Origin of the sequence: Halalkalibacter akibai JCM 9157 (assembly GCF_000513135.1) — a bacterium.
Lineage (GTDB): Bacteria > Bacillota > Bacilli > Bacillales > Bacillaceae_D > Halalkalibacter > Halalkalibacter akibai.
Map to the genome: position 1 here is coordinate 1 of NZ_BAUV01000018.1, position 57,671 is coordinate 57,671.

52 protein-coding genes and 5 pseudogenes (1 of these 57 running past the window's edge) are annotated in these 57,671 nt (G+C 37.1%); 33 read left to right on the forward strand and 24 right to left on the reverse strand.

What is annotated here, in order from left to right; genetic code table 11:
• The first annotated feature begins 62 nt into the window (after window positions 1-62).
• The 4 genes from JCM9157_RS11305 to JCM9157_RS11320 all read left to right on the forward strand — a co-directional run bounded on the left by JCM9157_RS11305 (window position 63) and on the right by JCM9157_RS11320 (window position 6,746).
• Window positions 63-2,105 (forward strand): methylmalonyl-CoA mutase family protein, encoded by a 2,043-nt coding sequence (locus tag JCM9157_RS11305; RefSeq protein ID WP_035664823.1) that lies wholly within the window; start codon window positions 63-65, stop codon window positions 2,103-2,105.
• A gap of 19 nt (window positions 2,106-2,124) precedes the next feature.
• Window positions 2,125-4,245: a methylmalonyl-CoA mutase gene (gene scpA / locus JCM9157_RS11310; protein ID WP_052013101.1), complete on the forward strand. Its 2,121-nt coding sequence runs from the start codon at window positions 2,125-2,127 to the stop codon at window positions 4,243-4,245.
• Window positions 4,246-4,583: 338 nt separating this feature from the next.
• Window positions 4,584-5,582, forward strand: a complete 999-nt coding sequence (meaB, locus tag JCM9157_RS11315) for a methylmalonyl Co-A mutase-associated GTPase MeaB (protein WP_035664829.1) — start codon at window positions 4,584-4,586, stop codon at window positions 5,580-5,582.
• A gap of 90 nt (window positions 5,583-5,672) precedes the next feature.
• Window positions 5,673-6,746: an EAL domain-containing protein gene (locus tag JCM9157_RS11320; RefSeq protein ID WP_052013097.1), complete on the forward strand. Its 1,074-nt coding sequence runs from the start codon at window positions 5,673-5,675 to the stop codon at window positions 6,744-6,746.
• Window positions 6,747-7,017: 271 nt separating this feature from the next.
• Here JCM9157_RS11320 and JCM9157_RS11325 read toward each other — a convergent pair whose 3' ends face one another.
• From JCM9157_RS11325 to JCM9157_RS11335, 3 genes are all read right to left on the reverse strand, one after another.
• On the reverse strand, window positions 7,018-8,769 hold the full coding sequence (locus tag JCM9157_RS11325) for a B12-binding domain-containing radical SAM protein (RefSeq protein WP_035664831.1): 1,752 nt from the start codon (window positions 8,767-8,769) through the stop codon (window positions 7,018-7,020).
• A gap of 152 nt (window positions 8,770-8,921) precedes the next feature.
• Entirely contained in the window at window positions 8,922-9,653 is a 732-nt protein-coding gene (locus JCM9157_RS11330) for a hypothetical protein (protein ID WP_035664833.1), read from the reverse strand.
• A 149-nt stretch (window positions 9,654-9,802) separates the two neighbouring features.
• Window positions 9,803-10,456: a GerMN domain-containing protein gene (locus JCM9157_RS11335; RefSeq protein ID WP_035664834.1), complete on the reverse strand. Its 654-nt coding sequence runs from the start codon at window positions 10,454-10,456 to the stop codon at window positions 9,803-9,805.
• Between the two features lie 232 nt (window positions 10,457-10,688).
• On the opposite strand from JCM9157_RS11335, the gene JCM9157_RS11340 reads away from it, so the two are divergent.
• Window positions 10,689-11,774, forward strand: coding sequence for an AI-2E family transporter (locus JCM9157_RS11340; RefSeq protein WP_035664836.1), 1,086 nt, complete (start codon window positions 10,689-10,691; stop codon window positions 11,772-11,774).
• A gap of 299 nt (window positions 11,775-12,073) precedes the next feature.
• Window positions 12,074-12,448 carry a rhodanese-like domain-containing protein gene (locus JCM9157_RS11345; protein WP_035664837.1) on the forward strand — a complete coding sequence of 125 codons (375 nt, stop codon included), beginning with the start codon at window positions 12,074-12,076 and terminating at the stop codon, window positions 12,446-12,448.
• A gap of 30 nt (window positions 12,449-12,478) precedes the next feature.
• Here JCM9157_RS11345 and JCM9157_RS23980 read toward each other — a convergent pair whose 3' ends face one another.
• Window positions 12,479-12,610 (reverse strand): DUF3941 domain-containing protein, encoded by a 132-nt coding sequence (locus tag JCM9157_RS23980; protein WP_081734144.1) that lies wholly within the window; start codon window positions 12,608-12,610, stop codon window positions 12,479-12,481.
• 120 nt (window positions 12,611-12,730) lie between these two features.
• On the opposite strand from JCM9157_RS23980, the gene JCM9157_RS11350 reads away from it, so the two are divergent.
• From JCM9157_RS11350 to JCM9157_RS11365, 4 genes are all read left to right on the forward strand, one after another.
• Window positions 12,731-13,000 carry a YbyB family protein gene (locus tag JCM9157_RS11350; RefSeq protein WP_035664839.1) on the forward strand — a complete coding sequence of 90 codons (270 nt, stop codon included), beginning with the start codon at window positions 12,731-12,733 and terminating at the stop codon, window positions 12,998-13,000.
• A 104-nt stretch (window positions 13,001-13,104) separates the two neighbouring features.
• Complete coding sequence (gene yjfP, locus JCM9157_RS11355) at window positions 13,105-13,881, forward strand: esterase (protein WP_035664841.1); 777 nt, start codon at window positions 13,105-13,107, stop codon at window positions 13,879-13,881.
• Complete coding sequence (locus JCM9157_RS11360; RefSeq protein WP_035664842.1) at window positions 13,881-14,714, forward strand: YitT family protein; 834 nt, start codon at window positions 13,881-13,883, stop codon at window positions 14,712-14,714. Before yjfP ends, JCM9157_RS11360 begins: the two co-directional genes overlap by 1 nt.
• Window positions 14,715-14,726: 12 nt before the next feature.
• A complete protein-coding gene (locus tag JCM9157_RS11365) occupies window positions 14,727-15,191 on the forward strand; it encodes a BsuPI-related putative proteinase inhibitor (RefSeq protein WP_035664843.1) in 465 nt (154 codons plus the stop codon).
• A gap of 48 nt (window positions 15,192-15,239) precedes the next feature.
• Here JCM9157_RS11365 and JCM9157_RS11370 read toward each other — a convergent pair whose 3' ends face one another.
• The 10 genes from JCM9157_RS11370 to JCM9157_RS11410 form a co-directional block, all read right to left on the reverse strand.
• Window positions 15,240-15,422: a hypothetical protein gene (locus tag JCM9157_RS11370; protein ID WP_035664844.1), complete on the reverse strand. Its 183-nt coding sequence runs from the start codon at window positions 15,420-15,422 to the stop codon at window positions 15,240-15,242.
• Between the two features lie 17 nt (window positions 15,423-15,439).
• On the reverse strand, window positions 15,440-18,433 hold the full coding sequence (locus tag JCM9157_RS11375; RefSeq protein WP_035664846.1) for a DEAD/DEAH box helicase: 2,994 nt from the start codon (window positions 18,431-18,433) through the stop codon (window positions 15,440-15,442).
• Entirely contained in the window at window positions 18,423-19,679 is a 1,257-nt protein-coding gene (locus tag JCM9157_RS11380; protein WP_035664849.1) for a hypothetical protein, read from the reverse strand. Before JCM9157_RS11380 ends, JCM9157_RS11375 begins: the two co-directional genes overlap by 11 nt.
• 399 nt (window positions 19,680-20,078) lie before the next feature.
• A complete protein-coding gene (locus JCM9157_RS11385) occupies window positions 20,079-20,384 on the reverse strand; it encodes an AzlD domain-containing protein (RefSeq protein WP_035664851.1) in 306 nt (101 codons plus the stop codon).
• Window positions 20,381-21,088: an AzlC family ABC transporter permease gene (locus tag JCM9157_RS11390; RefSeq protein WP_035664853.1), complete on the reverse strand. Its 708-nt coding sequence runs from the start codon at window positions 21,086-21,088 to the stop codon at window positions 20,381-20,383. The genes JCM9157_RS11385 and JCM9157_RS11390 overlap by 4 nt, the downstream gene beginning before the upstream one ends.
• A gap of 226 nt (window positions 21,089-21,314) precedes the next feature.
• Window positions 21,315-21,917: a YkzI domain-containing protein gene (locus JCM9157_RS11395; RefSeq protein ID WP_235714930.1), complete on the reverse strand. Its 603-nt coding sequence runs from the start codon at window positions 21,915-21,917 to the stop codon at window positions 21,315-21,317.
• Between the two features lie 256 nt (window positions 21,918-22,173).
• Window positions 22,174-22,629 (reverse strand): GNAT family N-acetyltransferase, encoded by a 456-nt coding sequence (locus tag JCM9157_RS11400; protein ID WP_035664854.1) that lies wholly within the window; start codon window positions 22,627-22,629, stop codon window positions 22,174-22,176.
• 154 nt (window positions 22,630-22,783) lie between these two features.
• A complete protein-coding gene (locus JCM9157_RS11405) occupies window positions 22,784-23,005 on the reverse strand; it encodes a DUF3813 family protein (protein ID WP_035664855.1) in 222 nt (73 codons plus the stop codon).
• Window positions 23,005-23,160: a hypothetical protein gene (locus JCM9157_RS24635; protein ID WP_156321488.1), complete on the reverse strand. Its 156-nt coding sequence runs from the start codon at window positions 23,158-23,160 to the stop codon at window positions 23,005-23,007. Before JCM9157_RS24635 ends, JCM9157_RS11405 begins: the two co-directional genes overlap by 1 nt.
• 79 nt (window positions 23,161-23,239) lie before the next feature.
• Complete coding sequence (locus tag JCM9157_RS11410; RefSeq protein ID WP_035664856.1) at window positions 23,240-24,052, reverse strand: Cof-type HAD-IIB family hydrolase; 813 nt, start codon at window positions 24,050-24,052, stop codon at window positions 23,240-23,242.
• Between the two features lie 146 nt (window positions 24,053-24,198).
• Between JCM9157_RS11410 and ctaG the strand changes: the two genes are divergently transcribed.
• The 15 genes and pseudogenes from ctaG (at window position 24,199) to JCM9157_RS24640 (ending at window position 38,588) form a co-directional block, all read left to right on the forward strand.
• Window positions 24,199-25,116: a cytochrome c oxidase assembly factor CtaG gene (gene ctaG, locus JCM9157_RS11415; protein ID WP_060475451.1), complete on the forward strand. Its 918-nt coding sequence runs from the start codon at window positions 24,199-24,201 to the stop codon at window positions 25,114-25,116.
• A 39-nt stretch (window positions 25,117-25,155) separates the two neighbouring features.
• Window positions 25,156-25,752, forward strand: a complete 597-nt coding sequence (locus JCM9157_RS11420) for an SCO family protein (RefSeq protein WP_035664859.1) — start codon at window positions 25,156-25,158, stop codon at window positions 25,750-25,752.
• A gap of 25 nt (window positions 25,753-25,777) precedes the next feature.
• Window positions 25,778-25,972, forward strand: coding sequence for a hypothetical protein (locus JCM9157_RS11425; protein ID WP_035664861.1), 195 nt, complete (start codon window positions 25,778-25,780; stop codon window positions 25,970-25,972).
• An 18-nt stretch (window positions 25,973-25,990) separates the two neighbouring features.
• Window positions 25,991-26,299: pseudogene (locus JCM9157_RS11430) on the forward strand (redoxin domain-containing protein); the annotation flags it as partial.
• Window positions 26,300-26,698: 399 nt separating this feature from the next.
• Window positions 26,699-27,735, forward strand: a pseudogene (gene argC, locus JCM9157_RS11435) (N-acetyl-gamma-glutamyl-phosphate reductase).
• Window positions 27,736-27,746: 11 nt separating this feature from the next.
• On the forward strand, window positions 27,747-28,988 hold the full coding sequence (gene argJ, locus JCM9157_RS11440; RefSeq protein ID WP_148296855.1) for a bifunctional glutamate N-acetyltransferase/amino-acid acetyltransferase ArgJ: 1,242 nt from the start codon (window positions 27,747-27,749) through the stop codon (window positions 28,986-28,988).
• 28 nt (window positions 28,989-29,016) lie between these two features.
• Entirely contained in the window at window positions 29,017-29,802 is a 786-nt protein-coding gene (gene argB / locus JCM9157_RS11445; RefSeq protein ID WP_035664865.1) for an acetylglutamate kinase, read from the forward strand.
• A gap of 11 nt (window positions 29,803-29,813) precedes the next feature.
• A pseudogene (gene argD, locus JCM9157_RS11450) lies at window positions 29,814-30,979 on the forward strand (acetylornithine transaminase).
• Between the two features lie 101 nt (window positions 30,980-31,080).
• Window positions 31,081-32,160: a carbamoyl phosphate synthase small subunit gene (locus tag JCM9157_RS11455; protein WP_035664867.1), complete on the forward strand. Its 1,080-nt coding sequence runs from the start codon at window positions 31,081-31,083 to the stop codon at window positions 32,158-32,160.
• On the forward strand, window positions 32,153-35,305 hold the full coding sequence (gene carB, locus JCM9157_RS11460; RefSeq protein WP_035664869.1) for a carbamoyl-phosphate synthase (glutamine-hydrolyzing) large subunit: 3,153 nt from the start codon (window positions 32,153-32,155) through the stop codon (window positions 35,303-35,305). The genes JCM9157_RS11455 and carB overlap by 8 nt, the downstream gene beginning before the upstream one ends.
• A 13-nt stretch (window positions 35,306-35,318) precedes the next feature.
• Window positions 35,319-36,271: pseudogene (gene argF / locus JCM9157_RS11465) on the forward strand (ornithine carbamoyltransferase).
• A gap of 63 nt (window positions 36,272-36,334) precedes the next feature.
• Complete coding sequence (locus JCM9157_RS11470) at window positions 36,335-36,526, forward strand: YjzC family protein (RefSeq protein WP_035664871.1); 192 nt, start codon at window positions 36,335-36,337, stop codon at window positions 36,524-36,526.
• A 173-nt stretch (window positions 36,527-36,699) separates the two neighbouring features.
• Complete coding sequence (locus JCM9157_RS11475; RefSeq protein ID WP_035664873.1) at window positions 36,700-37,443, forward strand: hypothetical protein; 744 nt, start codon at window positions 36,700-36,702, stop codon at window positions 37,441-37,443.
• A gap of 69 nt (window positions 37,444-37,512) precedes the next feature.
• On the forward strand, window positions 37,513-38,406 hold the full coding sequence (locus tag JCM9157_RS11480; protein WP_035664875.1) for an NAD-dependent epimerase/dehydratase family protein: 894 nt from the start codon (window positions 37,513-37,515) through the stop codon (window positions 38,404-38,406).
• A 14-nt stretch (window positions 38,407-38,420) separates the two neighbouring features.
• The gene (locus JCM9157_RS24640) at window positions 38,421-38,588 is read left to right on the forward strand and encodes a hypothetical protein (RefSeq protein WP_156321489.1); all 168 of its coding nucleotides are present in this window, start codon (window positions 38,421-38,423) and stop codon (window positions 38,586-38,588) included.
• 103 nt (window positions 38,589-38,691) lie between these two features.
• Here the strand turns inward: JCM9157_RS24640 and JCM9157_RS11485 are convergent, their stop codons facing one another.
• The gene (locus tag JCM9157_RS11485; RefSeq protein ID WP_035664876.1) at window positions 38,692-40,287 is read right to left on the reverse strand and encodes a peptide chain release factor 3; all 1,596 of its coding nucleotides are present in this window, start codon (window positions 40,285-40,287) and stop codon (window positions 38,692-38,694) included.
• 250 nt (window positions 40,288-40,537) lie between these two features.
• Between JCM9157_RS11485 and JCM9157_RS11490 the strand changes: the two are divergent.
• The 3 genes and pseudogenes from JCM9157_RS11490 to JCM9157_RS11500 all read left to right on the forward strand — a co-directional run bounded on the left by JCM9157_RS11490 (window position 40,538) and on the right by JCM9157_RS11500 (window position 42,203).
• A pseudogene (locus JCM9157_RS11490) lies at window positions 40,538-41,496 on the forward strand (BMP family ABC transporter substrate-binding protein).
• Between the two features lie 82 nt (window positions 41,497-41,578).
• Window positions 41,579-41,758, forward strand: a complete 180-nt coding sequence (locus tag JCM9157_RS11495; protein WP_035664931.1) for a ComZ family protein — start codon at window positions 41,579-41,581, stop codon at window positions 41,756-41,758.
• A 121-nt stretch (window positions 41,759-41,879) separates the two neighbouring features.
• Entirely contained in the window at window positions 41,880-42,203 is a 324-nt protein-coding gene (locus JCM9157_RS11500) for a hypothetical protein (protein ID WP_035664877.1), read from the forward strand.
• Between the two features lie 21 nt (window positions 42,204-42,224).
• Here JCM9157_RS11500 and JCM9157_RS11505 read toward each other — a convergent pair whose 3' ends face one another.
• On the reverse strand, window positions 42,225-42,539 hold the full coding sequence (locus tag JCM9157_RS11505; protein ID WP_035664879.1) for a hypothetical protein: 315 nt from the start codon (window positions 42,537-42,539) through the stop codon (window positions 42,225-42,227).
• A 178-nt stretch (window positions 42,540-42,717) separates the two neighbouring features.
• On the opposite strand from JCM9157_RS11505, the gene JCM9157_RS11510 reads away from it, so the two are divergent.
• Window positions 42,718-43,656, forward strand: coding sequence for a beta-ketoacyl-ACP synthase III (locus JCM9157_RS11510; protein WP_035664881.1), 939 nt, complete (start codon window positions 42,718-42,720; stop codon window positions 43,654-43,656).
• Window positions 43,657-43,705: 49 nt separating this feature from the next.
• Window positions 43,706-44,947 carry a beta-ketoacyl-ACP synthase II gene (gene fabF / locus JCM9157_RS11515; protein ID WP_081734146.1) on the forward strand — a complete coding sequence of 414 codons (1,242 nt, stop codon included), beginning with the start codon at window positions 43,706-43,708 and terminating at the stop codon, window positions 44,945-44,947.
• 87 nt (window positions 44,948-45,034) lie between these two features.
• On the opposite strand, the gene JCM9157_RS11520 is transcribed toward fabF, so the two are convergent.
• Window positions 45,035-46,039: an LCP family protein gene (locus JCM9157_RS11520; protein WP_035664883.1), complete on the reverse strand. Its 1,005-nt coding sequence runs from the start codon at window positions 46,037-46,039 to the stop codon at window positions 45,035-45,037.
• Window positions 46,040-46,191: 152 nt separating this feature from the next.
• On the opposite strand from JCM9157_RS11520, the gene JCM9157_RS11525 reads away from it, so the two are divergent.
• A complete protein-coding gene (locus JCM9157_RS11525) occupies window positions 46,192-47,490 on the forward strand; it encodes an acetyl-CoA hydrolase/transferase family protein (protein ID WP_500778581.1) in 1,299 nt (432 codons plus the stop codon).
• A gap of 85 nt (window positions 47,491-47,575) precedes the next feature.
• Here the strand turns inward: JCM9157_RS11525 and JCM9157_RS11530 are convergent, their stop codons facing one another.
• The 3 genes from JCM9157_RS11530 to JCM9157_RS11540 all read right to left on the reverse strand — a co-directional run bounded on the left by JCM9157_RS11530 (window position 47,576) and on the right by JCM9157_RS11540 (window position 51,792).
• Window positions 47,576-50,065 carry a CBS domain-containing protein gene (locus tag JCM9157_RS11530; RefSeq protein WP_035664886.1) on the reverse strand — a complete coding sequence of 830 codons (2,490 nt, stop codon included), beginning with the start codon at window positions 50,063-50,065 and terminating at the stop codon, window positions 47,576-47,578.
• Window positions 50,066-50,132: 67 nt separating this feature from the next.
• Complete coding sequence (locus tag JCM9157_RS11535) at window positions 50,133-50,777, reverse strand: hypothetical protein (protein ID WP_035664887.1); 645 nt, start codon at window positions 50,775-50,777, stop codon at window positions 50,133-50,135.
• A gap of 424 nt (window positions 50,778-51,201) precedes the next feature.
• Window positions 51,202-51,792, reverse strand: coding sequence for a cell wall hydrolase (locus JCM9157_RS11540; RefSeq protein ID WP_035664888.1), 591 nt, complete (start codon window positions 51,790-51,792; stop codon window positions 51,202-51,204).
• A 306-nt stretch (window positions 51,793-52,098) separates the two neighbouring features.
• Between JCM9157_RS11540 and JCM9157_RS11545 the strand changes: the two genes are divergently transcribed.
• Window positions 52,099-53,238: a D-alanyl-D-alanine carboxypeptidase family protein gene (locus JCM9157_RS11545; protein WP_052013099.1), complete on the forward strand. Its 1,140-nt coding sequence runs from the start codon at window positions 52,099-52,101 to the stop codon at window positions 53,236-53,238.
• A gap of 240 nt (window positions 53,239-53,478) precedes the next feature.
• Here the strand turns inward: JCM9157_RS11545 and coaA are convergent, their stop codons facing one another.
• The gene (coaA, locus tag JCM9157_RS11550) at window positions 53,479-54,432 is read right to left on the reverse strand and encodes a type I pantothenate kinase (RefSeq protein ID WP_035664889.1); all 954 of its coding nucleotides are present in this window, start codon (window positions 54,430-54,432) and stop codon (window positions 53,479-53,481) included.
• 143 nt (window positions 54,433-54,575) lie between these two features.
• Here coaA and JCM9157_RS11555 point away from each other — a divergent pair, with 143 nt between their 5' ends.
• Complete coding sequence (locus tag JCM9157_RS11555; protein WP_035664890.1) at window positions 54,576-56,729, forward strand: DNA topoisomerase III; 2,154 nt, start codon at window positions 54,576-54,578, stop codon at window positions 56,727-56,729.
• A gap of 151 nt (window positions 56,730-56,880) precedes the next feature.
• On the opposite strand, the gene JCM9157_RS11560 is transcribed toward JCM9157_RS11555, so the two are convergent.
• The 3 genes from JCM9157_RS11560 to JCM9157_RS11570 all read right to left on the reverse strand — a co-directional run.
• Window positions 56,881-57,099: a spore germination protein gene (locus JCM9157_RS11560; RefSeq protein WP_035664892.1), complete on the reverse strand. Its 219-nt coding sequence runs from the start codon at window positions 57,097-57,099 to the stop codon at window positions 56,881-56,883.
• A gap of 61 nt (window positions 57,100-57,160) precedes the next feature.
• Window positions 57,161-57,535, reverse strand: a complete 375-nt coding sequence (locus JCM9157_RS11565) for a spore germination protein GerPE (protein WP_035664894.1) — start codon at window positions 57,533-57,535, stop codon at window positions 57,161-57,163.
• Window positions 57,536-57,550: 15 nt separating this feature from the next.
• Window positions 57,551-57,671, reverse strand: partial view of a spore germination protein GerPD gene (locus JCM9157_RS11570; protein ID WP_035664896.1) — the 3' portion only. 56 nt of this gene lie beyond the right edge of the window; only the last 121 of its 177 coding nucleotides appear in the window; the start codon falls outside the window, past its right edge; the stop codon is at window positions 57,551-57,553.

Consider the following 57,671-nt stretch of genomic DNA (forward strand, 5'->3'; position numbering starts at 1 on the left):
GAAGCATAAAATTATGTCAGGAAGGGAGTGAGCGGTAAAAGCCGATAGGCAACCGCAGACTCATGGGAAAACAAAATAAAGGAACTGAATTTAGTGAGTTTCCAATTCCAACATATGAACAATGGCGTCAAACAACTGAAAAAGCTTTAAAAGGCCGGTCATTTGAAACGTTATTAACAAAATTAATAGATGATATAGTTATTGAACCAATGTATCAACAAAAAGACTTAGAACCCTGTTCAACTCCTTTAAATGAACCAGGTGTTTTTCCTTTTTTAAGAGGTAATGAGAGAAAGCCAAAACCATGGTTAGTTAGTCAAGAATTAACAGCAGAGACTCCAAAGCTATTTAATCAAGTCGCCAAGCACGATCTAGCAAGGGGACAAAACGTCCTTCATGTTAAATTATCTAAAGAGATGCTAATAGGTGAAAAACCTAATTTTTCAGAAGATGAAAAGGGGATCTCATTTATTGAAGCAAGTGATATCATTGATGCTTTTGCAGGAATTGATTTACACGAGATTCCTTTACACATTGATGCCGGTGTTGTAAATCTTCCACTTTTAGCTGCATTACAAGCAGCATCAGACCAACTAGAAGGTACAGTAGGGGCTGACCCACTCCATCTACTAGCAACTGATGGTAAGCTGTCTTACTCTCTACACAGCAGCTTTGAATATATGAAGACAGCTGTTGAGTGGGCAAAAGATAAAAATCTTCGCACAGTGTTAGTGCAAACACACACATACCATAATGGTGGAGCAAGCTCAGCTCAGGAACTAGCGATTGCCCTTTCGACGGGTGTATTGTATGTAACAGAATTAATGGAAAGAGGAATCAGTGCAGATGATGCAGGAAAAGCATTGACCTTTTCTGTTTCGATCGGACAGGATTTCTTTAGTGAAATAGCTAAGATTCGTGCCTTACGTGTACTTTGGGCAGCTATTATGAAGGAATTTGGAGCCAAGGAAGAAAGCCAAAAGATGAGGATACATGCTAGAACTTCAGCATTTACTAAGTCAAAACAAGATCCATATGTTAATTTACTTAGAAGTACAGGTGAGGCGTTCGCTGCTGCAGTTGCGGGAGTCGATAGTTTACATGTGACGCCACTAGATGATGCCATCCAAAGTCCAACTACTTTTTCAAGAAGAATTGCAAGGAATACCTCTCTTATTTTACAAGAAGAAGCTTATCTAGCACTGACGGTTGATCCAGCTGGAGGCTCCTGGTATGTAGAACACTTAACCGAGCAATTTGCTCAAAAAGCATGGGATCTTTTTAAAGAGATTGAATGCTTAGGTGGCATATATGAAGCTTTAAAAGAAGGGAAAATTCAGACGTGGATCAACTTAACTTGGTCAAAAAGACAATCTCTGATTGAGAATCGTAAACAAACATTAGTAGGAGTAAATAAATTTGTTAATGCAAAAGAAAACCTTCCACCAATAAGTGGTCGTAATAAAAAAGAGCAAACAGAATATGCAGGGAAATTACAAAAAAATGCTGATGCAACAGAGTTTTTACTAAAGAAGCCCGTAACAGTTGAGGGGTTAAAAGAGTTAACTCTTCAAAATATCCCACTCCACCTATTACATGAACAATTAAAAGATGGCTCATTTGAAGATGGGGTGTCAGCAATTGAACAGAGACGTGTGGCAGAACCATTTGAACGTTTAAGGGATAAAGCAAAACAGCTAAAAGAACAGAGTGGTGTATCCCCTTCAGTTTTTTTACTGGGGTTAGGAAAGCTTGCTGAACATAAAGGACGTATGGATTTCAGTAGTGAATTTTTCCAAAGTGGTGGCTTTGAAATTCAGACAGCCGCGTTTGGAGACAACATTACAGCAGCAAGTGAAGCACATAACTCCCATGTTATTGTCATTTGTGGAAGTGATCAGAGCTATGAAGAAAATGCGCTAACAACAATTAAAATGCTCTTAGAGAACACAAATAAAAAAGTTCTTCTAGCAGGTCGTCCCAATAGAGATCTAGAAGAAAAGTTGATAGAAGCTGGTTTATCTGGATTTATTCATGTGAAGTCTAACGTCTATCAAGTGTTAGACGAACTATTAGATGAGATGGGAGGGTCATTCAATGAGTAAAATGCCCAATTTCAAAACAATGCCTTTTCCTTCTTTTCAAAAGATTGAACAAAATCCTGAAACAGCGATCTCAGCTTTGACGTTAGAGCAAATACCAGTGAAATCAGTGTATTCAAAAGAAGATATTAAGGGAATGGATCACTTAAACTATGTTGCTGGAATCGCACCTTTCTTTCGAGGACCATATCCAGCTATGTATAAAGCTAGGCCATGGACAGTCCGCCAATATGCTGGTTTTTCTACTGCAGAAGAAAGTAATGCCTTTTACCGGAGAAACCTAGCTGCAGGTCAAAAAGGTCTTTCTATCGCATTTGACTTAGCCACACACCGTGGATATGATTCAGATCATCCCCGTGTTGTAGGGGATGTTGGTAAAGCAGGAGTAGCGGTTGATTCTATTCTTGATATGAATATATTATTTGATGGAATTCCCCTTGATCAAATGTCGGTTTCAATGACTATGAACGGTGCCGTCTTACCGATTATGGCGTTCTACATCGTAGCGGCCGAAGAACAGGGCGTTTCTCCAGAGAAACTAACAGGAACGATTCAAAATGATATTTTAAAAGAATACATGGTTCGTAACACATATATATATCCTCCTAAACCATCAATGAAAGTAATTGCGGATATTTTTGAGTATACGTCCCGGTATATGCCGAAATTTAATAGTATAAGTATTTCGGGTTATCACATGCAAGAAGCCGGTGCTACTGCTGATATAGAATTAGCTTATACGTTAGCGGATGGACTTGAGTATGTTAGAACAGGGATTGCAGCAGGCTTAGATATTGACCAATTTGCTCCAAGGTTATCATTTTTCTGGGCAATTGGAATGAACTATTTCATGGAAGTAGCAAAAATGAGAGCGGGTCGCCTGATTTGGGCTAAATTAATGAAGCCATTTGATCCAAAAAATGAGAAGTCATTGGCACTCAGAACACATTCTCAAACATCTGGATGGAGTTTAACAGAACAAGATCCATACAATAATGTAATACGTACTTGTATCGAAGCAATGGCAGCTGCTCTTGGTCATACCCAATCGTTGCACACCAATGCCTTGGACGAGGCGATTGCTTTACCAACTGACTTTTCTGCTAGAATCGCTAGAAATACACAACTATATTTGCAAGAAGAAACAGGGATTACAAATGTGCTCGATCCGTGGGGAGGCTCTTTTTACCTTGAATCATTAACGGCTCAATTGGTTGAAAAAGCATGGGCCCATCTTCAGGAAATTGAAGATCTAGGTGGTATGGCTAAGGCAATCGAGACGGGATTACCGAAAATGAGAATTGAAGAAGCCGCTGCAAGAAGACAAGCGCAGATTGACTCTAAGAAAGAAACCATTATAGGAGTAAATAAATACCGGTTAGATCAAGAGGAAGAACTAGAAATTCTAGATATTGATAATACAGCGGTTCGAGAAGCACAATTAAAAAGATTGAAGATTTTAAAGGAAAATAGAGATGGACAAAAAGTGCAAGAAACATTACGAGCGATTACAAAAGCAGCTGAAACAGGAGAAGGTAATCTACTTGAGTTAGCAGTAAATGCTGCAAGAGCTAGAGCAAGCCTCGGAGAAATCTCAATGGCATACGAGAAAGTAGTCGGCCGTCACAAAGCGATTATTCGCTCGATAAGTGGTGTGTATCGGTCAGAATTTGGAGAGAAAGAAGAAATGAAGGTTATTAGACAACTAACAGATGATTTTGCAGAGAATGAAGGTCGTCGTCCTCGAATTATGATAGCAAAAATGGGTCAGGATGGTCACGACCGGGGTGCAAAAGTTATCTCTACGGCTTTTGCCGATATGGGGTTTGATGTGGATATTGGTCCTTTGTTTCAAACGCCTGAAGAAGCTGCTCTGCAAGCGGTTGAAAATGACGTTCATATTTTAGGAATGAGTTCACTTGCCGCAGGTCATAAAACACTTTTGCCTCAAGTTGTAGAAGAACTCAGAAAGTTAGGAAGAGAAGATATTCTTGTGATTATTGGAGGAGTTATTCCAGCTAAGGATTACGAATTTCTAAAAAAGAATGGTGCAGCAGCTATATTCGGACCCGGAACCGTGATTCCAATTGCGGCACAACAAATAATGGTCGAGTTAAATAAACGACTAGGATATGAAGAGTAAAACATCAATAGCAAAAAGAGGAGGTGCAAGTCTACTTCCTTTTTTTGTTTCTTGAATAAGTGATGAAAAGAGTTGCTTATATAGTGAGGCGGTTTTCGTAAAGGTTGTACTATTCTATTTATTCTTAATAAGAATTTCAGCGGAATGGAGCGGAAGCCACTTGACTCCTGCGGGAATAGAGGAAAAGGCAAGACACCACAGTCGGTACGGCGTTGGGGCTTGGCAACACCCCTTGGAAAGCAAGTGGCTGATGTGTAATGGAGCAGAGCCGTTAAGGCAAAATAATAATAAAACAGAAAAGCTACCGAAAGGAAAACTAAAAAGAAAGGAGTTGTAGAATGTCAAGTAAAAGACGAGAAGAGCTGACTTTACAACAATACGTTGACGGAATTCGAACAAACAACCGGGCCATATTAGCTAGAGCCATTACGTTAGTTGAAAGTAACGCCAAACGACATTTTTCATTGGCACAAGATGTATTAACCTCTATTATGCCTTACACAGGAAAGTCTATGAGAATTGGGATTACTGGAGTGCCAGGAGCAGGCAAGAGTACGTTTATAGAGGCGCTTGGTATGATGTTGGCCGAGAAAGGACACCGTGTAGCTGTACTAGCTATTGATCCTTCGAGTACTTTATCGCAAGGCAGTATTCTCGGAGACAAGACACGAATGGAGCAATTGTCCCGGCATGTTAATGCTTTTGTGCGGCCATCACCTGCAGGTGGAACTTTGGGTGGTGTGGCAAGAAAAACGAGAGAAACTCTATTGTTATGTGAAGCGGCTGGTTACGATATTATTATTGTTGAAACAGTAGGAGTAGGCCAAAGTGAAATTACAGTCAGGTCTATGGTTGATTGTTTTTTACTTTTAATGCTTACTGGTGCAGGAGATGAACTGCAAGGGATGAAAAAGGGTATTATGGAATTGGTCGATATCATGTTCATTAATAAAGCTGACGGTGAAAATCTAGTAGCAGCTGAAAAAGCAAAAATAGAATTTCAACGTATTCTTCATATGCTCCCTGGAACAACTGAAGGGTGGATTACGGAGGTAAGAACAGTTTCTGCACTTACCGGAAATGGAATTGAGGAATGCTGGGAATCACTAATTAAATTTCAGGAGCATATGAAAGCAACAAACCAGTTTGAAGAAAGAAGAAAACAACAAGCTGCAAATTGGTTTCATTCTTTATTAGAAGAACAGATTTTAAAGGACTTTTATAACCACACGCTAATATTAAAAGATCTTCAGAGCGTGAAACAAAAAGTGATATCGGGTGAGACGAGTGCGACTAAAGCAGCATTATCTTTATTGGAAAAATTTAGAGATAGTTAAATGTAGGACAAACAGATTCCAATTCAATGAATTTTCAAGTAAAATAGTACTAGATTATGAGAAGGACATCATTGACTTGGAGGCGGAAACATGAGCGATTGCCAAAGGTGCAGTCAATTCCCTGATTTAGAATCAAATGGTTCTTTATTATTTTATAGTAAGAATTCGGGATTACAAGCTAATTTGAAAAAGGACGAAATTGCAAGGTTATCTGATGGAATAAGTGAAGAAGATCGTATCGTTTCTATTAATTATTCTTCCTACAATCAGATTGATCAAATATTAAATCGTGTTAACCAATTGTTTACTATAGATCAGAAAAAAGCTCTGCTAGGAAGTTATTCGAGTAGTGATAATCAAGAGCAATTTATCAATATGGCTCCTTTTCAGCAATTTTACGAGCGGCTACAAAACCGTGATTATTTAACGATTATTAATCAAAGGTTATTTACACAACATCTACAACCAATTGTAAAGTTGCAGAAAAATAACGCAGAGATTTTTGGGTATGAATTCTTAGTTAGACAATCAACACCTTCATACCCGTTTTTTCCAAGTGAGTTGTTTTCCTACTCTCAAAAAGCTGGACTACAAGCCAATTTAGATAGTCAAGCAAGAATTAGTTCAATCGAGCTGAGTTCTAAACTGCTGAAAAATGGGACTAAACGGTTTATCAATTTCTTACCTTCTTCTATATATGATCCTGCTCATTGTTTAAAGAGTACGTTTCGTGCTGTTGAACAATTTGGAGTGGACCCAGCAGATTTAGTATTTGAAGTGGTTGAAACCGAAAAAATAGATGATATTAACCATCTTAAATCGATTTTCAAAACGTATCAGGAAAACGGGATAAAATTAGCTTTAGATGATTTAGGGGCTGGCTTTTCTACTTTAGATGTTTTAAAAGAATTAAAACCAAATTTTGCAAAAATAGATCGTAACTTAATTGATTATTGTGACCAATATAATGTTAAACAAGAAAAGATTAAGCAAATCGTTCAGTTAGCAGAGGACTATAATATTACATTGCTAGCAGAAGGAATTGAAAGAAAAGAAGAAGCCGAGTTCTGTATGGATCTAGGAATTCCACTTGCACAAGGATATTACTTTGGGAAACCCCAGGCCAAACCATTACAACAGGATTTGAAATTAATGAAGATGTAAACAGACAGTAGATTGACAGACTAAAAAAGGGATATTCTAAAAAGGTTAATACGAACCTTTTGGAGTATCCTTTTTTAACGAAACTTAACTTATGTATTAATATTGCTGAAACTTAGTGAAATGGAGCGGAAGGCACTTGACTCCTATGGGAAAAAAGGATGCCACTTAAAAAGGGTTGTTTTTCCTTTTTAAGTGGGCATTCTTAAGCAATAAGCGTAATATTTGCAAACTTTTAAGATGCTTGCTTTGAGTGAGTTTCTCAACGCCTTTTCTAAGAGACAGTCAGTTTCATTTTTTCTAGAGGTGCAGTAAAAACTTTTGCTTCGTTTGTTTTCGGATTAAAATAAGCAACCATTAAACTTGGTGTTTGTTTAATCTTTTCGTCTAATATGTGAAAAGGAAGCATCTCAATCATCGTATGCTTGTGTAGTTCCTTTTCTGTTAAAGCTAACGAAGCGAAATTCTCCGACATAACGGAAGGATGATCGGCTAATAGTGTAAGGAATTTTGCTTGCTCTTGTTTAGATAGGGAAAAATCCCACCACGTTTTACGAGGCTTATGTTTATGGTTTTCAAAGAAATCAATCATCATAAATCCACGTATAACATCTACATTTTTAGTTCCTCGCTGTTGAAGGAATTGATTTAGCCTTGAGAATAGATCTTCCAATTGGTGGCCAATGCGAGACCAGCCCTGTTCGTCCCAATAGTCGCCAAACTCTTGAAAGAAATCAAAGGCCGACGCAAATTCGTTTTTAACCAAGAATTCAATCGTACGGTCCATCCGGTGATCATTCCAATATTTTTCAAGAACATCCTCGACTCGTTTCATGCGAATAATTTCATCGAAACTTAGGACATTATTTTGCAGTATTTCATATGGAGAATGATCCATATACACATAATCATGTTGTTCAGCTCGAATGCGCAAGCCAGTTCCTCGCAACATTTTTAAGAAGCCTAATTGTAGTTCTTCGGGTCGCATTTCAAATACGTCGTTAAATGTCTTCCGGAAAGATTGATAGTCTTCTTCAGGTAATCCGGCAATTAAATCAAGGTGTTGGTCAATTTTTCCACCTTCTTTAACCATGGTCACCGTTCTTTTTAACTTTTCAAAGTTTTGTCTACGCATAACAAGTTCATTAGTTGTGTCATTTGTAGATTGTACACCAATCTCAAAACGAAAAACACCAGGAGGGGCATGTTCATTTAGATAAGTTAATACTTCTGGTCTCATGATATCGGCCGTAATTTCAAACTGAAAAACACAATCTTGGTGATTTTCGATTAAGAAGCGAAAAATTTCAAGAGCATAATCTCTTTTAATGTTAAACGTGCGGTCGACAAACTTAATCAACTTTGCTCCACTTTCAATTAAGAAAAGTAAATCAGCTTTAACTCGTTCAATATCAACATAACGAACACCGACCTCAATGGAAGACAAGCAAAATTGACAACTATATGGACAGCCTCGGCTTGTTTCAAAATAAGTAACACGTTTTGAGAGTCCATCTAAATCTTCAGTAAATCTATAAGGAGTTGGGACTTCATCAAGTTTCAATTTTGGTCTAGGCGCAGTGACAATGATTTCTTCATCTTTGCGATAAGCCAGTCCAAACACCATATGATATTTTTGTGTTGTATTGATTTCCTCTAATAATTGTTTGAACGTTTCTTCACCCTCACCTACAACAATAAAGTCAACGTTCGTTAGCGTTTTTAACCAATCCGTTACATCATAAGATACTTCTGGACCCCCTACAATTATTTTTGTATCTGGGAGAACCTTTTTTAACAGATTTATAACTTTAATGGTTTCTTCGATATTCCATATATAACAACTAAAGCCAATCACATCTGGTTTACGTTTATATAAATCAGAGACAATGTTCATAGTTGGATCTTTTATCGTATACTCAACCATTTCAATTGGAAATTCAGGTTCTGCATAAGCCTTTAAACAGCGTAAGGCCAAACATGTATGGATATATTTTGCATTCAACGTCGTGACGACGGTTTTCATGGGTACCCCTCAATTCTTGAGCTAGTTTCAACCTGTATCTTAACATAATTTTAGTCTATTTTTAAAATGTGCGAATAAATGAAAAAGTAGGGGAGTGAATTTTTCTAATAAAAAATGTGCACCGAGAAAGGTCCCACTGCACATTGCTTACATTAATTTTGTTTTATTGGTATCGTTAGCGGAAATTCCCAAATCTGTTCTTGTAACTTAAGTCTTTTAAAAACAAGTGTAAAACGATCAGGTACTTTATTTGTAAACTCATACGAAGCAGTTAAAAAGTTTTGATTTGGATCATAGCTTGTCCTAGAAAAGGCTGGATAAATCTCTTCATTGTCTTGAAGAAGCGATACGGTAAGTCCGTGTAAATCATGGATATCAAATATTTGTAGTTGAATCTCATTTCCTTGAACAGAGACTGTTTCTAAGAAAAGATCATTCATTATCTGATTACTCATTTCTTTTTCTAAATCTTGAAAGATAACTTTTCTTTTATAATATGTTGGTTTTGCGTAAACCGTAATATCTAAACTGTCTAACGAATGACCTGGAAAAGGAGAGTAAAACTGTTTAATGGTAACCGAGTTTTCATCGTTTGCTATCGTTTCAGAGAAAAGAGCTTGATAAACTTCTGAATTATCATCCGTTATCGTTGAATTCAAAGCGAATAAAAAATCATCTTCAGCCTTATAAGTGTCAAGTAAAGAGGAAGCTGTAACATAAATATAAAAGCCTTTGTTGCCTTCCCATTCAGCTTCTTCCAAACGATCAAAGGAGACTTGAATGCGATTATTTTCCGCGGCCATTACAAGGTCATTAGATGGAGAATGATCTTGACAGCCACTTAGAAATAACAACAATGCAAGTAAAGGCATAATTACTTTCAAACCAGGTCACCCCATAAAAATCGTTTTTATCAGTTTATCATGATCCTCTGTAAGAGTCATACTAAAAAAAGCAGGAAATTTCTCGGAAAGAAAAGGGTTGTCCAATAGGTCTTTATATGACCTTTTTTAGACAACCCCTTTAGAAGTTATTAGTAAGTATCGTAATCCTCTAAGTTCTCAGCAATAATAGGCTTACTTGTGTCAATGTGACCAAATAGTTCTGGGTGAATTTCACCAGAAATTAATACTTGAGTTTGATCATAACCAAATTGTTTCAATGTCATCGCAATTTGTTGAAGAAGCATGTATTCAGTTCCCGAACCTACTTGAGTATCTAACAAAGTTTCTGAGAAAGAAACGTGTGCAACTCCATCAATGATCTCTACAGATTCAACCTCTACATTAGGTGCTACAAGAGAGGTTAACCCTTCTTCTGTAGGACCAGCAATCCATGCTTCAAGAGCTGATTGATAAAGGTGATCTGTTACTTCGATCACTCTAGTCACTTTATACATGTCCATCACATTGTCATCGGAATAAATTAGTTCAATCGTCATTGTGGTTGGTTCGACTTCAACAACCGGTTCAGTTTCTTCCGATGTTACTTCTTCGACTTTTGTATCTGGTTCTTCCACTGCTTCGTCTATTTCTTGTTCAGTTTCAATCTCATCTGCATCATTGATTTCTTCCATTTCAATTTGATCAGCAGCTCCAGGAACTTCATTACTGCTAGCACCTTGCCCGCAGGCAGTTAGAAAAAGGATGAATAGTCCAGATAAGAGAAGCATCCATTGTCTTTTCATTGTGCTTTCCCCCTTTTATTAATGTTCTTTAAAGTTTCATCTATCTGTAAAATACTTTCTTCTTAAATGATACATGATTCATGATTCATGTCATATTACAATGAATAATTTTAAAAGAAAAAATAGATGTTTCAATCGTTTTTAAAAGTTCAGACAAGAACAAAGAAGAAGAAAATGGTACAATATAAAATATGGAAAAGAAAAAAGAGTAGAATTAGGAAGGGATTTTGCCATGCCACAAACAAAGGCTTTCCGAATTGGGTACGGAATTGTATTAGTGTTTATAATTATTTATCTAGGTTCTTTAATTGACTGGGTGTTTCGACCTGTGGTTGTGTTAGTTCAAACTTTATTTGCACCTGTTATTTTAGGTGGAGTTCTTTATTACTTATTAAGACCATTTGTAAATATCTTGTCCTTGAAATTACCACGAACTCTGGCTATTCTTATTCTTTATTTAGGTGTAGTAGGGGTTGTAACAGCTTTTGTATTATTAATTGGACCGGAACTTCAGATTCAATTTTACAGTTTCACTCGAAATATGCCTGTTTTTATAAATGAAATTAGAGATATGTTTATTAGCCTTCAAGAGAATGAATATGTTTCTAGGTTCCAGGAAAGTGAGAATTTTTCTTTAGAAGAAATAACCCTTGATCTCGCTAATTATTTGAATAATATTATCTCAAATATTGGGCATAATATTGCAGGATTTCTAGGTTTTATTGCTAACGCGTTACTAATCATAGTTATTATTCCGTTTGTCTTATTTTACATGTTAAAAGAAGGGGAAAAAGCTCCAAACCAACTTCTTAAGTTGTTGCCTGAAAAAAGACAAAATGAAGGTAGAGAAGTGTTAGGTGCGATGGATTATGCCCTTAGTTCTTATATACAAGGACAAATCTTAGTGAGTATTTGTGTCGGAATCCTAGCTTACATTGCATTTCTTATTATCGGGCTCGACTACCCGCTGGTGTTAGCTTTAGTTGCCATGTTTACAAACGTAATTCCGTTTGTCGGACCTTGGATTGGGACGATTCCAGCTGTTATTGTAGGTCTACTGCACTCGCCATTAATGGCGTTACTTGTCATCTTGGTAGTTGTTATCGTTCAGCAAATAGAAAGTAACTTAATTTCTCCTCAAATCATGGGAAGAAAGTTGTCCATACACCCACTAACGATTATTTTTCTTCTTTTAGTGGCAGGGCGCTTTGCAGGACTGTTAGGACTTTTAATTGCAGTTCCAACCTACGCTGTCGGAAAAGTGTTAGTTTTACATATTTACCGACTATGGTTGCTTAGAAATACTACAATTGAATAAATGTATAAAATGCTAATCAAACAGGTTCACAAAACACAAATGTTAATTTCTACAGGTTATTTTCGTAAAGATGGTTACTGTGTAGTGGTTTTTCCTCTTAGTGAAATGGAGCGGAAGTCACTCGACTCCTGCGGGATCAAGAGGTATAGGCGAGACCCCCAGGCAAAGCCGAGGAGGGCTCGGCACCTTCCCGCGAAAAGCGAGTGACTGGAGCCCAATGGAACGGACATTCGGAGAACGACGACAACTAAGTATAAGTAAGAACCCAAAAATATAAAGAAAAACCAAGAGGTGTAAAGATGAGTTTCGAACATGATGGTATCAAACAGGTAGAAAAAGAAGAGTTAAAGGAATTATTGAAAAATCAAGATCAGGCACCTATTATTATTGATGTGCGAGAACTTGATGAATATGAAGAAGGTCATATTCCGGGCTTGCCTTTAATTCCAATGAGTAACTTCCCAAACATTGTCGATCAATTGGATAAAGAACAGTCCTATTTGTTTGTATGTCGCAGTGGTGGTCGAAGTCAAAATGTTGCTATGTTTTTGCAAAACCAAGGTTTTAAAGATGTCAGTAATTATTATGGTGGTATGCTGGCTTGGGATGGCGAGGTGAAATCAGGAGCAGAGTGGATTGTTAAAGATGTAAAAGAGATAAAAGGCATGAGCTAAAGCTCATGCCTTTTCGCTTTTTCAGAGGTCTTAAAGGTGATCCGTTTTCTTAGAATAACTATGTTTACCATGCTCAGCATTGACATGAGCTTGTTCATTCTTTTGACGATTAAGTGCGTTATGATCTTTTTTCTTTTTATTGTCGTCACCGGTTCTAGACATGATGTCACCTTCTTTCAGTCGTTTTCAAGTTTAGATTGTCCTTTTTTTTAAAAATGTATGATGTTTTATAAGTAAGAAGAGGGGTATATAATAACTATCAACGAAAAAGGTGGAGATAAAATGATTAAGAAATCGATTATAGCGTCAGTTGCTGCAATTACAGCCACAACAGTTATGTTAGGAAAACGAAATCTTAGATCTAAAGTATCTCGATCTATGCGACAAATGTACACAAAGATCACTAGAAATGATTCAAAGAAGAAAGTAGAACAAGATAAAAAAATCGGACTTTCCCATCCTTACGATTTTGAAGATAATAAAATGATCGGTGAAGGCGCACTAACGAGTGTGCAGTATTATAATCAAAAGCAACAAAAAAGTCACCAGTAATTGGTGACTTTTTTGTTTTTTATTGTTAAGTGGGGTAAAATGAATTGTCGAATAGAGAATGATATAATTAGAAAAATTGTCTAAAAAAGGGTGGTAATGAACAGATGATCACAATAACAAATGAAACGTTTGGAAACATTCCAACGTTACATGTAGTGAAAGAGGAAGCAAGAAAAGAAAAAAACCTCCCAACAATCTTTTTTTTACACGGGTTTACAAGTGCTAAAGAACATAATTTACATGTTGCTTATTTACTTGCAGAAAAAGGGTTTCGAGTTCTTTTACCAGATGCTCTTCATCATGGAGAAAGAGAAAATCAACTAGATAAACAAGAGAGAGATTTAGCTTTTTGGGAAATTGTTTTAACATCAATAAGAGAACTAGAAGTATTGAAAATAACACTAGAGGAAAAAGGGTTGGTTACTAAAGAGAATATTGGCGTTATGGGAACTTCAATGGGGGCAATCACGTTGTACGGAGCATTAACTCAATATAATTGGATTCAATCAGCTGTCTCCTTTATGGGAACTGCTTATTATGAGATATTTGCAAGTGGTCTCTTATCAAATGTTGAGCAACAAGGATTGACTATTGAACAACAGGTAAAAGAAAAGATGTTTGAGCAAATTAAACCGTTTGATTTATCGGGTCAATTAAATAAGTTAGAGGGTCGTCCTTTATTCATATGGCATGGAACAGAAGATAAAGTTGTGCCATACTCGCTATCGCAGAAATTATATTCAGAATTAGCTGCAGAATATGATGAAACACCGTGGAAATTGCACTTTATGACAGAGGAAACGGGTCATAAAGTGTCTAGAAGAGCTGTATTAAAGTCTATAGAATGGCTAAACCAACATTTATGTAAGGTTAGTTCGTAATGAAGCAAAGAACGGTTCAGGAATTACAGAAAATAATTGCTGTTGTAGTCGGGGCACTTTTTATTGCTGCAGGATTAAACTTCTTTTTAATTCCAGCTAATGTATTTGCTAGTGGGTTTACGGGCGTAGCTCAAATTATCGCTGTTGTTATACCTCTTTCAACAGGTGTGCTATTGTTTCTACTTAACATTCCAGTTGCCATTCTTGGTTGGTTGAAGATAGGTAAAAGTTTTACGGTTTATAGTTTTATTAATGTAGTAATTACTACTTTCTTTTTAGAAGTATTACCTGTCTGGCAATTCTCACCAGATATTTTATTGAATGCTGTATTTGGCGGGGTAATTCTAGCGATAGGAGCGGGTATTCCATTAAAATGGGGTTCATCTTCTGGTGGTTTGGATATCATTGCACTGATTCTCTCAAGAATAAGTGATCGACCGGTAGGAATTTACTTTTTAGGATTAAATAGTGTGATTGTAATAACTTCTGGACTGTTGTTTGATCCTGAGAAGGCATTGTATACTTTAGTTACGTTATACGTATCTTCTAGAGTTATTGATGCGATTTATACTCGTCATGTGAAGCTTACTGCAATGATCGTCACTAAAAATGCAGATCTTCTAAGAGAAGCAATTCATCAGCGTGTCACGAGAGGCATAACAAGAATACCTGCAAAGGGTGGTTATACTTCTGAAAACCAAGAGGTGCTCATGATTGTTATTACTCGGTATGAGTTGTATGAACTAAAACAGGTTATTAATGAAGTTGATCCAAATGCTTTTACCAATATAGTTGAGACAGCCGGAATCTTTGGTTTCTTCCGAAAAGAGTAAAGGGGTGACAGTATGAGAAAGTTTCTAATTGTAATCATGGTTCTTTTTCTGACAGCGTGTGGGACAGGAGTCCATGCACCGGTTGAGACGAATGAAGGAGACGATACAATGTCTAATGAAAAATGGCTATTTGATGTTGAAACAGAGCAAAATGATAACGAATTACTTGTTAGAATGTTAGTAACGAATAATCAAGAGCAAGAAGCATCATTAGATTTTTCTTCAGGACAGAAATATGAAATTCTTTTGAAAAATGAAGCTGGAGAAGTAGAATACCGTTATTCTGAAGGTATGATGTTTACAATGGCACTTATCCACGAACCATTTGAAGCGGGGGAAACTAAGGTTTATGAAGAGAGAATAGCCCTAGATTCAATATCTGCTGGTTCGTATGTTTTAGAGGCGGAGCTTGTTTTGGCTGGCGCCGATTTAAACGATGAATTGTTCAAAAAGCAAGTATCTGTAGAGATTAACTAACAACAAAAAGAGGGTATCCCACAGGAAAACTGATGGATACCCTCTTTGTTATTTAACTTGCTTCCATTTTCGAATCGCTTCTTGTTGGATGGCTCGTTTTAAAACATGGTACTGATCTTTTTCTGTATCAGCATCATTCACTTCAGGTTTGGGTGTAGAGCTTAGCATCTCTTCTTGCTGTTTGCCATACCAAAAATCGGCAAACGGATTTTCTAACTTTTTGGTGGTCATTTATGGTGACTCCTTAGTTACAATGTAAGTTGTATTAATTCAAAAATCTCTTCATTCGTTAACTCTGTTATACGTTGTTCACCTGCTGCTAATATATTGTCTGCAAGAGCTTGCTTCTTCACCAACATTCTGTCAATACGTTCCTCTAAAGTTCCTGTTGTTACTAACTTATGAACCGTTACATCTTTTGTTTGGCCAATTCGATAAGCTCGATCTGTCGCTTGATTCTCAACTGCAGGGTTCCACCAACGATCATAATGAACAACATTGGTTGCTGATGTTAAGTTAAGTCCAACCCCACCAGCTTTTAATGATAGAACAAAAAATTGAATATCAGATTGTTCCTGAAAAGCTTTAATTGCTTCTTGTCGTTTTATTCTCGTTAAACTCCCATGTAAAAAAGGAACTGTTTGTTGAAAATGTCTTTCTAGAGCTTGAGTCATAAGAAAGCCCATTTCTTTATACTGAGAAAAAATGAGAACTTTTTCTTTTTTAGAAAACAACTCGGTCGCAAGATTTAAAAAGGCATCCCATTTGCCAGATGTATGGTCATTTAGCGTTCGATCTTTTAGAAAATGAGCAGGATGATTACAAATCTGCTTTAATTTTGTTAGGCTCTTTAAGATAAGAGCTCGTCTCTCTAATGCAGAAACTTGTGCTAACTGCGTTACTATATCATCAACAACAGCTTGGTAGAGACCTGCCTGTTCGAGAGATAAATGAACATGATGGATTATTTCTTCCTTTTTTGGAAGGCCAAGCTTTAGTGATTGGTCCGATTTCTTTCGTCTTAAAATCAGAGGGTGAATAAGAGTTTGCAATTTCCTTAATTGTTCCTCATCCTGATCACGCTCAATCGGTTTCATGAAACTCTTTTGAAAATCCTGGTATGAACCAAGATACGAAGGGTTTAACACATCCAATAACGACCAAAGCTCTCTTAATCTATTTTCGATAGGTGTACCAGTTAACGCTACTCGGTGGGTTGCTTTAATCCCTTTAATAACACGACGCTGCTTCGTTTCAATATTTTTAATATGCTGTGCCTCATCTAAAATTAACCCGTTCCACGTCTTTTCTTGAAAAAAAGAACTGTCCCTTACACTTAATTGATAGGTAGTAATCACGATATCCCACTGACCAGAGTTCAGCTCTTCTTCGCTTAGACGAGCCGTCCCATGATGAACAAAAACACGAATTGATGGAGCAAATTGCTCGCATTCGGCAACCCAATTGTACAAAAGTGAGGTAGGACAAATCAGCAAAAATGGCTGATGCTTCTCTGTCTTTTCCTTTTGTGAATGGATCACGTATAACATATAGGCAATGGTTTGGATTGATTTCCCAAGTCCCATGTCGTCGGCTAAACAACCACCAAAACCTGTTCGACGAAGGTGAGCTAACCAAGATACACCCTCAAGCTGATAAGGGCGAAGGGTTCCGGTTAATTCATCAGGAACTGAAATAAGTGTTGGAGTAGAATTATAAAGCTCTTTTAAGGATTCCGTAAGTTCTTTCCCCCAAGAAACGTCCCACTCAATGTCTAAATCACCTAAATCATCATCCAGATCTTCGTTCATCTGATCTAAACGAAAAGCCTCTAAGTACGAAGTGTGGTCTTGTGCTCCTTCTAAATATTGAAGCAATTTATCTGCGAGTGTAGGGTCCCAGGAAGTCCATTGGCCATTAGCATATAAAAATGGACGCTGACCTTCTACAAATTCTTGAAATTCTTTTTTACTAATCTTTTGGTCACCAAGAGCTATATCATAGGTGAAAGAAGCAACACTTTGCCAATCAAGTAACGGTTCACTTTTCGACCCACTTCGGTCTGGCTGGTCCATCACTAGTTTAACGCGAGGTTTTTTCTTTTCGGTCATCCACTTTGGAACAATTAAATGAAATCCTATTTGTTTTAATAATTCGTCTGCGGATGTAAATAAATAATAAGCTTCTTCTGCTGTCAAAGAGAGAGTGGAAGCTGAAAGCCGTAATGGTTTCAGCAGTTCTATTTTAGTTTGAGCTTTTTTTAGGTCGATCTTTAATTGAGCAATTGGATTTTCACGCCATGGGTGTTCGCCTTTTTCTAATTGCTCCATCTCAATCATAAGAGAAGGTCTTTTACGATCAACCATACATAGAGAAACCTCCCAAGCTCCATCTTTTGATGCGGGTTCTCTTAATGCTAATCCAGACATGAATGGCTTTGTTTGAACTACACCAACTTGCTGTTGAAAGCGGGGCGTTGAAATTTCAGAAGCATATTTTCCTTTTTCATTTAATTTCTCAATGACGGGCAACCATTCCGAACGCACGGAATGTTTCCAATCCGTAAAAGAGTTATACACAACTGGTTCCTGCATTAATGAACGGATCAACCCATCTGTTAGTTTTAAAGTAATTTCCTGAAGTTGTTCAATGGTAACCACGCTACTAGTTTGCTGTTGAATGTAGCTTGTATTAGCCCTGATAGACCTACCAGAAAGAGGGATCGCTTCTAACCAATGATCATATGGAAATTGCTCAAGTTGCCATTCTCCAGAACCGTTAGGGGAAAACGCACCGTCTACAATATGTTGTTGAATGTGTTCAATAAAAGAAATCCACTTTTGAAAATCGGGGGCTAAAGTAATGTCGGATTCTTGTTGCCACGATTTAAATAATGGTAGGTATTGAACTAAGGTGTCAATTTGAAAACATAAGCCTTCGATAGGAAAGGAGTATTGCTCCATATTAGCTTGAGCTTGATATACAGTGATTTCTCCGGCTAGTGACTTATAGATTCTTGATTGAATTGGAACATCAAGGATTGCTTTATCACTATCAATAAACGTTCCGTAAAAAGAGATTTGGTCTTTTTTAAATAACGTTAATTTCAATTCGAATGGTGGATATAAGAATGGATATTGAAAGTTGACTATTTGGTCAAATCGTGATGTTGGAGGCCTTTCTGCCCAAATAAAGAAGGCCTCATCAAGCCAACCTGCATGAACGATGATATTAGAGGTCAATTCGTTTCAACTCCTCAACAAACGCGCGGTACGTTCGATACATTTTCTTTAATTTCGAAAGATAAATAGCAAATATGGCTTGATCTTTCTCATTTTGATATAACGATTTAAGTTCCTTTATATAAGAAGCAGCTTGCTCATAGTGAATACGAGATTTTTTCTCGACTAGCCTAACAATAAATTGATGGTAGATTGGGCGCGCAAGATCTGGTCTATGTTTCTTTAACGCTGTTAATAATTCTTGTTTCTCATCACGAAGCCTTGTAGGGTCACGTTCGTATTTAAGAAAATAGGAAGCGGCTAATTCAAATTTTCCATAAGCAAGTAAGATTTTCTCATATGTTTTTGCTGCTTCTGTTTGATGAAGTCTTAATTCGAGTTCTGGCAAAAGTCGCTCGATAAGTTCGTTTTGTTGGCTAGAAGTTAAATGTTTAGAATAAGTAAGGAAACGTTGATAGTTTGGAGATAGAAGCCAACGGTTCCATATCAAGTTTTGTTCTTTAGTACTTATAGGGATTACTGTATTCATTTCATCGACGAACTTCTGTAAAGAACCATACTGACCAGCTTTTTTCTTAGGGAATAAAACGGCTAACCATTGTTTCATAGTGCGCCAACGTTCCCGATGTTGTAACAATTCAAAATGTAGCAACACATCTTTTTCAAGAGTTGTAACAGGGTTCTTTTGCAAAACTGAAAGGGCAGTCAGCTCTTTTCCTGATAATAAGGCAACATAACTATAAGCAAGAGCAAGGGAGTGTGAGCACTTTTCCGTATCAACATTTGTTGTAAGAGTCTGATACACATAATCAATTTGTGCTGTTGGCAAAACAGGAAACAAAGAAAATAGTAAGTTAGACCAAGGGGCTTGTTCATCTTCAGCATCATTTGTCATAAGTTTAAGCAACTTTTTTAAGAAGAGTCGATACGTATTGCTTTCGAGTGTAGCCACATTACGTTTAATTTCTTCTGTCATTGATCGATAAAAATACTCAAACCTTCTCTCAAATTCAAGATAATTAGTTAAGCGTATAGAGCGTTTATACACACCGTTCAAATAGATAAGATAATATTGCCAAGGATCATTTTTTATATGATCAATCGTTTGAATCGCTTCTTTTGAGATTTGTTCTAAGTGCCTATTCGTTGCATACCTTGAAGCCGTTATCGTGTTGAACGTTGATAGAATTGGTTGTTGAATTTCAATGTAGACTTCTTTGTCTGATTTATAAAGAGAATGTTTCAATGATCTCACCTCAATTCCGAAAAATTCCATTCTTCCATTGTACCGTGTTTGGCAAAAGAAAGAAAGTAAACGAGAATTTAGTACATTGAATTTGATCGAGTTTATAAGCGTCAAAAAGGGATATCCAAAAGGTCTGTACAAAAACCTACGGGATATCCCTTAATTTAAGATCTGTTTATAAAAGGCTCATATTGAAAGGATTGTTGTTATTGATTAAAGATATAGTGGAATGGAGCGGAAGGCACTTGACTCCTGCGGGAAAAGAGGAAAGGGCAAGACACCACAGACGAACGTCGTGGGGGCTTGGCTTACTCCCCGCGGAAAGCAAGTGCCTGAAGCGCAATGAAACGGACCTGTTAAGGGAGGTAACTATAAACAGCAAAGTATACAAAAACCGCCTTAAAAAAACACCGATAAAACCATCAAAGTGATAATACTGCTCATAACAACAAGGATTAAGTTTGCTCCTAGTAAAGCAACAACAATTGCTGTTATCCCTCCAATAATGCCAAACCAAATGTTTTCATGAACAGTTAATATTCCAGGAAAGATTAAAGCCCCTAAAGCAGCGTAAGGAACATTACGTAAGATAGCTTTAAACCAATCTGGAACTTTTTCAATATCCATAAAAACGAGTGGGAGCATTCTAGGTATGTAGGTAACAAGAGCCATGCCAAAAATTATTAATAGCATTGTTGTATTCAATTTGTTTTCCCACCTTTTTGTGTAATGATTTCAATAGCTCCAGATGCAATGAGTGTGGCAGCTATAATGGACCAACCACTTGGCAAAAAGATAGAAAACAATCCATTTAATGCTGCTGCCGTAACGGCTAAAGCAATGACTTTTTTATGTTTTTTTAGTGAAGGCATAAGCAGGGCAATAAACATCGCATATAAAGCAATCGCCATACTTTCTTGGAGATTAGCTGGAAGTATTGAACCTACAAAATATCCGATACCGGAGTTAATGACCCAGCTCATATAAGCAATAACGGCCACTCCGATCACGAACCCTGTTTTCATTTGTCCTTCTTGTGTAGTTGTTACAGCAAATACTTCATCCGTAATTCCAAATGAGTAAAGAGCTCTTACTAGTGGGTGATCATCATCAACACGTTCGCGTACAGAGGCACTCATTAATAAATGCCTGATGTTTACAATGAAAGTAGTAAAAATAATTTCAAAAGCACCTGTTCCAATTGCAATTAAATTTAGAGCCATGTATTGAGCCGCCCCAGCATAAACGAATAAGCTCATAGCCATAGTTTCGACGAATGTTAAACCTGTACTTTTTGCAAGTAAGCCAAACGTAAGAGCAGCAGGTAAATAACCAATTGCAATGCTGGTGCCTGCTAGAACACCTCTTGAAAAAGAGGATTTCTGATTTGTGATTGCTGTTGTTGACATCTTTGATTTCCTTTCTTTTAAACTAACAATATATGTAAGGATTGAATATATAGATTTTATGTGAAAGTTATAAATAGAACAAGTAAAAAAGAAGGGAAGAGCGGCGTATATCCAGAAAGTTGAGGTGGATGAGTAGGAGATTAAGGGAATTGTTCCCGAAAAAATGCAAGCACTTCTTCGGTGCTTGCATCTCTGTTGCAAAAGCAGCAGATTAGAAAAATTATTCTTATAGAAGTTGTTCAACTTGTTCACGACGAGAGATAAGTCTTTTGAGCTTTTTCTTATGAGAATTGATTAGCCATTCATCTGAGTCAAGAAGGGCTTCATGTAACTCCATTAAAACATAATCAATCTCTAAGTTCATCATGTTGTATATAGTTCTTGGCTCAAGTGACTTTCCATCATCTTTGTACTGAATCATCGATCCATTACGGTTCATCATGACTTTTTCACTCCCATCAATTTCGATCATAGACTCAATATCACCAGACTGGTATGACGTAATATAGAGGGGGCCTTCGGTCGAACGTTTAACAATCCCATTGCCTTTTTCATGCTGCAACAGCTTCTCTAACGCGCTTGCTAACAGATCATCATAAATATGAAGACTGTCAGCTGATAAGGTGAGAAATTCTGTATTGCGAATAAAAGGAAGTTCGTGGACAGAATCTTCTAATTCAATCATAAGGTAAATAGTTTTTGCATCGTAGCGCCAAAAGAGAGAATAATGTTGACTCATCATTTTCTTTATAAATTGGTGTAGCGCTGGTTTCGATAACTCAATGTAAACATCGGAAAACTCGACTTCAACAAATGAATCTCTCATCATTAAGCATACACTCCTTTGACAGCTTCGCATTGCTTATAGTTATGGTTGATTTATCATATGTTGAAAAGTCAGAAAAAAGAAGCAAAACGCCCAGTTTCAAGCGAAATGGGCGGGATAAAAATAATAAAAAGGTGGCTAGTTATTAGGAAATTGAGGTTCAAGAATTAATATGTAACGGAGCTATAAGGAAATGAAGAAAGACAACAAAGTATACGAAAACAGACTCACATAAAAAAACTGCTGAGTAAACAGCAGTTTAGAACCTAGATCCGTATCGTTTAGAAATAATATCATAAAAACCAAGTGAGTTATAAAGAGCTTTAGTTGCCTCGTTGTTAATACCAGTTTCCAATTCTATCCCTTTAATTCCTTCGTTTTCAGCCCAATAGATAAGATGAAGCAGAAGTTTCTTGGCAATCCCTTGATTTCGGTGTTCTTTGTGGACAAAAAGGTCATTTAACCAAATATAGTGACCACCTTTTTCGATGCTAAGTGCCACATTTAAGAATGCAGCTCCAACTAGTGTATCTTCTTTTTCAGCAACAAAAATATGAGCCTGTGAATCTTTTTTCATAGCGAGATCAATAGTCGTTATTAATTGATCATAAACATTAACTGGTCCAATTGATTCAAATTGTCCCATAAATAAGTCGGCAATCCGTCGTTTGAATTGGATATCAACGTCTTTATCCACCTCATAAACCTTTACCATTCGTTAAGTTCCCCCTACATGTTACCTTATCTTTACCTATCAAGGGTAACACAAAACATCAGTAGTTAGTAGAGAAATTATGAAGTTCAGAGAAACATAAAAAAGATTGAATACAAAGCTATGACTTTGTTATTCAATCTCCGGTCTTAAATTTCTAGAGATTATAATCGTATAAATGATTAATATGGTTCTGCATATGGACAATTTGGTCTTGTTCGGCTGGGGATGATTGGCTAAACGCTTGATCTAATGTTGCTTTCGCGCGGTCAAGCTCTTTTTTTACCGCTTGATGTTGCAAATCAGTTTCTGCAGCTAATGCAAGCAACTCCAAACGAGCAACAGACTCTCTAGCATCTAGAAAACTTGAACTTTCCATTACTTCATACCTCCTTTTGGATATACTCCATGAAGGCGTTCTGCTTTTTCTAATGCCATGTCACCCATTGTGAGAGTGTTGGTAGTCTTTTGCTCAGCACGATGAATGGGATCTTCTTGCTTTGGGTTTTGTTTTGAATATTCGTGTTCACTCATGTGAATAACTCCTTACATTCAAAATAGATAAACTTTACGCTTTTAACGTACCCTAACAAGAAAATCTCATTCTAATTATTCACTTTAAATTCAACGCGTCTTCTAAATAAACTGCAATTCCATCTTCTTCGTTTGAAAAGGTGATTGAATTTGCCAGCTGTTTTAATTGGGGAATGCCATTAGCCATAGCAACTCCTTGACCGGCCCATTCAATCATTTCAAAATCGTTATCTTCATCTCCAAAAGCAATTACGCGCTCTTTTGGTATGTTATAAAAATCAGCTACTTTTTGAAGTCCAACTGCTTTATTCATTCCTGCCTTAACAATTTCAATCATATTCCAAGGTGCTCCCCAGACTCTTTGGTCAATAACCTCTGCATGAGCATCTACAAGTAGTTCTCTTAATTGATTAACATGATGATCCTGTGGATGTATCAACACACAGGTTGGGTCTTCTTTTAAGATATGTAATAAGTTTCCGTGCTCAACAGGTGATTGTCCCGCTGAAAAGGTATTAACCAACACTTCATCTAAATGACGGAGGTAGAAATCATCAATAATTTCAACCATAATATTACTAACATTAAAAGCCTCACATGTTTCAATAACTGTTTTTGCTGTTTTTAGATCTAAAGGAGAATGATGAATTCCAAAACTTTGGTCGAGTGGATGATGAACGAAAGCACCGTTAAAATTAACAATTGGTGTATTAAGGTTTAATTCTTGGTAATACTGGTTGCTGGCTCTGTATGGCCTTCCTGTTGAAATACAGACGATATGACCATTTTCTCTCGCTTTTGCAATAGCCTCTTTGTTCCGCTTAGATATCGTTTTTTCATCGGATAATAAAGTACCGTCTAAGTCTAAGGCAATTAAGTGTTGTTCTCCCATTTACAATTCCTCCTGTTGGTTGATATTTCAAATAAATATTACAGATTCGTTCAATTTTTCATTTGTTAAAATGTGATATGATAGACGTGCTTAAGAAGTGAAATTTATCACTTTTAAGAAATTCTCCATTAAAGGAGGGCAAGACTGTGGGTATATTATACGATAACTTTGGCTTTAGGGCTTTATGGACGCCAGAGTTACTTGTTGGACTAGCTTTTATAGGAATCTTATATTTTCTCGTTATAACGAAATGGCGTAATCGCTTTAAGAACTCGTCTCCTGTAAAAACGAGGCAAAAAATTTATTTTGTGTTGGCTCTAATTGCTCTATATATTGGTTGGGGAAGCCCGTTGTACTTAGCTGGACATATTATGATCAGCTTTCATATGACGCAAATGGTTTTTGCTTATTTTATTGCAGCACCTCTTTTTTTATTAGCAATCCCGACCTGGTTCTTTCAAGCGCTTATTGACCGTTTCCGAACTCCTGTAACAGAAAGGGTTTTTCGAGTTATTTGGAGCCCGATTGTAGCTCTTTTCTTATTTAACGGACTTTTTTCATTTTATCATGTACCATTGATGTTCGATACATTGATGCAAGCCGTTGTCTTACACAGTTTTTATGAATATTTGTTAATGTTTGCTGCTTTATTAATGTGGTGGCACATGATTGCCCCGTTACCAAATGCATTTCCTTTGTCAGATTTACGTCGAGTAGGGTATATTTTTGCTAACGGTATATTAATTACACCAGCTTGTGCATTAATTATTTTTGCTGGAGCTCCTCTTTACCAAACCTATACCGATCCGAATATATGGGCTAGTGTAATGGCGTATTGTTTACCTGCCGGAATGGATGTTCCAATGTCAATATTTCAAGGACCTGATTCTTTTGCTTTTCTTGAAACAAGAATGGATCAACAATTAGCTGGTGTATTAATGAAAATTATGCAGGAAATCACTTATGGTATTACCATAGGCTACGTTTTTAAACAATGGTTGAAGAAAGAAAAGCAACAAGATGGAGAGTTAACCATTAGTGATATTCCGATAGTGAAGAGTTAACCATTTTTGTTTAAATGCCAAACTAGAGAGGATTTAACTATGAGAGTTGTACTACCCTTAATAATGATTGCTTTACTTAGTGGTTGTGGCTGGGTTTATCAAGTAGGGAGCGGTGGTTCTTCTGAATACGATATTTCAAAGGCACAAATGCAGATCGTGGATTTTGAATTCACTAATCAAGAAGGTTCTCCGTTTGGAACTAATCAGTTACAGGGCCAATATTGGCTAACTAATTTAATTTTTACACATTGTCCAACTGTTTGTCCGACCATGACACCTAATATGCAGAGACTTCAAGCAGCGATGCAGTCAGAGAATATTGATATGTCTTTTGTGTCGTTTACGGTTGATCCAGAAAGAGATACCGTAGAAGCACTTAAATCATATGGAACTAATGTAGGAGCAGATTTAGAATCTTGGCATTTTTTAACGGGATATACAGTTGATGAAATTGCTGATTTTGCCGGTGAAAGTTTAAAAACTCCTGTACAGCATATTGATGACAGTGATGATATTGTGCACACTACTAGTTTCTTCTTAATTGACCCTGATGGATTTGTTATTAGAAAGTATGATGGTCTTCAGTCAAATCAAGAAACGATTATTAAAGATTTAATTCAAACAGTTAAGAACTAGAGAACGAGAGGTAAGAGGTGATACAATGATCGACAGAAAGAGAATGGTTTGGGTCAAAATAATCTGTCTTGCTATTGCAGGATTAGTGTTAACAGGCTGTGGAGGAAACGACCAATCAGGTGACGGTGACTTAACACTTCTCAATGAAGAAGGTGAACAAGTCTCTTTAACGAACAAAGAGAGAGCCACGATTTTGTTTCACTTTACAGAAGTTGGCTGAGGACTTTGCCAACAGCAACTAGTTCAGTTGCAAGAAAACCTTGATTTATTTCAGAACGTAAATGCTGACATTTATGCCATTAGCACAGATACACCTGAAAATTCAAAAAGTTTGAAAGAGGCTGGTGCCTTTACATTTTCTTTCTTATCTGACCAAAAATTTGAAGTGCTAGAGCATGTTAATATGAAAAATAACGGAATGTCTTACAGAGGAATGAGTATATTAGATAAAGATGGCAATCATATCTACCACCAAATCAACGATCACTGGGGCGAACAAATTGAAGATATGGTCATTATCATTCATGAGCATTTAGAAAACGAATAAAGGTAGATAGAAAATAGAGAAGAGATTAACCTAGTAAGCAGGTTAATCTCTTTTTAATTTGGCTGTTTTCATAGTAATTATAACCTCGAAAACAACCCCGAATGCGAAGAAGCATTTTAATTTAGGGAAAACAATTCACTAGAAGGAGATTAGTAAGAGACAGACACACAAAAAGAACTGAAAAGTATAATAATTTCAGATTCCTGTAATGAACATTGTCTGAGAAATAGCCATTTAAAAAAGATTCTTTTTGACGAAATAACTTCTAAATGTGAGAAAAAACTGGTTATTTGAAAATTAGGCGAAATAAAATAAAAATACAGTTGAATTAATTTTTATACATAGATATAATGAGTAGCAAGACAAAGAGCAGATAAAGAAAAGTTGGGAGAGGTTACAATGAGAGTAGGGATAATTGGGGCTACAGGTTATGGTGGAGCGGAATTGTTAAGGTTGCTAAACCAACACCCTCATGTAGAAGACATTGTTTTGTATTCATCTTCAAAAGAAGGTATGAATATACAAGAGTCTTATCCACATGTCTCTGAGATATACAACCAAACATTAAAGAAGATTCATATAGACTCAGTAAAATCTGAGGTTGATACGGTCTTTTTGGCTACGCCTCCCGGAGTATCGGCGGAGTGTCAGCAGCCATTGCGGATGCTGGCTGTCAAGTTATTGACTTATCAGGTGATTTAAGATTAGAAGATCCAGCAACATATGAAAAATGGTATAAGCGAAAGTCAGCTCCAGTCTCGCTAATTAAAAATGCTGTATATGGTCTTCCGGAATGGAACCGTGAATTGATTAAGAAAGCCAAGATTATTTCAAATCCCGGTTGTTATCCGACTGCAACATTATTAGGGTTAGCACCACTTGTTCAAAAAGGTTTAATTGATGAAGACTCCATTATTGTTGATGCTAAGTCTGGAACTTCTGGAGCAGGAAGATCACCTTCAGCTATTACACATTACAGTGAAATGAATGAAAATTTTAAAATATATCAAATTAACACCCATAAACATGTTCCTGAAATCGAGCAAATATTGCATAGGTGGAATAAAGACATTTCAACTATTACATTTCAACCGCATTTAGTGCCAATGGTACGAGGAATTATGGCAACGATTTATGTAAAAGCAATTAAACAAACAAATGAAAAAGAACTAAGAGAGCTGTACCAAACAGCCTATCAAAACGAATGCTTTGTTCGAATTCGACCAGAAGGGCAGTTTCCGGCAACGAAGGAAGTTTACGGTAGTAATTATTGTGATATTGGGATAACTTATGATGAAAGAACAGGTAGAATCACCGTTGTCTCTGTTATTGACAATGTTGTAAAAGGAGCTTCTGGTCAAGCGATTCAAAACTTTAATATTATGAATGGATTTGAAGAAGGAACAGGGTTGAATATCGTTCCGATGTATCCATAACGAAGGGTGGTATTCTCGTGAAGGGCATAGCCAATGCACCAGCGATTGAAAAAATAGAGAATGGAAGTATAGTGACACCAAAAGGCTTCCAAGCAACTGGTTTATATTCCGGAGTAAAAAGAAAAAGACTTGATTTAGGGGCCATTTATTGTGAAGTACCTGCTAGTGTTGCAGCTGTATATACATTAAATAGAATTCAAGCAGCACCAATTAAAGTAACAAAAGAATCAATTGCAGAAGCTGGAAAAATTCAAGCAATTGTCGTAAATAGTGGAAATGCAAATGCTTGTACGGGAAAAAAGGGACTTGAGGATGCTTACGAAATGAGAAAGCAAAGCGCACAACATTTTCAAATCCCTGAACATTATGTAGCAGTTACATCAACTGGGGTAATCGGAGAGTTTCTTGCGATGGATAAAATTGTACCAGGTATTAAACAATTAAGTCCAAATTCAACGCTCGAAGATGCTGAAGCTTTCAATCAAGCCATTTTAACAACAGATACTACAAACAAGAAAGTATGCTTTCAAACTGTTGTGAATGGAAAGACGGTTTCAATTGGAGGAGTGGCAAAAGGTTCTGGAATGATTAATCCTAATATGGCTACGATGCTTTCGTTTGTAACTACAGATGCAAATATAGAATCAGATGTTTTGCAACAAGCTTTATCAAACATAACCAATCAAACATTTAATCGGATCACGGTAGATGGAGATACGTCAACAAATGATATGGTAGTCGTTATGGCATCAGGACTTGCCGAGAATGAGCCTCTTTCTCCGAATCACCCTGATTGGGAAAGTTTCTATCAAGCTTTAAAAGAAACATGTGAATCATTAGCTAAACAGATTGCACGAGACGGTGAAGGAGCTACTAAGTTAATTGAAGTCCAAGTAAAAGGGGCTTTAACTGATGAGGATGCTGGGAAAATAGCCAAGAAAATTGTAGGATCTGACCTTGTGAAATCAGCTATTTATGGAACTGATGCAAACTGGGGAAGAATCATCTGTGCGATTGGATATAGTGGTTGTGAAATTAATCCAGATACGATTGACATTGGGATTGGACCCGTACAAACATTGATTCAAAGCCAGCCAACTGCTTTTTCTGAAGAAGAGGCAAAGTCATATATGGAGTTAAATGATACGGTGGTCATCCATGTAGATCTTCACTTAGCTGAAGGAAGCGGAAAAGCATGGGGTTGTGATTTATCTTATGATTATGTGAGAATCAACGCTGGTTACAGAACATAAATAAGAAAGTCCCGGGGAGGGGAAACAGGTGAAAGATGTTGTCGTGATTAAATGTGGAGGAAGTACGATCGCTGAATTATCTCCAGAATTTTTTTCGAGTGTAGTAAAGATGCAAGAAAGTGGAAAGCATCCGATTATTGTACATGGCGGAGGTCCAGCTATCAATCAACTTCTGCAAAAATTAGACATTAAATCTGAATTTGTTGATGGATTAAGAAAAACGACAGCAGATGTTTTAGAAACTGCTGAGATGGTATTATGTGGGAAAGTTAATAAGCAAGTAGTCACAAGTATTCATCAAGCTGGAGGAAAAGCTGTTGGTTTATCAGGCTGTGACGGCAAGTTAATAGAAGTTAATCCGATTAATGAAGGCATGCTTGGATACGTTGGAGAACCGACAAAAGTGAATACAGGTCTACTTCATTCATTAATGGAATTAAACATGATTCCTGTTATTGCACCAATAGGCATGAATCAACAAGGGGTTCATTACAATGTCAATGCTGATAGCGCAGCTGCGGCAATAGCAAAAGAATTAGGAGCTGAACAACTCGTATTTGTAACAGATGTTGATGGTATTTTAAAAGACGGAAAATGTCTGGAACAAGTGACGGCTGAAGAGATTGAAGCATATATTGCTGACGGAACGATCTATGGTGGAATGCTACCAAAGGTGAAAGCGGCGTTATCTACTTTAACAGATAATCTAGAGTCAGTCATGATCATGAATGGAAAATCCAGGAATGTTGGCAAAGATGGAGCTGTTCAAGGAACAAAGATAATGAAAACTAAACAGAAGTTAACTGTTTCTTAAGGGGGATCTACATGAGCGCTTTATTTCCAACCTATGCGAGATGGGATATCAAACCAACTAAAGGACTAGGAACAAAACTAATAGATGAAAATGGAAAAGAATATTTAGATTTTATTGCTGGAATTGCTGTTTGTAACCTTGGTCACTGTCATCCAAAAGTGATTGCAGCTGTACAAAAACAGCTTGAGCAACTATGGCATGTATCTAATCTCTTTCAAATTGAAGGCCAAGAAAAGGTAGCTCAGTTACTAGTTGACCATAGTGTCGGTGATTACGTCTTCTTTTGTAACAGTGGTGCAGAAGCAAACGAAGCCGCGATTAAGTTAGCTCGTAAAGCCACTGGTAAACACCATATTGTCTCTATGAAAAACTCATTTCATGGACGTACACTAGGAAGTATGGCGCAACAGGCCAAGATAAAATCCACCAAGGCTATGGTCCACTCTTAACTGAATTCACTTATATAGACATGAATAGTGAAGACGCACTAAAGCAAGTAGTAACAAGTGAAACGGCAGCTATTATGGTTGAGGTTGTACAAGGTGAAGGTGGAATTAAACTAATGAGTGAGGAATTTGCCAAAGCACTTACGGCTACTTGTGAGGAATTTGGTTGCTTACTAATTATTGATGAAGTACAAACGGGGATTGGTCGAACTGGGTCAGCATTTGCTTATGAACAATTTGGATTATCACCAGATATTGTTACATTAGCAAAAGGGTTAGGAAATGGATTTCCTGTGGGGGCACTAATTGGCAAAGAAGCATTAAAAGATTCATTTTCACCAGGAAGCCACGGCTCAACTTTTGGAGGAAATCCTCTTGCGATGGCTGCCGCTGAAGCTGTGTTAACAGAAGTGTTTTCAGCAGATCTACTTAAATCTGTTCAAGTTAAAGGTGATTGGCTTAAAGAAGAATTGAAGAAAAACGTAGATTCTCTTTCGATCGTCGAGGAAGTTAGAGGAAAAGGGTTAATGGTTGGAATTGCTTGTGAAATTGAAGTCGCCCCAATTATTGAGGCTTGCAGAGAAAAAGGGTTACTAGTGTTACCGGCAGGTCCAAAAGTTATAAGGCTATTACCACCACTTCTTGTTTCTGAACAAGAATTAAAACAAGCGGTTCAAGTGATTACTGAAGTACTAACAAAACTAACACAAAATTTAAGCGTGAATCAATAAAAATATCACTACGAAAAGATTGTAGTGTTTTTTCAAAAGAACAATTGTATAAAAATTAGATGGCTAGTATAAGTATTCGTTAAATGGGTGGAGGGATACAGTTGAAAGGATACGTAGTATTAGAAACAGGAGAAGTTTTTGAGGGAACGTTACACAGTAAGAGCACTGAGGTCTATGGTGAGATTGTGTTTTTTACTGGGATGTCAGGGTATCAAGAAGTGTTGAGTGATCCGTCATTTAAAGGGCAAATGGTCGTGTTCACGTATCCACTAATTGGGAACTACGGGGTGAATGATTCGGACTTTGAAAGCATCATTCCGCATGTCAATGCTCTTGTAGTGAGTGAGTTATCTAATGAAGGCTTCCACTATGAATCTTGTTCTTCGCTCTTATCATATTGCGAAAAACAATCTATTCCACTTATCTCAGGGGTGGATACAAGAGCAATTGTCAAAAGGATACGAGAACAGGGCGATATGCGTGCGATCATCACAACTGATCCTAGCAATCTATCATTTGATCATTATCTTCCACTTGGGCAACAAGAAGTAGTACCAATGGTATCGAGTTCTTCAATTGAAACTCACGGTTCAGGAGAGCACCACGTGGTGATGATGGACTTTGGCTATAAAAAGTCAATTTTAGATTCTTTGTTAAAATTAGGAAATAAAGTAACGGTCGTTCCGTATGATACGACGTTTGAACAAATCGAACAACTTCAGCCAGACGGAATTCTATATTCTAATGGTCCAGGAAATCCAAAGCAATTGGAATATTTACTGCCAACGATAAAAAAAGTAGCTGAAACGTTTCCAACAATGGGAATTTGTTTAGGGCACCAACTGTTAGCACTAGCTTTCGGAGCGGATACGGAAAAGCTAACATTTGGTCACCGTGGCGCTAATCAACCAGTGATGGATCTATCCACTAATAAAGTGTATATGACTTCGCAAAACCATAGTTATGTAGTCAACGAGCAGTCACTTAAGGACACAGGGTTTGAAGCAAAGTTTGTGAATATCAATGATCGTTCCATTGAAGGTTTAATGCATAAAGAGTATCCGGTATTTACCGTTCAATTTCACCCAGAAGCTCATCCAGGACCGTCTGACAGTGAACAACTCTTCTATACATTCATAGAAATGCTAGGAAATAAAGGGAGAGAGAAAGCGTATGCCTAAACAACAAGATCTAAAAAAAGTCCTCGTTATTGGTTCAGGACCAATCGTCATCGGGCAAGCAGCAGAATTTGATTATGCAGGAACTCAAGCTTGTTTAGCTTTAAAAGAAGAAGGAATAGAAGTTATTTTAATTAATAACAACCCTGCAACAGTAATGACAGATGAGTCATGTGCAGATCGTGTTTACTTTGAACCTTTAACGATTGAAAGTGTAGAAGCCATAATTCAGAAAGAACAGCCTGATGGAATTCTCGCAACACTAGGTGGTCAAACTGGTTTAAATTTAGCGATGGAGCTCCATGATCATGGCATCTTAAAGAAATATGATGTTCATCTACTCGGTACGCCAATCGAGTCCATTAAAAAAGGTGAAGATAGAGAAGAATTTCGTGCCTTGATGCTAGAATTGAATGAACCCGTACCAGAAAGTGATATTGTCACGACAAAAGAAGCTGCCCTAAAGTTTGCTGAGCAGGTAGGATATCCGATCATCGTTCGACCAGCTTATACTCTTGGAGGAGCTGGTGGTGGAATTGCTTCAAACGAGAATGAGCTAAATCATATTATAAAAGCTGGACTCTCTCTAAGTCCAATTAGTCAGTGCTTAATAGAGAAAAGCATTGCTGGATTCAAGGAAATTGAGTATGAAGTGATGCGCGACAGCAATGATACTTGTATCACAATTTGTAATATGGAGAACATTGATCCTGTTGGTATTCACACCGGAGATTCCATTGTTGTAGCTCCATCTCAAACGTTAACGGATGTTGAATACCAAATGTTAAGAACCTGTTCGGTTAAAATTATTCGAGCCCTCGGAATTGTTGGTGGCTGTAATATCCAATTTGCATTAGATCCGAATAGTAAGCAGTATTATTTAATTGAAGTGAATCCACGAGTAAGCCGGTCGTCGGCATTGGCCTCAAAAGCAACTGGCTATCCAATTGCTAGAATGGCTGCAAAAGTAAGCATTGGTTATAACTTACACGAATTAATTAATCCTGTAACAGGTCATACTTATGCTAGTTTCGAACCGGCTCTTGATTATGTAGTAGTGAAATTTCCACGTTGGCCTTTTGATAAATTTGTTCATGCTGAACGAAAACTTGGTACTCAAATGAAAGCAACTGGGGAAGTTATGGCGATTGAACGAAATTTAGAAGCTGGTATTCAAAAGGCTGTGCGATCTCTTGAGTTAAAAACAGATGGATTGTCTTTGCCAGCGATTACTAACAAAACGACTGAACAACTATGGGATCTTGTTAAGAATGCGGATGACCGTCGCTTCTTTGTTTTGCTTGAACTAATGAGAAGAGGCGCTACGAGAACAGAGTTGCATGAAACAACAGGGATAACAGAATTTTTCCTTCAATCGTTTGAACGATTAATTGCTTTAGAGAAAGAGATAAAAGCAACGAGTATTGAGGAAGTCACTCAAGATTTTCTATCTCTTTGTAAGAAATCAGGATTTTCAGATGAATGGCTTGCCCGTGCTTGGGGCATTGAGGAAAGTAATCTTAGGGAAAAGAGAAAGTCTCTTGAGATCGTTCCTTCGTATAAAATGGTTGACACTTGTGCGGGAGAGTTCACGGCATCGACGGCTTATTTTTACTCTAGTTGGTCAGGTGAACATGATACGATCCCTCAATCAGGGAAAAAGAAAATTTTATTATTGGGTTCAGGACCAATCAGAATTGGGCAAGGAATTGAATTTGATTATTGTTCGGTACAAGGCATTCAAAGTCTTCATCGCCTTGGCTATGAAGCGATAATGATGAATAATAACCCGGAAACCGTAAGTACTGATTATGCAACAGCAGATCGCTTATATTTTGAACCATTAACAGTTGAGGATGTGTTAAATGTCATTGACTTGGAACAGGTTGAAGGAGTCATTGTTCAACTTGGAGGTCAGACAGCAATCTCGCTTGTTGAAGGATTAGAAAAAGCAGGTGTGAAGCTATACGGTACAAATCAAGATACCATTGATCAATTAGAAGATCGTGGACGTTTCTATTCGTTCATGAAACAAGTTGAAGTACCACATATTCCTGGAGTTACCGCAGAGAATGAGCAAGATGCTCTCCTAAAGGCGACTGAAATTGGTTACCCTGTGTTAATTCGTCCTTCTTATGTTATCGGAGGTCAAGGAATGGTTCTTTTCCAATCAGAAAGTGAGTTTGTTTCTTACTTGGAAGATAAAGAACAAAGCATATCATATCCAATATTAATTGATGCCTATTATCCGGGTATTGAGTTGGAAGTAGATGCTTTAACGGATGGTCGTGCAGTATGTATCGCAGGTATGTTTGAACATGTTGAGCGCGCAGGTGTACATTCAGGTGATAGTATAGCTGTGACACCGCCTTATACGATTTCGAAAAAGGTAAAAGAACTTGTTTATTCTTACACAGAAAAAATCGCTAAAGGAATGGACTTTAAAGGGATATTCAATATCCAATTTGTTTTATTCGAAAATCAGTTATATGTCATTGAAATTAATCCACGAGCTTCAAGAACAGTGCCTATTTTAAGCAAAATTTCTAATCTATCTTTAATTGACTATACCGTTCAATTGCTTTTAGGTTCGACGTTGAAGGAACTTAAACTTACTACTATTATTTTACCTGAACCAAATTTCTACACGGTGAAAGCACCTGTTTTTTCTTATCAGAAACTTGCTGGACTTGATCCAATTCTTGAGGCGGAGATGAAATCGACCGGAGAGCTTATGACAATGGGCGCTAATTTAGATGAGGCGTTTTTAAAAGCATTTGTCTGGTCACAGCAATCAAAACCTAAATTCTTTACTGAAAAGACCGGATCTATTTACGTTGATGTTGATCAAGATCATCTTGCTTCATTTGAACCGTTTGCTAAGCAGTTGGAAGAACTTGGCTTCCAATTAGAATCGAATAACTTTGATAAGTGGATCGAGGATGATAAAGCAATTGCTTTAATTAGTTTGCCTAAGCTCGGGACTAAAAATGGTACTGAAAAAAGACAAGAAGCGTTAAGACAGCGCTGTTCAGTTATATCAGAACTTTCAACTTTACAAGTGATGTTAAAAGCATTAACCGTGCAAGATGTAAAGTATCAAGCGATTCAGGATTGGTGGACAAAAGAAAAGGAATTTATTAACTAAAGGACGTGACAATGTGAAAGCAACAGTAATAGCAAAAGATCAAACTTTTACTGGTAGGGACTTCTTAACCCTTCTTGACTATACGCCAGCTGAAATAACAAAGTTGTTAGAAAGTGCACTTGAGATTAAAAAGAATAAATCAGCTTATGCTGATACATTAAAAGGTCAATCGCTAGGAATGATCTTTGAGAATGCGTCCACTAGGACTCGTGTTTCCTTTGAGGTTGGAATGACTCAGTTAGGAGGTCATGCTTTATTTTTAAGTCCTAGAGACATGCAAATTGGCCGTGGGGACCGGTTATTGATACGGCAAATGTTTTATCTAGATATGTGGACGCTATAATGATTCGTACTAATTCACATGAATTAGTGGAAGAATTAGCTGAATACGCTTCTGTACCAGTTATTAATGCATTAACAGACAACTATCATCCTTGTCAAGCAATGGCTGATTTACTGACAATTGTTGAACACAAAGGTGCTTTAAAAGGGTTAAAGCTTGCTTATATTGGTGATGGAAATAATGTGGCGCATTCCCTCCTTGCAGCAGGAGCTAAAGTTGGGATGGACGTGAGTATTGCTACACCGGCAGGTTACGAGGTAAATGAATCTATTTTTGATAAAGCGCAAAAAGCTGCAGAAGAAACAGGAGCAACCCTAATACAGACCACTGATCCTATAGAAGCTGTAAAAGATGCTGATATCATTTACACAGACGTTTGGGCAAGTATGGGATATGAGCAAGAACAAGAAGAACGTTTAAAGCAGTTTAGCCAATTTCAAGTTAATGAGGAATTAGTTAAGTCAGCAAAGAGTGATTTTATCTTCCTACATTGTTTGCCAGCGCACCGAGGCGAAGAAGTAACAGCTGAGGTGATTGATGGTCACCATTCTGCCGTTTATGACCAAGCTGAAAATCGTTTACATGCTCAAAAAGCTATTTTACTCGCTTTATTAAGCAAATAAATGATCTCGTCGTTCATGATTAGAAGCTAGATGGGCAATCTAATCATGGAAGGAGGGATTCATATGGGTCAAAGTCGTATGTTTGAACCAGGTCAAAAAGCACCAAATAACGGAATTTATGTAGAAATTGGTGAAACGGGTGACATGGTTCAGGATCCGAAGTCATTAAAAATGCATGCAGGAGATACTTTCCCTGATACTCAAAATCATAATCGTAAATGGACATACAAACCAAAACCAAAAGCTGGTCTATAAGAGCTCCGACTCTCCAATTCTTATTTAATAAGCGTTGGAGAGTTTTTTTACGTTCTAAATATATGAATTTTATCGGGGGATTTTACTTCCATTTTTTAATTTGTTGCATAACGTAATAAAGATAAAGTAGTTATGTACGTAGAAAACACCAAGGATGGGAGAGGCGTAAAGCAATGGTACATGCAAGATTTATTCGCATAGAAGAACAGTGGAACGTCATTTATCTTCCAGAACGTCCAAATGGTTTTGCTGTTTTTTTACTTGGAGATAATGCAATGTTAGTTGAAGGAGATACAAGCGACTGGGAACAACATCCGGAGAAACATATGTTTTTAAAAAGCTTGTTAAACAGGGGTTATACTGTTATCGCCTCATCTTTATTTGATCGTCACTGGGGGAGCCCAAAGGCATTTCGGTTATTGGAACAACTATATCATATCGTTATCAAACAAGAAATCTTAAATAAGAAGGTGCATTTATTTGCCGAAGGAGCGGGTGCTCTATTAGCGATTAGATGGATGAACAGTCTTTCTGATCGAATAAGATCGTGTTATTTTATAAATCCATGTTTTTCACTAAAAGAGTTCTATATACAAGAGAAAGAGAATAAACTGTATTTTAAACGGTTCTTAAGAGAAGTTGCTGAATCATACGGAGAAGACCACAATAAAATAGATATCCATAAAATGAAAGAGATTACACCAGAAATGACAACTGATGATGTCCCACCGTTGTCTATACATTGTCATATGTTAGAGAGACGTTTTCCTTTGCAAAAGCATAGTCGACCCTTTCAACAAAAATTAGCCGATAAGCAGATTCTTGTCAATTTACGAATTCACGGAAATGATAAATCGTTCTCTCAAGCAGCGCAATCTTCATTACCATTTTATAAAAGATACGAACTCGCCCTATAGCCATTTCTTTGCTACTAAAGGATTGGCTCCTTACATACTAAGATGCATTACGGTAGAAAGGAGATGCTTATGGAAAAAGTTGTCGTTACCGGAGGATTAGGATTTATAGGATTTCATTTAGTGGAGAGGCTCTTAGCAGAGGGAATACAAGTCGTGATCATAGATCAAATTTCCGATGAGAAAAGAGAAGAACAAGAGGAAAAATGGTTAAGAATAGGGAGGAATGATTTAGTAACACTAATAGACGAGAATTTAGAACGAGTCAATTTCTCTAAAGTGTTAAAAGGAGTAGACGTTGTCTATCATTTAGCTGCCTCTACATCAAATGACAGTAAGTGGAAAAAACTTCAAAAGGTAATTGAAAATAACGTTGAAATTACTAAAAAGATAGTGGAGTCCATTCCACCTAAGGCTAAATTAATTTATTCTTCTACTGTTGAGGTTTACGGTGAAAGACCTGGAACCATTACTGAAAGAACTCCTAGTAATCCGACAACTCCATACGGAATTACAAAATTAGCTAGTGAACGACTCATTCAACAAGATTGTGTGAAGAGAAATATTGTTTATAACATTGTACGATTACCTACTGTGTATGGTCCGTGGCAGAGAAGCGACATGACCTACCAACAAATTTTGACTAATGAACCGAATCCAGGTAAAGATCGTTCGACTATAGATGTAATGTATGTTGAAGATTGTGTTGAAGCTTTTTATCTTGTCGCAACAAAAAATATAGCGAATGAAATTTTTCATCTAGCTACTGGTGAAGAGTTGTCTTGGTTTAAAGGGCTAGATTTGTTAGAATGTAGCGAATTAGTTCCCAAAAGTCCAATCAAGTCTTTTTTAAGTCCCGATAAAACAAGGAATATCTTAGGATTTGTGCCACAAGTTTCATTAGAAAAAGGTCTTGCCAAACAAAGGGAACATGTGAAACAATGGCAACAACAAAGAAGCTTGTGAATGGGTGTGACTAAGTGAAAAGTAAGCAGGCAGTTGTTGGAATCTTAATATTTGCCATAGTGACGATAATTGCTTATATTTTTTTGCAAGGATTATTAGACCTTAGCGAAGGGATAAGCGTGATTATAGCACTTATTCTTGGTGGAGCGGCAGAAATACTCTACCGTAGAAAATTAGGATAGAAGATTTTCAAACGGAATGGGAGCAGTTTGAGTGAAAGATACAAGAAAAGGGTTATTCCAAAGGTTATATACGGACCTTTGGAATAACCCTTTATATTTTTGATTAGTTCTCACGAATAAATGAATTCTCATAAAACTTCATGTCAGGATATTTCTCAATAGCAGTTCTCATCTGAAACTCGTTTTCAAATAAAACAACGATCCGGCCATCGCGATCAGTTGCTAAATTGCGTTGAGATTTCTTAAATGCGTCCATCGCTTCTGTAGGACCTGAAACCCAACGAGCAAATGAAAATGGAAGACGTTCTAGTTGAATATCGACGTGGTATTCATGCTTTAATCTATACTCCAACACTTCAAACTGCAAGACTCCCACTACTCCAACAATTTGTTGTTCTGAAAAACGGTTATACGTTTTAAAGAGCTGAATAGCCCCTTCTTCGGTTAACTGTTGTAGTCCTTTTTCAAACGATTTATGCTTCAGAGCTTCTTTGACCGTAATCGAACTGAAGAATTCTGGTGAAAAATGAGGCATTTCATCAAATTCAAAAGCTTCCCCTTCAACCAGTGTATCCCCAATTCTAAAAGTACCTGGATCAAATAAACCGATAATGTCACCTGCATAGGCTTCATCAATGATACTGCGACTTTGTGCTAAAAATTGTGTTGGCTGTGAAAGCTTTAAGTTCTTACCTACTCGAACGTGCTTCACAGACATCCCACGTTGAAACTTCCCTGAAGTGATGCGTAGGAAAGCGATACGATCACGATGAGCTGGATTCATATTTGCTTGAATTTTAAAAATGAAGCCTGAAAAACCATCATGTGTTAGTGGCTCAATGATGCCATTTGAACTTTCACGTGGTGTTGGTGAAGGTGAAAGTTTCAGAAAATGCTCTAAAAACGTTTGAACGCCAAAACTTGAAATGGCACTACCGAAGAAAATAGGTGTTAGTTCTCCGTTTGCAATTAATTTCGGATCAAATTCATCGCCAGCTACATCTAGTAATTCGAGTTCTTCGCGGAATTGAGTTACTAAGCCTGCATCGCCAATTGCTTCATCAAGTTTAGGATCATCCGGTCCTTCTAATTGAATAATGTCAATCTCTTTTGGATTCTCGGGATTATATAACTCCAGTCTTTTGTTATGTCGATCATATACACCAGAGAAAGATTGCCCCATTCCAATTGGCCACCCCATTGGATATGACCTAATACCTAATAAGTTCTCGAGTTCTTCCATTAATTCAAAGGGATCTCTACCTTGACGGTCTAATTTATTCATGAAGGTAAAGATGGGAATTCCTCTCATCTTACAAACTTTAAATAATTTTTTTGTTTGTGCCTCGACCCCTTTAGCTGCATCTATTAACATCGTTGCAGAGTCAGCTGCTGTTAATGTTCGATACGTGTCTTCACTAAAGTCTTCATGTCCAGGTGTATCAAGAATATTTATATGGTAACCATCGTATTGAAATTCTAAAACTGAACTCGTTACGGAGATTCCACGTTGTTTTTCAATTTCCATCCAATCACTCATTGCATGTTTGGATGTTTTCTTCCCTTTTACAGATCCTGCTTCGCGGATAGCACCACCAAAAAGCAAGAGCTTCTCGGTTAATGTCGTCTTTCCGGCATCTGGATGGGAGATAATCGCAAAAGTACGACGCGATTCAACAGCTTGTTTATAATTCATCATAGGGTTCCTCACTTTTTCCTACAGTTTGTCTCGGTTCATTATATCAGTGTTGCGCTGATGTTTCACCTTCTTTCAATAAAGATTACAATCTTATTACAAGTTGGTTTCAAAAAGCAAGTTATAAAGGAAATGAACATACGATTAACGAATAATAGAACAATAATATCTGAAAAACATCAAAAAAAAATCTAATTTTCATAAAAAAATGTTTTATAATACATAGGTGCAAACAGATAGGGAGAGTGTCAACATGTTTAATCAGCGTTTATTACTATTGTGTTTACCAATTTTAATTTTAATTGGGTGTGCCAATGCCAGCTTAAATTCTGCTAGCAGAGTAGGTTTGTTAATAGAGGATACTATTGATGACCAAGGTTGGAACAGCAAAGGTTACCAAGGACTATTAAATATTCATTCGAATTTAAACGTAGAAGTAACGTTCAAAGAAGATATGAATACGGAACCAAAGGTGAAAAAGGCAATTGAAGAATTCGTTGATGACGATGTAAAGCTAATTTTTGGACATGGTCACTTTTATGCTGAACTGTTTACAGAAATAGCGCCTGTATATCCTGATGTACATTTTGTTTGCTTTAATGGGGAGGTAGCAGGAGAAAACGTCACAAGTCTTCAATTTGAAAGCTATGCAATGGGTTATTTTGCGGGGATGATGCAGCTGCGATGAGTGAAACTGGAGAAATAGGAGCAATTGCCGCTTTTCCTTGGCAGCCTGAAATAGAAGGATACCAAGCTGGAGCTGCTCTTTACGGGGAAAACATTAATACTCACGTCTCCTATGTGGAAGATTGGTATGATAGTGAATTAGCACTAAGTTATTTTGATAAATTAAAGAAACAAGGAGTAGATGTCTTCTATCCTGCTGGAGATGGTTATCATGTTCAAGTGATAGAAGAAGCAAGAAGTGAAGGTTTATATGCAATTGGATTTGTTGGAGATCAATCTGATTTAGGAGAATCTACTGTTCTAACAAGTACGGTTCAACATGTTGATTATTTATATGAACTAATAGCTACTCAATTTTATCAAAATGAACTTACTACGGGAAATTTAAGCTTTGACTTTGAAGATGGTGTTATTTCATTAGGAGAATTTAGTTCAAAGGTGCCAGACGACCTTAGAATGAAATTTGAACAAGCCGTACAAACATACATAGAAACAGGCGAGTTACCAACGGAACCGATTATGTAACTTACTTGCTTTACGTTTCATGACATAGTATGGTTATGAAGAAGATCAGATAACGAGGTGGATAAACGTGAATAATCCTGAGATGAACATGAAATTTATGCAAATTGCAATGAAACATCTTCCAGACGGAAAGAAATTCCTTGATGACAAAGGAATTGAATTAAACATGGAAGATCTTCAACCTATGCTTGAGCTTTTATTAAATGTTATGAACGAGGCTTATGAATTAGGAAAAGAGCAAGCAGCAGAACAAACAAATTAAGTCTTAAAGAAATGAGCTCGCCTGACAAATAAAAGTCGGAACGAGCTTTTATTATGAATGTGACTCTCTGAAACAAGCTTAACAAGCTAAGGGACTCATAGTATTTTTAGGAGGAGATGAAATGGAGAAAACGGAGAAATTAAAAGTCTTTGCTCAGGAAATGAAAGAAGGCTTACAGCTGGTTCAAGAGAAACAGGATCACGCTGCAATAAAGAAATTGCAACCGTTCGTTGAGTTAATGAGACAAAGCCAAGCACCTCATATTCGTCTTTTTTCCTCTTATAGTTTAGCTCAGATTAGAACAGGGGATTTAGAGGGATTTTTACAAACTTACAGTGAAGTAAAAGAAATGACCCCTAAAACAGAAGAAGAAACAAAGCTTAAAAATCAACTAGATGGTTTTTTCACTGATCTAATGGAAGAATTACAAAAAGATAACCACTGATAGATGAAAAAAACGCTAACATTACTCGTTAGCGTTCTTTTCGTTCTTCTCAGATTTTTTATCTTGATTAAAATAGGAAGAAATAGCTGTAGCCAATGGGCCTAACTTAGCAATAACAGGTCCAAGCGAGTCAACCAGTGCAAAAATACTTTCTAATTGATCTGGTTGTTTGTTTTGCTCTGAAGCATTGTTATCAGGTTGTGGCTGTTCTGCTCCACTATCAGTTGGCTCATTCTCAGTCGGGCTTTGATTTTGTTCTGGAGGCATAGGTGGTCTTCCGAACATTAAATCTGAGAAAAAATCACTCTGTGGTTGAGGTTTTTGTTCTTCACTCATATCATTTCCTCCTTACTGTTTCTCTCTAGTATTGTATGGGTAGTTCAATCTCGTGGTGTAAAGACTAAAGCCTATTTAAGCGGTAAATCTAGACAGATTACACTTCTTGAGTTAAAATTAGTATCAGGTACTAATTACGCCCAAACACTCGTGTTTTAGCGCGAAAGGGGAATGAACAATGACAAAAGCCGGGATAATCGGTATGGGTAGTTATATAGGAGAAGAGCTTGTTACAAACGTTGATTTCGAAAAAAAATTAGATACAAACGATGAATGGATCAGATCTAGAACGGGAATTGAGGAAAGACGTTTTGCGCCTAAAGAGGTCGACAGTTCTGACATGGCGTTTATTGCTGCTGAGAAAGCATTAAAGCAAGCAGACTTAACCGCTGATGAAATTGACCTAATTTTAGTTGCGACTGTAACTCCAGACATGCCGTTTCCGACTGTTTCTACTTTAATTCAACACCGTTTAGGAGCTAATAAAGCAGCTGCGATGGATATAAGTGCAGCCTGCGCGGGTTTCATTTATGGACTAGCAACAGCGCAACAGTTTATCGAAAATGGAGCATATAAGAATGTGCTTGTTGTTGGAGTGGAGAAGTTATCAAAGATCACAAATTTTGAAGATCGCAATACAGCCGTGCTATTTGGCGACGGGGCAGGGGCAGCTGTTGTAGGACCAGTTTCTGAAGACAAGGGAATTCTTGCTTTTGAGTTAGGAGCAGATGGTGCGGGTGCTATGCACATAAATCAAAAAGGTCCTTATTTGGAAATGAATGGCCGTGAAGTATTTAAATTTGCGGTGCGTCAAATGGGCGAATCTTCATTAGCTGTCCTAGAAAAAGCTGGGTTAACAAAAGAGGATTGTGACTTCCTTGTTCCTCACCAGGCCAACATTAGAATAATGGAAGCAGCCCGAGAACGATTAAATTTACCTCAGGAAAAGATGTCTAAAACGGTTCATAAATACGGAAATACATCTTCGGCTTCAATTCCTATGGCCATGGTTGACGAGTTGAATGAAGGGAAAATTAAAGATGGAGATGTCCTTGTATTAGTTGGTTTTGGTGCAGGACTTGTATGGGGTTCTGTAGCAATCAGATGGGGTAGGTAATCTATAATCAAATAAAAAATGGAATTTACTGAAAAAGGAGAGAACATTCGTGGAAAAAAGACGAGTCGTAATAACAGGAATGGGAGCTGTAACTCCTTTAGGTCTTGATGTGGCAACAACCTGGCAGAATGCAATTGAAGGTAAATCGGGAGTAGGTCCATTAACAAGAGTTGCTGCAGAAGAATTTCCAATGAAAGTTGCTGCAGAAATTCGTGACTTTGATCCAGGCACGTTTATGGATAAAAAAGAAGCGAGGAAAATGGATCGCTTTACTCAATTTGCAGTTGCAGCATCACTTATGGCAGTAAAAGATGCAAACCTGGAAATTACTGAAGATATCGCTCCTAGAGTTGGAGTATGGATTGGTTCAGGAATCGGTGGTATGGAAACGTATGAACAAAACTTCCGTAACTTCTTAGAAAAAGGTCACCGTCGTGTTAGTCCGTTTTTTGTTCCAATGATGATACCAGACATGGCTTCCGGGCAAGTTTCAATTATAACAGGAGCAAAAGGGATTAACTCATGTTCCGTAACAGCCTGTGCTTCTGGCACAAATTCAATTGGGGATGCTTTTAAAGTTATTCAGCGCGGTGATGCGGACATTATGATAACTGGTGGTTCAGAAGCTCCAATCACGAATATGGCAGTAGCTGGTTTCTGTTCAGCGAAAGCTGTTTCAACAAGTGAGGATCCTAATACAGCATCAAGACCGTTTGATGCGAACCGTGATGGTTTTGTCATGGGTGAAGGTGCCGGTATTTTAATCCTTGAAAGTTTGGAGTCTGCTGAAAAACGTGGAGCTACGATTTACGCTGAGATTGTTGGCTACGGTGCAACAGGGGATGCTCATCATGTGACAGCACCAGCTCCTGAAGGTGAGGGTGGAGCTAGAGCAATGAAACAAGCTATTGATGATGCTGGTTTAACACCATCAGATATTGATTACTTGAATGCACATGGTACAAGTACTCCTTATAATGATAAGTTTGAAACGATGGCGGCAAAGACTGTATTTGGTGAACATGCTTATAAAATGGCTGTCAGTTCGACTAAATCAATGACAGGTCACTTGTTAGGAGCAGCAGGAGCTGTAGAGGCTATTCTCTCCATTAAAGCAATCCAAGAAGGAATTATTCCTCCTACTATTAATTATGAGACACCAGATCCTGATTGTGACCTTGATTATGTGCCTAATAAAGCACGTAAACAAACAGTGAGAGCAGCGGTAAGTAATTCTCTTGGGTTTGGTGGTCATAATGCTACTCTTGTATTTAAGCAATTTACAAGTTAATAAGTAGTGAGTAATTAAGGGGGACATCCTAATAGGTCTAAAATAAAGACTTTGGGATTCCCTTTTTTAATTCAAAGAAGAGACGAATCAAGTAGGATTCGTCTCTTCGTCATTCTCATTTGCGAAGAAATTATTAATTTCCAAAGCATTCTTTGGTAAATCAAGTTTTAAAACAGATCCGGCATGAGGAAAATAAGCGTCCTCAAATCCATCATCTGTTGGGATTCGGAGTGTTTTAATGTCTGTAATCGGGTTAAGCATGACGTCATGACTCAAACTTAACATTTTGGTCTTTCTAATATTTGTTTCAATTTGAGGTTCAACCATCCCAATTAATTTTGGCAACTTTACTAGGCCAGAAACAGTAAATAGTTCATTTTTTAATGCTGAAATGACTTCTTGCTGTCTACGGACACGGCCAAAGTCGTTTTCATGATCTTTTCGGAAGCGAACATAATTAAGCGTTTCATCCCCATCAAGAAAATGTTGACCCGGCAGAAAATCAATAGCATTACTTGGATCATACATACGATTTTCTATTTTAATTGGAAGACCATTGGGAGCAATCGTATCAACAAGTTGAACAAAGCCTCCAAAATCAACAATTGCATAGTAATGTATGTCTATGTCGAAGTTATGTTGAATCGTTTCTTGAAGTAATTCTACTCCGCCAAACGCAAATGCGGCATTAATTTTATTGTTTGAGCGTCCAGGTATCTCAACATAACTATCCCTCATAATAGATGCAATTTTACTTTCACCATTCAAAGGATTGTATTGAGCAATCATAATTGTATCTGTTCTAGCTAAACCACCATTTGATTTGTCGGTGCCTATTAACAGAATATTGACAGGCTCATGATTTTCGGGTTCTTTAGAAATCGTATTCTTTTTTTCAAACGATTGTTTTTTAGTCGTAGTTTTATTTTGAGTAAATAAGTTCATTTCTTGTTGTGAAAGTGATTTTCCCTCTTCATATTGAAAAAATGAAAAAGAACCTATTCCTAGTAAAAGTAATAATGTCGTAACCAAAAATATAATAAATATGTTCCTTCTTTTTCCTCTGCTTCTTCGATGTTTTCGGGTAGACATATGGAGCCCTCCTTACGTTCCCGCTCTAACATAGGATGATGATGACGTGTAAAACATTATATTTAACAAATAATACGTGGTAACGTTTTATATTCATAGTAATATTATTGCTTGGAGAGATTGTTTTCATGAATGGAAAAATAAATGAAACAATGGATAGGAGGAATGGTATGAATTATCAACAAATATATATAGAAAAACAAGCTACAACTGCATTAAAAGCAATCTCAGTCATTGGACCTAATGAAGATATCATCGTTCCACTTGCTGTTGGAGAACCAGCTACACTTTTAAGTGCATTACCTATGCATCAAGGGTTAGAAGGAAATCGTTTATTCCAAATGCTTTCTTTACATCCGGTCATTTCAATTGCACCTGAAAAATTAAAAATTATATCAATGTTCCTAAATAAAGATGAGCGTAGAGCTTTTTATGATAAAGAAATTGATTTATTGCCCAACCATTTTTCAGATTTACCAGCCATATTAAAAGAAATTTCCGATCAACTGGTGATCATGGCAACCGTGTCCCCCATGAATGAGGATGGTTATTTCTCACTTGGAACAAATTGTGATTATATTTCCCCATTATTACCTTATGCCAAAAAAATAATTCTGGAAGTAAACAATTACATGCCGTTTACTTTAGGTGAAAATAAAATACATGTCTCAAAGGTTGACGCATTGTTTGAACACGATCAACCATTGCCAGAAACTCCTGCGATACCTCTACGAGAGGAAGATGAAATTATTGGAAAAAAGGTTGCAGAGATGATCTCAAATGGGGATGTCCTTCAGATTGGGTTTGGTTCTATACCGAATGCGATTATGAATTTCTTAACTAATCACCGAGATCTAACAATTTTCACTGAGATGATTCCTGATAAAGTTGTAGACTTAGTAGAAGCAGGTGCTGTAACGAACTCCAAAAATCCCCTACACCCTGGAAGCATGACTGCTACTTTTGCTTTTGGCTCTAACAGATTATATGATTTCATTCATAACAACGATCAAGTTCATATGTATCCAGTAGATCAAACGAATAACAGCTGTTTAATAAGTAATATAGATCAATTAGTTACGATAAATGCAACGATTGAAATAGATTTCTTAGGACAATGTAATTCTGAATCAATAGGGGGACGGTTTTACTCTTCTACTGGTGGACAAGGAGACTTTGGAATTGGTGCAAGAATGTCTGCAAATGGTAAAGGAATCATTTGTTTACATTCGACGGCTAAAGGAGGTACCATTTCAAAGATTGTCCCATCGCTTGCGAAAGGTTCCGTTATATCAACCTCGAAAAATGATGTCGACTATGTTGTAACGGAATTCGGAGTGGCTAAATTAAGAGGTAAGAGCGTTCGTGAAAGAGCGGAGGCGCTGATTAGCATTGCTCATCCAAAGTTTCGAAATGAGCTTAGGGAAAAAGCTAAAGAGATGGGATTATAGCATAAGTAAGAGCGAGTAAAAGAATGTATGAAAGTGTTATCCTAAAAGGTGTAACACACCTTTTGGGGGATAACACTTTTTCATATCATAGCAGAGTTTTTACCCAATCAAGCGCATCGTCTTTAGTTGTTATTTGATCATCCATTTGTAGACAGTAAAGCTGATGAAGTAATTCCGAAAATTTAGGACTTGGGTCAAGCCCTAAAGCAATTAAATCACTTCCTGTTAGAAGGGGTTTAATATGGTTTAGTTTATTAACATAATTTTGTAAAGAACGATTACCGCTCAACAAAGCGTAGAAGGCAACATTTTCTTTATTAAAAACGGAGAACAGTTTATGTAACTCTCCAACGGATAAATCGCTATTTGTTTCAATTTTTGCAATTGCTTCAAGTTGCTTTAACAGTGATTGCTGTTTAGCAGATAACGCATATCGCAGTGAAGCTTTTCTCCAATTCTTAGATGGAAAAAGCAATGCTACGATATAGTGAAAAGGATCTTCAGTGTCCGTTTGGTATAGAGTTGAGATAATCTCATTATTGACTTTTACATCAAACAGTGAGGACCAAACCCCTAGTTGTTCAAGAAATTGAATTCCAGCAACAATGGTTCCTTCTTTTATTAACAGTTCTAATTCATGTAAAAAGCGGGTCGCGCTAACCTGTCTTAACATCGAATTTGCATCAACCGCAAGACTCCAAGTTTGTGGCGATAGTTCATATTTAAACCGAAGAGAGAAACGAACGGCTCGAATGATTCGGGTTGGGTCTTCAATGAAACTAAGCGTGTGAAGAATTCGGATTTGCTGTTTCTTAATATCTTCACGTCCTTGAAAGAAATCAATAATCGTACCGAAGTAGCTCTTATTTAACTGAAGTGCCATTGCATTAATCGTGAAATCTCTTCTTCTTAAATCTTCTTTAAGATTAGAGGGGCGCACGATGGGCAAAGAGGCAGGAGAGTCATAATATTCGGTTCGACATGTAACGATGTCTAATTTTAAACCATCCAAGTTAGTCCAAGTTGCTGTTCCGAACTTTTCATGAGACTTCACATTTCCGCCAAGTTGTGCACTCAGTAACTGCGCAAAGGCAATGCCATCTCCTTCCACAACAATATCAATGTCTTCGTTCGGTCTTTTCAATATAAAATCTCTTACAATGCCCCCAATTAAATAAACATTTACTTTCTGTTCATCAGCGAGATCTCCTATTCTTCGTAGGAGTTTAAATATAGTTACAGGAACTTGTTCTTGAATAGTCGAGATTAGGTTTTCTTCTGTTTCGCTCGTTTGCTTATGTAGCTGTTCAATCACATCTGTTCTCGATATAATCCCAACAACCTGTTCATTGTCAAGGATCGGTATTCTACCGATGTTATACTTCATCATGGTAGCTTGCACTTCTTCAAGAGAGTCTCCTTTGTTATGAACAATTAATTGTGTAGACATGTAACCTTTGACAGGAGCATGCCCGAGACCATGGTGAGTAGCTTTATCCACATCTCTTCGTGAAATCACTCCGACTAGTTGGTTTTCTTCGTTAATAACAGGAAATCCAGTATGTCCATATTGATACATTTGTTTAAAAACAGATTCAATTGATTCCTCAGGCAAGACTGATTTTACAGGACTAGTCATAATATCAGCCGCGGTTAATGCTTTTTTTATGATGTCACTTAGCGCATCTTGAATAATGGGGACAATTTGACTTAGTTTTTGTTTTTTTATAGTAGCTGAAGCCGCTTGAGCATGTCCGCCACCACCGAGTTTTTCAATTAAAGGTCGGAAATCGACTCGTTCAGTATTTGCCCTTGCTACGACGTAAATGGTACTTCTCATTTTCACGATAGAAATGGCAGCATCCACACTTGTTGATTCCATTAATTTTCTTGTGATTGTGGCCAAACCACCTAAATATGTTGGTTGCTCAAGGAAAGAGAGAAAGATGGAAGTTCCCTTAATCCACTGTTCCTCTCCAGTCGTTATAAGCTGCTGAAGTAAATTTTTTTCATCTGAAGATAAAACTTGTTCTTGAAAACGATCAATTAAAGTAACATCCATTTGCCTTTTTCTTAATTCAGCGGCAATCAAAAGGTCTCGATCGGTTGTTTTAGGATAAGTGAAATTACCAGTATCTGTGTAGACACCTAAACCAAATAAGGTTGCCTCAAAAGGATTAATGGGGATGTTCTGTTTTATTAAGTTTTCAGTAAGGAGCGTGATAGCGGCTCCAACTTTTTCTACATAAAGTTCTCCTGAATTCAAATCACCATCCTTAGGAGAATGATGATCATATACGATTGTATGTAGCGTTTCTACAAGGTCTGTTTGAGGTATTCCTGTGCGCTCAATGGAAGCGACATCAACTAATATCAGCGTTCGTACCTGATGCCAATCAACCTTTTCATATGAGGAAAAAGCTAATTGATCACGGTAGATACCAAGAAACGATTTTACAGTCGGATGTTGTTTATCAGTAAGGGCAACTGTAGCATAGGGATGGAGCTTTTTTGCAGCTAACAAACACGCTAATCCATCAAAATCTAAATTCATATGTGATACAATTACATCCATTATTAATCTCCCTTTTGCAAGATTTACTTACAAGTGTATCAAAAAGCACGAAAAAGAAGAAGAAGCGTTATCCTTCTTCTTCGATAATTAAACCTTTAAAATCAAAGTCTGGTTCATATGCAGTTCGATCTGAACGATGATTGCCAATCGTGAGTGACTTGAATTGCTCTAATAACATTCCCTTTGTTGTCGACAACCATTCTTCTGAAGACATGTCAGATTTGTTCCTGTTGTTTAAGAAAACTTCTGAATGAAATGAAAGCGAATAATCTTTGTTTTCTAAAAGACCTAGAATTTGAAAAATACCTGAGTGAGTTAAGTATAAATGGTGAAGAACGGATTGTTGATTTGATCCTACTAGCGCATCATAATTTTTCAGTGCTAGTAAAGCCTTGTTGTAGTTATGTGTAAAATCCTGTATTTGAGAAAATATGGTATCTTCCTTGTTTTCCAGTTTCTTTAAAGCATTTATTGATTCTTGATTATGTTGATAAAATGTATGGAACTCTTGTTTGACCTCCGTGAACTTCTGATAATATCTTTCATAGGAAAGTAACTGATTTTCCGAAGGTTGGTCGGTTGGATTTTTTAATTCTTCAATTCGCTGAATTTGCTCGATCTTATTAATACCTGAGGCTTCGGTCATTCTATTAACGTATGATGATTGTATTCGCTGGGCTTTTGTTCCTGATGTACGTGAGATACGTGTCAATGTCATCACACCTTTTTTTTCATTCTTACTTTTATGTATTCTAGCAAATGCGCAAAAGTTCCTTTAATCTAGTTTGAGTTGTTAAAATTTAGAGAGGGATGAGGAGATTTTATGTATATGTGAAAGTTAAATGATGCAAGGTTATTTCTAGAACTAAGACTTGATACATTGAAAAGCGAACCTGAGGCGTTTGCATGAAGTTATGAAGAAGAGAGAGTAGCCCTTATCTTATTTTGAGCATAGCTAAGAAATGGTACGAATCATTTAGATTTAGGTCTTTTGGTTTTGAGGAAGTTGCTTTGAAATTGGGTGAGTTCTACATAGATGAAGAACACATGATGAGTCGATAATAAAAAGACCTATAGCAGCTTAAATGGATAAGCAGCTATAGGTCTTTTTTTACAGATTCCTAAGATCATTAAGTTTATTTTGCAAACACGTGGTTCCCAATTCGAACTGTCTGAGTTCTAGTTGCGATCCAATGATTAGTGGCAATTCTAGGGTTATAGAAGTAAAGCGAACCAGAACCTTGTCCACGAAATGCTAAAGCTTCCTCAACCGCTCGAATAGATTGCGAATCTGCAGCGCGGTTAATTCGACCATTTTGGACAGGTGAAAAGGCATAATGACCGGATGGTGCCACTTCGTTTATTACACCACGAATTGAATTTGGAAAATCGCGATGAGCAACACGGTTTAATACGACTGTTGCAACCGCGACTTTACCAGCATATGGTTCGCCCTCTGCCTCAGCTCGAACTAGGCGTGCTAGTAAATCTTTCTCAGCAGCAGAAATAGAAGCAGGAATCACTAATCTTTCGCCAACGAAAATAGTTGATGAACGTTTATTATTAGCTTTTTGAATATCGATGGCTGAAACACCATATTGCTGTCCTAATTTATAGAAAGTGTCACCAGACACAACCGTGTGTGTTTTTGATTGAGCATTTGTTTCTGTAGCACCAATAAAAAGTAAAGATGCTGTTGCACATAAAGTAATAAGTAATTTTTTCATAAATAAAATCCTCCTCGAAAGATATGACTCTACTAAACTATCATAAAAATCGAGAGAAGAATGCGTCCAACTTTTTCCTGTATAGGTTGGTGAGAGATACTGTTCTATGTAGGAGTAAGTCCCGTACGTCTTCTTTACAGTTATGTAACGAAATATGAGGAAATCTAAAAAAATAATAGATTCGTTGAACAATCTAGATGGGAAAATGGTTAATAATACTAGAAAAACTGTAACAAGAATGTTATTACAATGTAATAAAAAACAGCTATAATAAGAATGGGAACATACATAATAGGGGGAACATCTGTGAAGATCCGAAGACTAGTAAGCACATTTATTATCACTAGTTTCATCTTGTTTTTTTATTCTGCCATGAATGTACAGGCAACATCAGATCATTTAACGCTCCATAGTGAGACTGCTATTCTTATGGAAGCGAAAAGTGGTCAAATTCTCTTTGAGAAAGAAATGAACCAACCAATGTACCCAGCTAGTATTACTAAAATAATTACTGGAATTATAGCAATAGAAAAAGGAAACTTAGATGATATTGTAACGGTTAGTGAAAATGCTCGTAAAGTTGTGGGAACAAGAGTTTATCTGCTTGAAGATGAAAAAGTTGATTTAAAGAAGTTAGTTCAAGGGTTGTTAATTAACTCTGGCAACGATGCAGGGACAGCAATTGCTGAACATCTTGCGGGAAACGAGAAAAACTTCGCTACTGTTATGAATGAATTTGTCAAAAAAGAGATAGGTGTTCATAACACAAACTTTGAAAATCCACATGGCTTATTCTCGGAAGAACATATAACAACTGCTTACGACATGGCCAAGATCACTCAATATGCAATGAACAATGAATTGTTTCGGGACATTGTAGGGACGAAGGAAATGGAGTGGATTGGAGAAGGATGGGAAACAACTATTCATAATCATCATCGGTTATTATGGGATTATGAAGGAGCAACCGGGGTGAAAAACGGATATGTCAGTCAATCTGGTTTTACGCTCGTTACAACCGCTTTACGAGATGGTACAGAGTACATTGTTGTTACACTTAATGCACCAACTGCAAGACTTGCTTACTCTGACACAATAGCATTACTTGATTATGGTTTTGAACATTTCCAAACAAACAAACTACCGAAAGATCGCTTGTTTACCTCAAATAATGGGGCTGAATTTGAATTAGAGAATGATTTCTATTATGTCTCAAGGAACGATGACGAAGTATTGATTGAAGTTAGTAATGCAGGTAGAGTCTCTATTAAAAATGAGGCTAATCAACTTATTGCATCTAAGGTGCTAAAAAAAGTTGGAGACAAGTATAAGATGGCGTTAGAAGAATCAGAAGCAATACAAAATGAAAAAAACGTTGAATCAGAAGAACCAAACCTTGTGCGGTGGTTAATACAAGTGCTTTCGATTTTTGGAAAGAATGACTGAGTTATTTAAAGGGTATTATCACAAGACTGAAGGTACTTAACTCGTACGTTTGTTTTAAATAAAAAGTTTTTTTCAGCAGATTAAAAGCCCCAGAATAAGGTGAGAACATCCCTTTTTCTGAGGCCTTAGAACGTCTTGGGGGCTTGGTAACACCGCTCGAAAATCAAGTGAATTAAGCGCAATGTGACGGACCTGTTAAAATAAGTAATAAAAAATAACAAAGTATACGTGAGTAGCCTCTTAAGTCTTCTTCAAGTGAACTTCTTCAACTCGATGTCCTGCGCCTTTTTTTAAGATGAGGTCAGCTCTGTGACGAGTTGGGCGAATATTCTTCTCCAAATTAACTCCATTAATAGTAGACCAAATATCTTTAGCAAAATGATCAGCTTCCGAATCTGAAAGTTGACGGTAGCGATGGAAAAAAGATTCTGGCTGTTGGAAAGCCGTATTGCGCAACAGCTTGAATCTTTCGATGTACCAGTTTTTGATATTTTCTTCTTCGGCATCAACATATATAGAAAAATCAAAGAAGTCTGAAACGAAAACTTGCGGGATTCGTTTATTTCTTTTATTTACTTGTAAAACATTAATTCCTTCAACAATGACAACGTCTGGTTCGATAATTTTTTGAACTTCATCATCTAAAATGTCATAACTTAAATGAGAATACAAAGGCACTTCAATGTAAGCGCAACCAGATTTTAATTCATATAAAAATTTAATTAATCGTTCAATGTCGTAACTTTCTGGAAAACCTTTACGTTTCATCAGCCCTCTTTCTTCTAATGTGGCATTAGGATATAAAAAGCCATCGGTCGTAATCAAATCTACTTTTGGAGAATTCGGCCAACGTGAGCAAAGTGCTTGGATAAGCCTAGCTGTTGTACTTTTTCCTACCGAGACACTACCGGCAATTCCAATTACAAATGGAACCTTTTTCGTTTTTTTCTGTAGAAATTGATTCACATTTTTATGTAATTGAACTGATTGAGTCATATGCATATATAGTAACTGAGATAAAGGTAAGTAAATATCAGCAACCTCATCTGCGGAAATCGTTTCATCAATACTTCCTATTTGAGCACGTTCTGTGGCAGATAATATAGTCGTTGTTGATTTAGATAGCTGCGCCCACTCAGCTCTAGTGAAGGGAGTATAAGCAGATAATGGAACAGATTTGTTTATTGTAGCCATAATTTTCTCCTTTATTAACGGAAGAATTTAGTTCTATTGTATAGTAACACTAATTTGCTTATATGTGTTATTTTTCCCAGAGTTATTTATAAATGAGTTATAATAGAAGGATAAAAAATTCTTAAGAAAAAAGGAGGAAAGGGATGAAAGTCATTATTGCTGAGAAGCCTGATCAGGGAGCGAAGTTAGCCGCACCCTTCCAGTCTATTAAAAGAAGCGGCTACATAGAAATAAAAAAAACATCGCAGTTTCCCAATGGTGCCTTTATCACATGGGCTGTTGGTCATCTATGTGAACTAATTCCTCCAGAGATGTATGATCCAAAATGGAAGTCATGGAAGCTTGAAACATTGCCAATAATCCCTGAGCAATTCAAGCATCAAGTAACTAAAGGGAAAACCAAGCAATTTCAGATTATTAAACAACTAGTAAACAATCCAGCTGTTAATGAAATTATTATGGCAGGGGATGCTGGAAGAGAAGGTGAATTAATTGTTCGCCTCATCTTAAAGCAATGCCAAATTGATAAACCATTAAAGCGATTATGGCTATCTTCGTTAACAGAAGCTGCAGTTATAGAGGGATTTAAAACCCTTAGAACAGAAGAAGAAACGAGGCCACTTTATTTCGAGGCTTTAAGCAGAGCTTGTGCAGATTGGCTTGTAGGTATGAATGCTTCTAGAGCTTATACGCTTTATTTACAGAAGAAAGGGTTAAATGATGTTTTTTCAACAGGTCGTGTACAAACTCCAACACTTGCCTTAATTGTGAAAAGAGAAAATGAAATTGAAGCATTTAAGCCAGAACCATTCTGGGAAGTTATTGCAGATTTTGACGTGTTAGGGAAAAAATATCAAGGTACTTGGCATAAAAAAGGGGAAACACGTTTAGAATCAAGTGATATGGCTACTAAGATTGCTGCGTTCTGTAAAGGAAAGCCAGCCGTTGTTAGTGAAGTGAAAGTGGATGAAAAACAATATAAGCCACCTTTCTTATTTACTCTTTCTAGTTTACAAACAGCTGCGAATCAAAAACTAAAGTATTCTCCGAAAAAAACGTTAGATATTGCTCAAAAGCTTTATGTGAAAGGATTCATTTCTTATCCTCGTACCGATTCAGCGTTTGTTACTAAAGGTGAGGCACAGACATTCCCGACTATACTAAAAGCCTTATCTTCAAAACCAGAATTTACTTCTTTTTTTCCACTTCCTATTCTTTCATTGATCGGAAACCAACGATATGTTAATGAGAAAAAGGTTACGGACCATTATGCTATCATCCCTACAGAGCAGATTCCAGATTTAAATAAGTTATCTGCAGATGAAAAAAGCATTTATGAACTAATCGCCCGTTCGCTACTTGCTGCTCATGAAGAAGATTCCATCATCCATACAACAAAGGTGGAAACGTTAGTTGATGGACGAGCCACTTTTCATTCAAAGGGGAAAGTGATTAAGAAGCAAGGGTGGAGACGAATTATCTATCACGATAGAAAAGCAGAGAAAGATGAAGTTTATCTACCTGAACTAAATGTTAAAGAAGCAGGGTCGGTTCAAAAAGTATTAGTAAAAGAATCTGTAACCCAACCGCCGAAACGCTATACAGAAGGGCAGCTTATTAACGTAATGAAAACAGCTGGTAAACAGATTGAAGATGTCGAATTAGAAAAAATCTTAATGGAATCACAAGGTTTGGGTACAGAAGCAACAAGAGCTGGAATCATTACCATTTTAAAAGATCGAGGGTACATGACTGTAACGAAGAATATCGTTTTCCCTACTGAGAAAGGTAAATTACTAATTGCAGCTTTAGGTGAAAGTGTTCTTACTTCGGCTGAAATGACAGCGAAGTGGGAGCAACGACTCCGAGAGATAGGAAAAGGAGGAGCATCGCCGGTAATCTTTATGGAGCAAACGAAGAAACTAGTTGAACATTTATTACAGGAAGCTGGCAACCAAGCTGTCTCTTGGGACTTTTCTAATTTTGATGTTTCATCTATGAAAAAAGACTTTAAAAAAGGCCAACGACGACCGAGCTCTGTAGGGAAGTGTCCAAGCTGTGGAGGTACGGTTTTAGACAGAGGAACATTTTATGGGTGTAGTCAATACAAAACCAATCATTGTCGTTTTACTGTATCTAAGACAATTCTAAAGAAAAAGATAAGACAAAAGGATGTGAAGCAGCTTTTAAAAGAGGGCGGGACTGAAAAAATCGAGGGATTTGTCAAAGGAGATCAAACGTTTCAAGCCAAGCTGGTTTGGAGCCAAGAACAAAAGAAGATTATTTTTCAAGATTAACTAATAAAGATGAAGATCAGTCTCAGGAGACTGATCTTCATCTTTTATTAGGTAGCGTTGAGGGCTAAACACTCTCGGCATGTTCGTTGCATACGGACCCATTTCACTTAGAGAGAAAACTGCAACAATCTTTACGGAAACTGGCTTTAATTTAAATATTTGCACTTTGATTCTGATCAATTAAATCTGGATCAGCGACATTATTGATGTTAAAACCATTATTTGTAATGATAAAATCACCAGAAATACCACCACCCGAACCAGAAACAGACTTAGAGGTACTTTTCGGAGAGATGTTTAATGAATCACCAAAGTTCATAACTCCGTCATTTGAATTGACTTTGAGTGGTCCAGTAACTATAGAAGGCATATGAACACCCTTTTCATATCAAAATTACGTTACTTTAGTTTATTCACAGGCCTAAGGGACGTTACTCTTTTGTCCCAAAAAGTTGTCTTATATGTTTGACTCTAGCTTCACCATTATAAGTTTTAGTTGAACCAATTTGCATTACGCTTGAAGCTGACACCCCTAGAACATCAATGTGATTAACTTTGATAAAAGGGGAGATGTTGTATCTAGAAAATGTAACGTGTTCATCGGTATATGGTTTTGGAATTGGCTTGTAGAATACTGGGAATTGATTAAAGTCGCCCTCTTGCCCATAAAAGAGCTCAGCCTGCCGTTGGATAGCCAGAGCTCGAGAGCGTGGTGTAATGTGAGATGAATCACCAATAAGAAAAATAGAACTTGCTGATACACTTCGAACATGAATATCTTTTACAATAGAGGTTCTCTTAAACAACCTAACCAGCTCCTTTTATTCAGGACTAAGTGGAACAAAAGGCCCAACGATTAGGGATTCAGGCGGTGTATCGAAAGCTGAAGATAATGTGATCGTATCAGCATCTCCTACTAGAAATAGAGAGGAGGTAGAAACA

Excerpts from the sequence above, each read along its gene's own strand:
- JCM9157_RS11305 (WP_035664823.1), top strand. The coding sequence starts at position 63 with ATGGGAAAACAAAATAAAGGAACTGAATTTAGTGAGTTTCCAATTCCA.
- scpA (WP_052013101.1), top strand. The coding sequence starts at position 2,125 with ATGCCTTTTCCTTCTTTTCAAAAGATTGAACAAAATCCTGAAACAGCG.
- meaB (WP_035664829.1), top strand. The coding sequence starts at position 4,584 with ATGTCAAGTAAAAGACGAGAAGAGCTGACTTTACAACAATACGTTGAC.
- JCM9157_RS11320 (WP_052013097.1), top strand. The coding sequence starts at position 5,673 with ATGAGCGATTGCCAAAGGTGCAGTCAATTCCCTGATTTAGAATCAAAT.
- JCM9157_RS11325 (WP_035664831.1), bottom strand. The coding sequence starts at position 8,769 with ATGAAAACCGTCGTCACGACGTTGAATGCAAAATATATCCATACATGT.
- JCM9157_RS11335 (WP_035664834.1), bottom strand. The coding sequence starts at position 10,456 with ATGAAAAGACAATGGATGCTTCTCTTATCTGGACTATTCATCCTTTTT.
- JCM9157_RS11340 (WP_035664836.1), top strand. The coding sequence starts at position 10,689 with ATGCCACAAACAAAGGCTTTCCGAATTGGGTACGGAATTGTATTAGTG.
- JCM9157_RS11345 (WP_035664837.1), top strand. The coding sequence starts at position 12,074 with ATGAGTTTCGAACATGATGGTATCAAACAGGTAGAAAAAGAAGAGTTA.
- JCM9157_RS23980 (WP_081734144.1), bottom strand. The coding sequence starts at position 12,610 with ATGTCTAGAACCGGTGACGACAATAAAAAGAAAAAAGATCATAACGCA.
- JCM9157_RS11350 (WP_035664839.1), top strand. The coding sequence starts at position 12,731 with ATGATTAAGAAATCGATTATAGCGTCAGTTGCTGCAATTACAGCCACA.
- yjfP (WP_035664841.1), top strand. The coding sequence starts at position 13,105 with ATGATCACAATAACAAATGAAACGTTTGGAAACATTCCAACGTTACAT.
- JCM9157_RS11360 (WP_035664842.1), top strand. The coding sequence starts at position 13,881 with ATGAAGCAAAGAACGGTTCAGGAATTACAGAAAATAATTGCTGTTGTA.
- JCM9157_RS11365 (WP_035664843.1), top strand. The coding sequence starts at position 14,727 with ATGAGAAAGTTTCTAATTGTAATCATGGTTCTTTTTCTGACAGCGTGT.
- JCM9157_RS11370 (WP_035664844.1), bottom strand. The coding sequence starts at position 15,422 with ATGACCACCAAAAAGTTAGAAAATCCGTTTGCCGATTTTTGGTATGGC.
- JCM9157_RS11390 (WP_035664853.1), bottom strand. The coding sequence starts at position 21,088 with ATGTCAACAACAGCAATCACAAATCAGAAATCCTCTTTTTCAAGAGGT.
- JCM9157_RS11395 (WP_235714930.1), bottom strand. The coding sequence starts at position 21,917 with ATGATGAGAGATTCATTTGTTGAAGTCGAGTTTTCCGATGTTTACATT.
- JCM9157_RS11400 (WP_035664854.1), bottom strand. The coding sequence starts at position 22,629 with ATGGTAAAGGTTTATGAGGTGGATAAAGACGTTGATATCCAATTCAAA.
- JCM9157_RS11405 (WP_035664855.1), bottom strand. The coding sequence starts at position 23,005 with ATGGAAAGTTCAAGTTTTCTAGATGCTAGAGAGTCTGTTGCTCGTTTG.
- JCM9157_RS24635 (WP_156321488.1), bottom strand. The coding sequence starts at position 23,160 with ATGAGTGAACACGAATATTCAAAACAAAACCCAAAGCAAGAAGATCCC.
- JCM9157_RS11410 (WP_035664856.1), bottom strand. The coding sequence starts at position 24,052 with ATGGGAGAACAACACTTAATTGCCTTAGACTTAGACGGTACTTTATTA.
- JCM9157_RS11420 (WP_035664859.1), top strand. The coding sequence starts at position 25,156 with ATGAGAGTTGTACTACCCTTAATAATGATTGCTTTACTTAGTGGTTGT.
- JCM9157_RS11425 (WP_035664861.1), top strand. The coding sequence starts at position 25,778 with ATGATCGACAGAAAGAGAATGGTTTGGGTCAAAATAATCTGTCTTGCT.
- carB (WP_035664869.1), top strand. The coding sequence starts at position 32,153 with ATGCCTAAACAACAAGATCTAAAAAAAGTCCTCGTTATTGGTTCAGGA.
- JCM9157_RS11470 (WP_035664871.1), top strand. The coding sequence starts at position 36,335 with ATGGGTCAAAGTCGTATGTTTGAACCAGGTCAAAAAGCACCAAATAAC.
- JCM9157_RS11475 (WP_035664873.1), top strand. The coding sequence starts at position 36,700 with ATGGTACATGCAAGATTTATTCGCATAGAAGAACAGTGGAACGTCATT.
- JCM9157_RS11480 (WP_035664875.1), top strand. The coding sequence starts at position 37,513 with ATGGAAAAAGTTGTCGTTACCGGAGGATTAGGATTTATAGGATTTCAT.
- JCM9157_RS11485 (WP_035664876.1), bottom strand. The coding sequence starts at position 40,287 with ATGATGAATTATAAACAAGCTGTTGAATCGCGTCGTACTTTTGCGATT.
- JCM9157_RS11495 (WP_035664931.1), top strand. The coding sequence starts at position 41,579 with ATGAACATGAAATTTATGCAAATTGCAATGAAACATCTTCCAGACGGA.
- JCM9157_RS11500 (WP_035664877.1), top strand. The coding sequence starts at position 41,880 with ATGGAGAAAACGGAGAAATTAAAAGTCTTTGCTCAGGAAATGAAAGAA.
- JCM9157_RS11505 (WP_035664879.1), bottom strand. The coding sequence starts at position 42,539 with ATGAGTGAAGAACAAAAACCTCAACCACAGAGTGATTTTTTCTCAGAT.
- JCM9157_RS11510 (WP_035664881.1), top strand. The coding sequence starts at position 42,718 with ATGACAAAAGCCGGGATAATCGGTATGGGTAGTTATATAGGAGAAGAG.
- JCM9157_RS11520 (WP_035664883.1), bottom strand. The coding sequence starts at position 46,039 with ATGTCTACCCGAAAACATCGAAGAAGCAGAGGAAAAAGAAGGAACATA.
- JCM9157_RS11525 (WP_500778581.1), top strand. The coding sequence starts at position 46,192 with ATGGATAGGAGGAATGGTATGAATTATCAACAAATATATATAGAAAAA.
- JCM9157_RS11530 (WP_035664886.1), bottom strand. The coding sequence starts at position 50,065 with ATGGATGTAATTGTATCACATATGAATTTAGATTTTGATGGATTAGCG.
- JCM9157_RS11540 (WP_035664888.1), bottom strand. The coding sequence starts at position 51,792 with ATGAAAAAATTACTTATTACTTTATGTGCAACAGCATCTTTACTTTTT.
- coaA (WP_035664889.1), bottom strand. The coding sequence starts at position 54,432 with ATGGCTACAATAAACAAATCTGTTCCATTATCTGCTTATACTCCCTTC.
- JCM9157_RS11555 (WP_035664890.1), top strand. The coding sequence starts at position 54,576 with ATGAAAGTCATTATTGCTGAGAAGCCTGATCAGGGAGCGAAGTTAGCC.
- JCM9157_RS11560 (WP_035664892.1), bottom strand. The coding sequence starts at position 57,099 with ATGCCTTCTATAGTTACTGGACCACTCAAAGTCAATTCAAATGACGGA.